The organism is Paenibacillus sp. UMB7766-LJ446, assembly GCF_030226665.1.
GTDB lineage: Bacteria > Bacillota > Bacilli > Paenibacillales > Paenibacillaceae > Paenibacillus > Paenibacillus vandeheii.
Genome location: NZ_JASOYM010000002.1, coordinates 519043 through 576713 on the forward strand (window position 1 = coordinate 519043; position 57671 = coordinate 576713).

At 42.4% G+C, this 57671-nt stretch carries 56 protein-coding genes and 3 pseudogenes (2 of these 59 only partly in view); 43 read left to right on the forward strand and 16 right to left on the reverse strand.

Annotated elements, in window-relative coordinates; genetic code table 11:
• Positions 1-140, forward strand: partial view of a hypothetical protein gene (locus tag QP794_RS07070; protein ID WP_285075570.1) — the 3' end only. Its footprint begins 433 nt before the window's first position; only the last 140 of its 573 coding nucleotides appear in the window; the start codon falls outside the window, past its left edge; it ends in the stop codon at positions 138-140.
• Between the two features lie 348 nt (positions 141-488).
• The gene (locus tag QP794_RS07075; RefSeq protein ID WP_285075571.1) at positions 489-1991 is read left to right on the forward strand and encodes an alpha/beta hydrolase family protein; all 1503 of its coding nucleotides are present in this window, start codon (positions 489-491) and stop codon (positions 1989-1991) included.
• Positions 1992-2349: 358 nt separating this feature from the next.
• Here the strand turns inward: QP794_RS07075 and QP794_RS07080 are convergent, their stop codons facing one another.
• Positions 2350-4113 carry a methyl-accepting chemotaxis protein gene (locus tag QP794_RS07080; protein WP_285075572.1) on the reverse strand — a complete coding sequence of 588 codons (1764 nt, stop codon included), beginning with the start codon at positions 4111-4113 and terminating at the stop codon, positions 2350-2352.
• 498 nt (positions 4114-4611) lie between these two features.
• Between QP794_RS07080 and QP794_RS07085 the strand changes: the two genes are divergently transcribed.
• The 3 genes from QP794_RS07085 (at position 4612) to QP794_RS07095 (ending at position 6971) form a co-directional block, all read left to right on the forward strand.
• On the forward strand, positions 4612-5208 hold the full coding sequence (locus QP794_RS07085) for a DUF2239 family protein (protein WP_285075573.1): 597 nt from the start codon (positions 4612-4614) through the stop codon (positions 5206-5208).
• A gap of 27 nt (positions 5209-5235) precedes the next feature.
• A complete protein-coding gene (locus QP794_RS07090) occupies positions 5236-6129 on the forward strand; it encodes an alpha/beta fold hydrolase (RefSeq protein WP_285075574.1) in 894 nt (297 codons plus the stop codon).
• A gap of 368 nt (positions 6130-6497) precedes the next feature.
• The gene (locus tag QP794_RS07095) at positions 6498-6971 is read left to right on the forward strand and encodes an HIT family protein (RefSeq protein WP_285075575.1); all 474 of its coding nucleotides are present in this window, start codon (positions 6498-6500) and stop codon (positions 6969-6971) included.
• A gap of 191 nt (positions 6972-7162) precedes the next feature.
• Here QP794_RS07095 and QP794_RS07100 read toward each other — a convergent pair whose 3' ends face one another.
• A complete protein-coding gene (locus QP794_RS07100; protein ID WP_285075576.1) occupies positions 7163-10189 on the reverse strand; it encodes an FG-GAP-like repeat-containing protein in 3027 nt (1008 codons plus the stop codon).
• A gap of 301 nt (positions 10190-10490) precedes the next feature.
• Between QP794_RS07100 and QP794_RS07105 the strand changes: the two genes are divergently transcribed.
• The 6 genes from QP794_RS07105 to QP794_RS07130 all read left to right on the forward strand — a co-directional run bounded on the left by QP794_RS07105 (position 10491) and on the right by QP794_RS07130 (position 16410).
• Positions 10491-11132 (forward strand): hypothetical protein, encoded by a 642-nt coding sequence (locus tag QP794_RS07105; protein WP_285075577.1) that lies wholly within the window; start codon positions 10491-10493, stop codon positions 11130-11132.
• 170 nt (positions 11133-11302) lie between these two features.
• On the forward strand, positions 11303-11638 hold the full coding sequence (locus QP794_RS07110) for an immunity 53 family protein (RefSeq protein WP_285075578.1): 336 nt from the start codon (positions 11303-11305) through the stop codon (positions 11636-11638).
• Between the two features lie 189 nt (positions 11639-11827).
• Positions 11828-12403: a dihydrofolate reductase family protein gene (locus QP794_RS07115; protein ID WP_285075579.1), complete on the forward strand. Its 576-nt coding sequence runs from the start codon at positions 11828-11830 to the stop codon at positions 12401-12403.
• Positions 12404-12787: 384 nt separating this feature from the next.
• Positions 12788-14527, forward strand: coding sequence for an ABC-F family ATP-binding cassette domain-containing protein (locus tag QP794_RS07120; protein ID WP_285075580.1), 1740 nt, complete (start codon positions 12788-12790; stop codon positions 14525-14527).
• 365 nt (positions 14528-14892) lie between these two features.
• On the forward strand, positions 14893-15732 hold the full coding sequence (locus QP794_RS07125) for a methyl-accepting chemotaxis protein (RefSeq protein ID WP_285075581.1): 840 nt from the start codon (positions 14893-14895) through the stop codon (positions 15730-15732).
• 42 nt (positions 15733-15774) lie between these two features.
• Positions 15775-16410, forward strand: coding sequence for an SDR family oxidoreductase (locus QP794_RS07130; protein WP_285075582.1), 636 nt, complete (start codon positions 15775-15777; stop codon positions 16408-16410).
• 70 nt (positions 16411-16480) lie between these two features.
• Here the strand turns inward: QP794_RS07130 and QP794_RS07135 are convergent, their stop codons facing one another.
• A complete protein-coding gene (locus QP794_RS07135; protein ID WP_285075583.1) occupies positions 16481-17485 on the reverse strand; it encodes an alpha/beta hydrolase in 1005 nt (334 codons plus the stop codon).
• Between the two features lie 23 nt (positions 17486-17508).
• A complete protein-coding gene (locus QP794_RS07140) occupies positions 17509-18402 on the reverse strand; it encodes an MBL fold metallo-hydrolase (protein ID WP_285075584.1) in 894 nt (297 codons plus the stop codon).
• Positions 18403-18656: 254 nt separating this feature from the next.
• Here QP794_RS07140 and QP794_RS07145 point away from each other — a divergent pair, with 254 nt between their 5' ends.
• Entirely contained in the window at positions 18657-19202 is a 546-nt protein-coding gene (locus QP794_RS07145; protein ID WP_285075585.1) for a helix-turn-helix domain-containing protein, read from the forward strand.
• Between the two features lie 30 nt (positions 19203-19232).
• Here QP794_RS07145 and QP794_RS07150 read toward each other — a convergent pair.
• Positions 19233-19346 (reverse strand): annotated as a pseudogene (locus QP794_RS07150) (manganese catalase family protein); the annotation flags it as partial.
• 148 nt (positions 19347-19494) lie between these two features.
• On the opposite strand from QP794_RS07150, the gene QP794_RS07155 reads away from it, so the two are divergent.
• Positions 19495-20013: a DUF3231 family protein gene (locus QP794_RS07155; protein WP_285075586.1), complete on the forward strand. Its 519-nt coding sequence runs from the start codon at positions 19495-19497 to the stop codon at positions 20011-20013.
• A gap of 167 nt (positions 20014-20180) precedes the next feature.
• Positions 20181-21020, forward strand: coding sequence for a manganese catalase (locus tag QP794_RS07160; RefSeq protein ID WP_285075587.1), 840 nt, complete (start codon positions 20181-20183; stop codon positions 21018-21020).
• Between the two features lie 194 nt (positions 21021-21214).
• Here QP794_RS07160 and QP794_RS07165 read toward each other — a convergent pair whose 3' ends face one another.
• On the reverse strand, positions 21215-22060 hold the full coding sequence (locus QP794_RS07165) for an MBL fold metallo-hydrolase (protein WP_285075588.1): 846 nt from the start codon (positions 22058-22060) through the stop codon (positions 21215-21217).
• A 174-nt stretch (positions 22061-22234) separates the two neighbouring features.
• Here QP794_RS07165 and QP794_RS07170 point away from each other — a divergent pair, with 174 nt between their 5' ends.
• A complete protein-coding gene (locus tag QP794_RS07170; protein WP_285075589.1) occupies positions 22235-22504 on the forward strand; it encodes a WGxxGxxG family protein in 270 nt (89 codons plus the stop codon).
• Positions 22505-23173: 669 nt separating this feature from the next.
• Here QP794_RS07170 and QP794_RS07175 read toward each other — a convergent pair.
• Positions 23174-23658 (reverse strand): annotated as a pseudogene (locus QP794_RS07175) (LysE family translocator).
• A 464-nt stretch (positions 23659-24122) separates the two neighbouring features.
• Here QP794_RS07175 and QP794_RS07180 point away from each other — a divergent pair.
• Positions 24123-24494 (forward strand): winged helix-turn-helix transcriptional regulator, encoded by a 372-nt coding sequence (locus tag QP794_RS07180; RefSeq protein WP_024629997.1) that lies wholly within the window; start codon positions 24123-24125, stop codon positions 24492-24494.
• 59 nt (positions 24495-24553) lie between these two features.
• Here the strand turns inward: QP794_RS07180 and QP794_RS07185 are convergent, their stop codons facing one another.
• Both QP794_RS07185 and QP794_RS07190 read right to left on the reverse strand, forming a co-directional pair.
• Positions 24554-25624 (reverse strand): SDR family oxidoreductase, encoded by a 1071-nt coding sequence (locus QP794_RS07185; protein ID WP_285075590.1) that lies wholly within the window; start codon positions 25622-25624, stop codon positions 24554-24556.
• Positions 25625-25870: 246 nt separating this feature from the next.
• Complete coding sequence (locus tag QP794_RS07190; RefSeq protein WP_285075591.1) at positions 25871-26812, reverse strand: 2-dehydropantoate 2-reductase N-terminal domain-containing protein; 942 nt, start codon at positions 26810-26812, stop codon at positions 25871-25873.
• A 112-nt stretch (positions 26813-26924) separates the two neighbouring features.
• Here QP794_RS07190 and QP794_RS07195 point away from each other — a divergent pair, with 112 nt between their 5' ends.
• The 5 genes from QP794_RS07195 to QP794_RS07215 all read left to right on the forward strand — a co-directional run bounded on the left by QP794_RS07195 (position 26925) and on the right by QP794_RS07215 (position 33043).
• Positions 26925-27557 (forward strand): TetR/AcrR family transcriptional regulator, encoded by a 633-nt coding sequence (locus QP794_RS07195; RefSeq protein WP_285075592.1) that lies wholly within the window; start codon positions 26925-26927, stop codon positions 27555-27557.
• A 729-nt stretch (positions 27558-28286) separates the two neighbouring features.
• On the forward strand, positions 28287-28523 hold the full coding sequence (locus QP794_RS07200) for a hypothetical protein (protein WP_285075593.1): 237 nt from the start codon (positions 28287-28289) through the stop codon (positions 28521-28523).
• A 569-nt stretch (positions 28524-29092) separates the two neighbouring features.
• Complete coding sequence (locus QP794_RS07205) at positions 29093-30343, forward strand: MFS transporter (RefSeq protein WP_285075594.1); 1251 nt, start codon at positions 29093-29095, stop codon at positions 30341-30343.
• Between the two features lies 1 nt (position 30344).
• A complete protein-coding gene (locus QP794_RS07210) occupies positions 30345-30545 on the forward strand; it encodes a hypothetical protein (RefSeq protein ID WP_285075595.1) in 201 nt (66 codons plus the stop codon).
• 566 nt (positions 30546-31111) lie between these two features.
• Positions 31112-33043, forward strand: a complete 1932-nt coding sequence (locus QP794_RS07215) for a fructose-1,6-bisphosphatase (RefSeq protein WP_285075596.1) — start codon at positions 31112-31114, stop codon at positions 33041-33043.
• Positions 33044-33204: 161 nt separating this feature from the next.
• On the opposite strand, the gene ahlS is transcribed toward QP794_RS07215, so the two are convergent.
• Complete coding sequence (gene ahlS / locus QP794_RS07220; protein WP_285075597.1) at positions 33205-34053, reverse strand: AhlS family quorum-quenching N-acyl homoserine lactonase; 849 nt, start codon at positions 34051-34053, stop codon at positions 33205-33207.
• Between the two features lie 223 nt (positions 34054-34276).
• Between ahlS and QP794_RS07225 the strand changes: the two genes are divergently transcribed.
• From QP794_RS07225 to QP794_RS07260, 8 genes are all read left to right on the forward strand, one after another.
• Positions 34277-34693, forward strand: a complete 417-nt coding sequence (locus QP794_RS07225; RefSeq protein ID WP_285075598.1) for a winged helix-turn-helix transcriptional regulator — start codon at positions 34277-34279, stop codon at positions 34691-34693.
• 353 nt (positions 34694-35046) lie between these two features.
• The gene (locus tag QP794_RS07230) at positions 35047-35193 is read left to right on the forward strand and encodes a hypothetical protein (RefSeq protein ID WP_179132638.1); all 147 of its coding nucleotides are present in this window, start codon (positions 35047-35049) and stop codon (positions 35191-35193) included.
• 322 nt (positions 35194-35515) lie between these two features.
• Positions 35516-36058: a 2'-5' RNA ligase family protein gene (locus QP794_RS07235; RefSeq protein ID WP_285075599.1), complete on the forward strand. Its 543-nt coding sequence runs from the start codon at positions 35516-35518 to the stop codon at positions 36056-36058.
• A gap of 256 nt (positions 36059-36314) precedes the next feature.
• The gene (locus QP794_RS07240) at positions 36315-37205 is read left to right on the forward strand and encodes an AraC family transcriptional regulator (RefSeq protein ID WP_285075600.1); all 891 of its coding nucleotides are present in this window, start codon (positions 36315-36317) and stop codon (positions 37203-37205) included.
• Positions 37206-37640 carry a toxin C-terminal domain-containing protein gene (locus QP794_RS33300; protein WP_483311877.1) on the forward strand — a complete coding sequence of 145 codons (435 nt, stop codon included), beginning with the start codon at positions 37206-37208 and terminating at the stop codon, positions 37638-37640.
• Positions 37641-37656: 16 nt separating this feature from the next.
• Positions 37657-38154, forward strand: a complete 498-nt coding sequence (locus tag QP794_RS07250) for a hypothetical protein (RefSeq protein WP_285075601.1) — start codon at positions 37657-37659, stop codon at positions 38152-38154.
• 656 nt (positions 38155-38810) lie between these two features.
• A complete protein-coding gene (locus QP794_RS07255) occupies positions 38811-39029 on the forward strand; it encodes a hypothetical protein (protein WP_285075602.1) in 219 nt (72 codons plus the stop codon).
• Between the two features lie 127 nt (positions 39030-39156).
• A complete protein-coding gene (locus QP794_RS07260; RefSeq protein ID WP_285075603.1) occupies positions 39157-40173 on the forward strand; it encodes a phosphotransferase enzyme family protein in 1017 nt (338 codons plus the stop codon).
• A gap of 480 nt (positions 40174-40653) precedes the next feature.
• Here the strand turns inward: QP794_RS07260 and QP794_RS07265 are convergent, their stop codons facing one another.
• From QP794_RS07265 to gap, 3 genes are all read right to left on the reverse strand, one after another.
• Positions 40654-41634: an NAD-dependent epimerase/dehydratase family protein gene (locus QP794_RS07265; protein WP_285075604.1), complete on the reverse strand. Its 981-nt coding sequence runs from the start codon at positions 41632-41634 to the stop codon at positions 40654-40656.
• 133 nt (positions 41635-41767) lie between these two features.
• The gene (locus tag QP794_RS07270) at positions 41768-42079 is read right to left on the reverse strand and encodes a hypothetical protein (RefSeq protein WP_285075605.1); all 312 of its coding nucleotides are present in this window, start codon (positions 42077-42079) and stop codon (positions 41768-41770) included.
• A 102-nt stretch (positions 42080-42181) separates the two neighbouring features.
• Positions 42182-43192: a type I glyceraldehyde-3-phosphate dehydrogenase gene (gap, locus tag QP794_RS07275; RefSeq protein ID WP_079345352.1), complete on the reverse strand. Its 1011-nt coding sequence runs from the start codon at positions 43190-43192 to the stop codon at positions 42182-42184.
• 222 nt (positions 43193-43414) lie between these two features.
• Here gap and QP794_RS07280 point away from each other — a divergent pair, with 222 nt between their 5' ends.
• The 3 genes from QP794_RS07280 (at position 43415) to QP794_RS07290 (ending at position 46049) form a co-directional block, all read left to right on the forward strand.
• Positions 43415-44014 carry a TetR/AcrR family transcriptional regulator gene (locus QP794_RS07280; RefSeq protein ID WP_285075606.1) on the forward strand — a complete coding sequence of 200 codons (600 nt, stop codon included), beginning with the start codon at positions 43415-43417 and terminating at the stop codon, positions 44012-44014.
• 215 nt (positions 44015-44229) lie between these two features.
• On the forward strand, positions 44230-44805 hold the full coding sequence (locus QP794_RS07285; protein ID WP_285075607.1) for a TetR/AcrR family transcriptional regulator: 576 nt from the start codon (positions 44230-44232) through the stop codon (positions 44803-44805).
• 203 nt (positions 44806-45008) lie between these two features.
• Entirely contained in the window at positions 45009-46049 is a 1041-nt protein-coding gene (locus QP794_RS07290) for an NADH:flavin oxidoreductase (RefSeq protein WP_285075608.1), read from the forward strand.
• 314 nt (positions 46050-46363) lie between these two features.
• Here the strand turns inward: QP794_RS07290 and QP794_RS07295 are convergent, their stop codons facing one another.
• Positions 46364-46486 (reverse strand): hypothetical protein, encoded by a 123-nt coding sequence (locus QP794_RS07295; protein WP_285075609.1) that lies wholly within the window; start codon positions 46484-46486, stop codon positions 46364-46366.
• 380 nt (positions 46487-46866) lie between these two features.
• On the opposite strand from QP794_RS07295, the gene QP794_RS07300 reads away from it, so the two are divergent.
• The 3 genes from QP794_RS07300 to QP794_RS07310 all read left to right on the forward strand — a co-directional run bounded on the left by QP794_RS07300 (position 46867) and on the right by QP794_RS07310 (position 48874).
• The gene (locus QP794_RS07300; RefSeq protein WP_285075610.1) at positions 46867-47133 is read left to right on the forward strand and encodes a CD3324 family protein; all 267 of its coding nucleotides are present in this window, start codon (positions 46867-46869) and stop codon (positions 47131-47133) included.
• A 132-nt stretch (positions 47134-47265) separates the two neighbouring features.
• On the forward strand, positions 47266-48240 hold the full coding sequence (locus QP794_RS07305; protein ID WP_285075611.1) for a phosphotransferase enzyme family protein: 975 nt from the start codon (positions 47266-47268) through the stop codon (positions 48238-48240).
• Between the two features lie 70 nt (positions 48241-48310).
• A complete protein-coding gene (locus QP794_RS07310; protein WP_285075612.1) occupies positions 48311-48874 on the forward strand; it encodes a GNAT family N-acetyltransferase in 564 nt (187 codons plus the stop codon).
• 124 nt (positions 48875-48998) lie between these two features.
• Here QP794_RS07310 and QP794_RS07315 read toward each other — a convergent pair whose 3' ends face one another.
• Positions 48999-50141, reverse strand: coding sequence for an alpha/beta hydrolase (locus QP794_RS07315; protein ID WP_285075613.1), 1143 nt, complete (start codon positions 50139-50141; stop codon positions 48999-49001).
• 112 nt (positions 50142-50253) lie between these two features.
• Positions 50254-50913, reverse strand: a complete 660-nt coding sequence (locus QP794_RS07320; RefSeq protein ID WP_285075614.1) for a TetR/AcrR family transcriptional regulator — start codon at positions 50911-50913, stop codon at positions 50254-50256.
• Positions 50914-51172: 259 nt separating this feature from the next.
• Here QP794_RS07320 and QP794_RS07325 point away from each other — a divergent pair, with 259 nt between their 5' ends.
• The 8 genes and pseudogenes from QP794_RS07325 to QP794_RS07355 form a co-directional block, all read left to right on the forward strand.
• A complete protein-coding gene (locus tag QP794_RS07325) occupies positions 51173-51394 on the forward strand; it encodes a nuclear transport factor 2 family protein (protein ID WP_285075615.1) in 222 nt (73 codons plus the stop codon).
• 213 nt (positions 51395-51607) lie between these two features.
• Positions 51608-51730 carry a hypothetical protein gene (locus tag QP794_RS07330; protein WP_285075616.1) on the forward strand — a complete coding sequence of 41 codons (123 nt, stop codon included), beginning with the start codon at positions 51608-51610 and terminating at the stop codon, positions 51728-51730.
• Between the two features lie 393 nt (positions 51731-52123).
• A complete protein-coding gene (locus QP794_RS07335; RefSeq protein WP_285075617.1) occupies positions 52124-52288 on the forward strand; it encodes a hypothetical protein in 165 nt (54 codons plus the stop codon).
• Positions 52289-52414: 126 nt separating this feature from the next.
• On the forward strand, positions 52415-52624 hold the full coding sequence (locus tag QP794_RS33130; protein ID WP_350338851.1) for a hypothetical protein: 210 nt from the start codon (positions 52415-52417) through the stop codon (positions 52622-52624).
• Positions 52582-53131 (forward strand): annotated as a pseudogene (locus tag QP794_RS33305) (gfo/Idh/MocA family oxidoreductase); the annotation flags it as partial. The gene QP794_RS33130 and the pseudogene QP794_RS33305, both read left to right, overlap by 43 nt.
• A gap of 454 nt (positions 53132-53585) precedes the next feature.
• The gene (locus QP794_RS07345; protein ID WP_285075618.1) at positions 53586-55376 is read left to right on the forward strand and encodes a cache domain-containing sensor histidine kinase; all 1791 of its coding nucleotides are present in this window, start codon (positions 53586-53588) and stop codon (positions 55374-55376) included.
• A 22-nt stretch (positions 55377-55398) separates the two neighbouring features.
• Entirely contained in the window at positions 55399-56454 is a 1056-nt protein-coding gene (locus QP794_RS07350) for a response regulator (RefSeq protein ID WP_285075619.1), read from the forward strand.
• Positions 56455-56501: 47 nt separating this feature from the next.
• Positions 56502-57671, forward strand: the 5' portion of a protein-coding gene (locus QP794_RS07355; protein ID WP_285075620.1) for a type 2 periplasmic-binding domain-containing protein. It continues 570 nt past the right edge of the window; 1170 of the gene's 1740 nt are visible here — the first part of the coding sequence; the start codon lies at positions 56502-56504; its stop codon lies beyond the right edge, outside the window.

A 57671-nucleotide genomic window follows, 5' to 3' on the forward strand; every position in this document is an offset into this window, starting at 1 on the left:
TTCAACCCAAACAACAAGTAAACTTAGAACACAAGATGTGGTTTATGTTTGAATATGATATTGATTTGTATATCGTAGTTACAATAGTAGTTGTGGCAATTTCCATCTTTGTCATGAGAGCAAGAAAGAAAAAGGGCTAAGTTTGGCTAAATAAAGGGCATCGAGTTTGGAGAGACGTTAATTATATAGTTGTCGAGAGACAAGAACATTATCCCATTAAAAGTCGCTATTATAGCGGCTTTTTTTGTTTTAAGGAACCAAGTTTTTGTCCAAAGCTGAGGATAAGAACTGTGTCATTACCGTATAGAGGGTGACCTAAATATCCATCTGCTCATATGCATCAATTCCACCTTTTAACGAGTCCTCCATACCGCAAGGTAGAATTACAAAATTGTAAGGTTGATGTAAGTTGAATCGATAGCTTAGGGTAGTCTGGTAAGGATAATATTGGAACAAACGAAAATAGAAATTTTAAAAGGAGAATCGACATGAGGCTGTTTGAACTGTTGCTTTTTTTGTCAAGCATCGGCTTGTTTGCTTTGACAATCCTATTAAAAAAAGGACGGCGTAGAATTCCAGTATTCGTTGCAAGCGGGATCGCCACAGTTGTACTGGTCATTCATTGGACGATGGAAGGATACAGAGTTCAGCTATTTTTCCCATATTGCTTAACGATCATTTTTGCAGCCATTTCAAGCTATAGCTATTTTAAAAAAAACGCCAACACAAGAATCCCGCGATTCATGTTGGGTTCAGCTTATACGGCTATCGCGATAATGCTGGTCGTCACAGCGGGTCTCATGTATGCCTTTCCTGTATTTAAACTACCTGAGCCGACAGGCGAATTTAAGGTAGGAACGCAAACTTTTCATTTCGTGGATACCAATAGGGAAGAGATTTTCGGCGAAACCAGAGGTGGTAAGAGAGAATTGATGGTTCAAGTATGGTATCCGGGTCAAGCTGGCACCGGCAAGTCCGCTCCCTTTATTCCCGATACCCAGATTTTACGTTATATGGCCGCGAACTATGGCCTTCCCGGGTTTACTTTGCAACACCTGAAGTACGTATCCAGTCATGCTTATTCCGGGACCGAAGTATCTTCGGCACAGATTTCATACCCGCTGATCCTTGCGAATCCCGGCTTCGGCTCTTCCAGGTTCCTTCACACGTCGCAAGCCGAAAATCTTGCGAGCCATGGATATATCGTGGCAGTAATCGACCACACCTACAATACATTTGCAACCGAGTTTCCGGACGGTCGAATCACGACCAGCAGTACCAACGACTTATTCTCGCCTGACCACGATTACCGGACGGAAAGCAGAAATCGTGACAAGTTGGGAAAAGTTTTAACGGACGATGTTACATTTACGCTCGACCAATTCGAGCTCATCCAATCGGGGCAGATTCCAAGTCATCTAAAAGGGAGGATAGATCTCGGTCATGTAGGGGTGTTCGGTCATTCCATTGGTGGAGCAACGGCCTATGACGCTGCTTACGATCCGCGAGTCGCGGTTGGAATAGACTTGGATGGAGCGCTCTATCAACTGCGTGACAGAGAGGGTCTGCGAAAGCCGTTTTTGTTCATGAACTCGGAAAGCGAATTCGAAAGATTAAAAATGGTGATGGATAACCACGCTTACACGGAGGCAGAGCTTAAACGTATGGGTAACACAAGAGAGTGGATGGATCAAGTAACGGAAGACAAAAAGGTAGAGCTTGAACGGATGCGTGAATCGGTCGACTCAGGGGGACAATTCCTCTATATCGAAAATTCGGAGCATTTAAATTTTACCGATGTACAGTTCATTTCTCCGATATTTAAAATGCTTGGCATTACAGGAAAGATTGCGCCAGAAAGAGCGAACGCCGTTATCAATGCCTATATGCTGGACTTCTTTGATATGTATCTGAAGAATCAAGGCGGAGTCTTGATGAAAGGGCCGGATAGCCGCTTTCCGGAGGTGAAGTTCGCAAGCCCCCTATTATAAATTACGGAACAGGCTACCGATTTTGATGTGCTATCACGTAAAATAGCTTCATCTCCATATACCACCAGAAGTTTTTCGATACCTATCTCATAACGCTACGCGGCTGGCTCTTACAGGCACAAGAAATTGGCTTACAAGTCTGCAAGCAGAACAACATGCCTAAAAAAGCGGGTATAGAGGGACTTGAACCCCCACGTCTAATAGTTGGTTATTTTTTCTTTGAGCTAACGGGAAACGTTGGTTGAGCAAAGCGAGATTAAAGAAAAGACCATCCGGCAAAAGGATGGCCCCAAAAATTTCCGTTACTGATAACACGCCTTGTATATATCGATACCGGTCTGTACGAGTGTCTTCATTATTATGAATCTGATTTAGGGACTTCGATCTGAAATTGATCGGAATATGTTTTGAGGTTCCCTGCAAGGCTGGCGAGCTGCCCGGAGATGTTCGACAGTTCGTTGGCCGACCGTTGCTGCTCCACAGCACTGGCCGTGACTTCTTCGGCCATGGCTGAAGTTTCCTCGGTTGCGGAAGCAATATAGCTCAGATGCTGCTCCACTTCCTGACGAATAGAGTGCATATCCACCGTCCGGCTTTCCAAACGTTGAGCCAGCTCCTGCACCTCGGTCGATAAGCGGCTAACCTGTCTGAACGTCTGGAGGCAATCAGCGATCTGTTCTTCTTGTTCCTTGACCGCAACCATATTCGCATCAAAATGACTGCCCATACGATGTATCTCTTGAACAAATGAACTGAGGATCTCATCAATCTCCTGGATCGAACGTTCGGATTGCTGAGCGAGCTGTCCCATTTCACCAGCAACGACCGCAAAGCCTCTACCCGCTTCGCCAGCGCGAGCTGCCTCGATTGAAGCATTCAGCGATAGAATTTGAGTTTGTTTTAAAATGTTGTGAATTTGTCCGCTGATTGAAGAAGCGAGTTCCGATTGAGTCGTCAGTGAACTGGAAATTTCCTGCTGATGCTCAACACGCTTCGCATTCTCTCGGCTCTTTTCAAGCAGAATCTCATGTTCACGTGTCACTTGTACTTGCACGGCAGATAACTGCTCTGAAGTATGGGTAAACTGTTGCACATATGAACCTACTTCATCCATTATTTTCCCGAGATTCTCTGAGTGCTGGACGGAGTGTTCTGTCTCTTCGGACTGTTTCACGGAGCCTATAGCAATTTCTTCGATTGCCTTGGAAAGTTCTTCGGTCTGACGCTGGTTCGTTTGAGCCGTTTCCGCAATATTTCTCGAGGACTGCTGCAACGTATTGGATCCTTGCTGTATTCCCATCAAAATGTTCGTCAATTGGGAAACCATGACATTAATCAAATCACTGATATCACCGAGCTGATCATTTGTCATATGTGTAGATACGACTTTGAGATTCCCATCAGCAACCTGTTCGAGGCTTGACTTAATATCGCGTACTTGTCTGAGAATGCCTCTTACTACGAATAGCATCATGACCAAAGATAGAATCAGTACAATCACAAAAATCGGGATAATGGTCCGATAAGCATTATTCAAGGATGTCGCGGAGACTTGATTCACTGCACTAGCAGAAATATCAATGCCCAGATAGCCAATAACAGTACCTTGCGAATCCTTGATTGGTGTAAAGGAGGACAATAGTTGTCCCCAGGTTGGATCGTCCACAATGCCTGTTGTGACGACTTCACCGTTTAACAAGCGTTCCTGAGTCTGGGGGTTGAATTCCATTGCTGTCCCATAAGGGCTATATTCCGTATCGTCCCAGTCCGCCCCATCCACGGTGTAGATCCACCCGTCCGAAGTTTTGTTATACATATAAACATATAAGGCTCCCGATTGAAGCCTAATTTTAACGAGTTCGTCTCTAAGACTTTTGTATTCGTTGCTCTCCTCCGAAGCAGTAGAGGATAATGTCTTGATTAATTCCGATTCTTGTCCTAGTTGAGAGGCGGTATTCACTGTCAGCTGCTGATTGTTATACTGTATGGTCATTAATGATGCATTTTCACTGGAGTTGATGGTGGTCCACATGATTAGACCACCCATGGCCAGTAGCGGAACCAGAATGATCAAATACAGTTTGAACCTTAAATCCATCTTTTTTTTGCGAGTCTTTGTCACGTTCTGTTCCCCCTAGGAAGTAGTTAAAAATATGATTATCGTATAACCCCATACTATTTATCGTAAAATTGAAGAGGGAAATGAAGACTAATCCTAGATTTATATATACAAATATGCTGATGGACAGCATTTTTTTATCGTGAAACATCCAATTCACTTGAAATTGAAAGAATCGTTGAACTTTTGCATAAGGAAATATTTCATAGTCAATCTTCTAAAAGAAAAGGCCGAAAAATCTCATTTAAGAAGGGTTATCTTAATATCTTAATCATGGATGAAGCACATCACCTGACAGAGTCATATTAGCATTGGTTAATGGACATCAACTGGATCGTTCAAAGATAAGCATGTCTCTAAAGCCAAAATAGAGTAGAGATGATGCTCTAAAAATGGAGCGACGAATTTACAAATTCAAATAATTTTACCCGGGTGATATTGATATTTTATTTTTACCCGGGTATAATAATTAAAAAAGTGCTGTAAATAAGGAGGAGTAGTATGCGGACTGAACCAAATCAAATAAGTTGTACTGCCTTTGTAGGGAGAAAGAACATTGCCAAAGGGACATTGCCGCACGTTGTTGCTATCGTAAAGGAGACTCTGAATGATAAGGAATTCGCCCAATTGCTTATCTTTGACGATTTTACTGGAAAACCAATCGATATTGATTTTCGTGGACAAACAGCTGAGGTACTTCAACGGTTGAGCAATCAGGCTGGCCATACAGCAGAGGCGGAAGAAAGTGAACCACCAACAAGACGGGTCGGTCGTCCCAAACTGGGGGTGGTATCCGGTGAGGTTACTTTGCTTCCTCGACATTGGGACTGGCTTAAATCTCAACCCGGAGGAGCCTCTGTAACTTTGCGAAAACTGGTCGATGAAGCTCGTCGTTCTGGGGAAAATGAGAGTAAGGTTCGCGCGGCACAAGAAGCAAGTTATCGCTTTATGACGGCAATGGCTGGCGATTTCCCTCAGCACGAAGAGGCCTTGAGAGCACTGTATGCTGGGAATCAGGATCGTTTTTACCAATTGATTGACGATTGGACACCAGAAATCAGAGACCATATCAAAACATTAGCCGAGAATGCATTCTAAAGTCATTTAAATGAAGGAGAAAACTAAATGAATATTTTGAAAGTAAACGGAATTGATCTCGCCTATGACAGCTATGGTAACGAAACGGACGAAGCCATTCTTCTAATTGCCGGGCTTGGAACCCAGATGATCCGTTGGACAGTTCCATTTTGTGAGATGTTGGCGACGCGAGGATTTAGAGTCATTCGCTTTGACAATCGTGATACCGGTCTATCCACACACTTTAGCCATTACGCTACGTTGGATTTTGAAGAACTTGCCAAAACACTTATGTCGGGACAGCGCCCGGATATTCCATATACACTCGATGATATGTCTAACGATGCGGTCGGACTGCTCGACGCCTTTGGGATCAAAAAGGCACATTTCGTTGGCCGCTCAATGGGCGGCATGATTGCCCAGCTTGCAGCCAGCAGATACCCTGAACGGGTTCTATCCCTTACTTCCATCATGTCGACAACAGGAAATCCCGAGCTTCCCCCGACATCTCCGGAAGTCATGGCGTTGATGACTCGGCCTGCACCGAATCCGATGGAGGATGAGGCAGGATATTTGGCACATAGCCTGGCTTTTGCCAAACGTATTGCTGGCACCGGCTATCCGTTTGAAGAGAACGAGTATCGTTCACTTATTCGTGAGGAAGTCCAGCGAGCTTATGACCCGGGTAGTGTTGGGCGACAAATCGCAGCAATTGCCGTTTCTGGCGACCGTCGTCCGCATCTTGCAAAAGTAGACGTTCCAGCCTTAATCATTCATGGAGCAGACGACCCGATGTTTGTCCCCGAATGTGGCAAAGATACGGCGCAAGCCATCTCTGGTGCAGAGTTCATGTTGCTTGAAGGCATGGGACATGACCTGCCACCGCAACTGTTCCAAACGATTGTTGATGGCATCGAACGGACAGCCCGGCGGAATAGATAATTAAAAAGTGACATCTCTTGAAGGAGCTGTAGGACAGATATAAAAAACCGCCCAGCCCATAAAGCATGTTGAACTTAATAAAAAGTAGTGATGGTCGGTGGACGTACACAAATAGATACACCGACTCGTTTCGAGGGACAACAACATATTCCCATTGGAGGTCGTTAATATAGCGTTTCTTTGTTTTATCGGAACATATTCTTGTCCCAAGCCCAGGACAAGAATATATTCCGGTTATCGATTAGTCATCTATCTAATCGATCTTTGTCCGTAAATTCATTAAGCTAACGGGCAAATAACGCAACGATCAGAAGTTGCCTGCGTCTAATAGCTGGTTGGAAAAATATGAAAGGAGTTGAATGAGATAGATGACAGTATCATTTTCACATAAGCCAGAAGGATATGAATGTCCATTTTGTCGTGTTTGGGGTATCGAGCGACCTAACCAGGGAACAAAACAAAAGGATATCATCTATCAGAATGAAAAGGTAACGGCATTTATAGCAAGTAAATGGTGGCCAAACAATAAAGGGCATGTTCTTGTTGTTCCGAATCAACATTTCGAGAACATCTTTGAACTTCCAGCGGATTACGCTGTTGAAATTCACCGCGCGGCTCAGCTTACAGCTTTTGCAATGAAAAATACATATGGATGTGATGGAATTTCTACGCGGCAACATAATGAGCCTGCTGGCAATCAAGACGTGTGGCATTATCATCTCCATGTTTACCCCAGATATGTGGATGATCAACTTTATCTGTCAAAGGGTTCTCAGTCCGATCCAGATGAACGCTCTTTCTATGCTGATAAGTTGCGTTCTTGGATAAAGGAAAACATTTAAGGTCTGCAGCATCAAATTGGAACGATGAAGGGACGCCGGACAACATGCAGCGGTTGCATGTTCAGTCTTACCAAGAAGGAAGCCGAGGTGAAAGTATAGCATATAGGAGCGAATAACATATTAACCTATCCAGCTGCAATAAAAAGACGTCTTTATCATCCTTCAAGATGATCAAAGACGTCTTTTTGCGTTTATAGAAGTGCAGAAAGCCGGATGAGAAGCGTGGCAGCTTCAGCACGAGTGAGCTGTGCTTTTGGAGCAAAGCGGTTGCTGTCCGTTCCTGTCATGACACGATTCTCCTGAGCTATGGCTGCATACGGTTTAGCCCAATTCGGGATGCTGGCATTGTCAGTGTATGACAAGTCGAAATCCAAATCAGTCTGCCATTTCATGGCCCGCCCGAGCATTACGACACTCTCTGCGCGGCTAATGGGATTCGTTAGCCGAAGTGTTCCATCTTTGTATCCCGAAATGATGCCACTAGCCACAGCCTGAGCAACTGATTCCTTGGCCCAATACGCGATGCTATCACTGTCAACGAAGGTAGAAATATCATATTCAGGGGGAGAAAATTGAATGTCATTACCAATCGAAAGAGTCCGAATCAGCATCACGGTCCATTCAGCACGCGTAATCGTACGATCAGGATGAAAGTTTCCGTGCTGGTCCCCCTTCACGATGCCGAGAGCCATAGCTTGCTCAATATTTTTGTTCGCCCAATGTCCCTTTATGTCCTTAAAGGTGAGGTCAGAAGTCTTAGCTTCGTAAGTAATGAATAGACTGTACGTAGAAACTGATCCATTTTCAGCTTGCACGACGAGGTCGATTTTGCTTTTGCCTTCATTTAATCTCAGAGAAAAGCTACCGTCTGCCTCTGCATCCTTACCTTTGATAAAGATGCTAGCATATGGTGAAAAGCTTGCAGCATTTATCTTCAGTTGTGGCTCAGTTGTCTTGACTTGGTACTCCAAAACATTCGGATCGAAGACTGGCGACAGACTGAGCGCTTTCGTTCCTGTGACTAATTCTAGCTTGTTCAGTCGGGTTTCCATTAACGAGAAGAAAGGCATTGTTGGTTTCGACGTGGCGACTGGTGAAGATGGTGTTGATGGCGTCGATGGCGTCGATTCGCCTAAGGTTTTCACGGTTACTGACAAGGCTGGACTTCTGTTTCCGGTTGTGTCTACAGCGAGGATAGCGAAGGTATAGGTCATGTCAGCGGTTAACCCATTGTCCTCATAGTTCACTTCTGTAACACCAACTTTCGCTATCGGAGCACCATTTCGCGTCAATTCATAATGGTCAATACCACGATCGTCTGAAGCAGGCGGCCAGTGGAGTCTTACACTGTTTTTAGTAACACTGGAAGCAGTGAGCTTGGCATACACCGGCCATTCAGGTATTGTTACATCCGGTGCCAATCCATTAGTTAGCGTCACTGTCACGGCAGCTGAAGCAGAACGAGGCGACTCATTGTTAGTATCATCTGTTGCAGTTACGATGAACTTGTAATCACCGGGAGAGAGATCGCCAATATCAGTTGCAGTCACAGAACCGTCAGCTTTGCTCATCCCAAGTATGATTGGGGGGGACAGTTCTTCCTCATCGACAACATCGTCGTTGTCCAAATCTTTCCAAGGATATGCCCGAACAGTTGCACCAACTTCGTCGATTGCGCCTGCATAGCCAACGAGTTGATCCGGTGTACCACTGTAGTTATCTATAGCGGAAAATTTCGTTGGATCAACGTGGGGAGCCGTCACATCAGGTGGGGATTTATCTTCATTAATCGTTACCGTTGCGATCGTTTGATTGCCAAGCGTTGCTTCATTTGTCGGATTGGAGAGAGTTACTGAAAAAGAACGATCTCCAGAATATGAGTTATTATCTAAAATCTGGATCGTATAAGACTTGGAGATCTCCCCAGCATTAAACTCGATCATATCATCCACTGAAGTAAAATCAATGCCAGCAATCGCTGTGCCTTCAACGGTCCTGAGCCGTACTTTCGTCTGACCGTAACTACTCCCGCTACGACTCACCGTGACTGTAGCTTCACCTTTATGCTCATTCACGGAGTATGACGGATTATCAAAGCCAAGTTCGCCTTCTGCGCGACTGTTTAAGAAATGGATGGTATTCGTGCTGGCATATGCGATGTCATCTAAGCCGTCCCCGTTCCAATCCCCTGAATTTAAAAAACCATAAAACGGGAAGTCTTCCTTTGTGAAAAACGTACCATCACCGGCACCGTTCAAAATAGAGGTTGACATGGAGGGCATCTGGTTATAAACGGCCAGGTCAAGCGATCCATCTCCATCATAATCACCCACAGTGATGTCAAACGGGGAGTTACCGGACGGATATATAAAGGGAGGGGAGAAGTCGCCTCCTGCAACGCCCATTAAAACGAATACCCCATCCAGACCGTTGTCTGCAGCAGCGAGATCGATGACACCATCTCCATTAAAGTCTCTGGATATCAGCTTGGTCGGCATACTTCCTGGCAGACCATAGTCCTTCCTTATAAACGTACCATCTCCGCTATTAAGAAAAATACTAACATTCTCTGAGCCATTGTTAGCTACTGCCAGATCAGGTTGGCCATCAAGATTAAAGTCAGCAGAAAGGATATGATGAGGATGGTTTCCGGATGAAATGAGTGTCGAAGCTTGGAAGGTCCCCTCTCCGTTGCCAAAAAAGAGTCTGATCTGATTTGAGTCGTTGTTAGCGATCGCTAGATCCATTTGACCATCACCGTTCAAATCCGCCGCAGTTAGACTCACTGGTCCGTTGCCTGTTGGGTACGATATGGGAGATTCGAAACTTCCGTCTCCACGACCGTTAAAGATAGTGACGGTATCGGAAGCATAATTGACTACCGCCAGATCAGGATGACCATCTAAATTAAAGTCCTCCACTACGATCCCTCTCGGGTTGTTGAGTCCATTTGTTAATTCATGAGTATCTCCGAACGTTCCGTCTCCATTGCCTAATAAGATGATAAGGCGATTTTGAGAAATATCCCCATAGACGGCATCTGTTTTACCGTCGCCATTCAAATCAGCAAAGGAGGAGTTAAACAGAACACTTCCCGGAAAAGTATACGAGGGGGAAACAGATTGAAACTTCGAACCTGCAGCCAGGGCTTGAAATGGAGCAATGGATATGGCCAAAGCAAAACTGGTGGCCGTTAATGCGAGTATCTTCTTTCTCATAAAAGGTTCCTCTCTAGTATATAAATTCTATAATCTATCATTCACTAAGTCAGTATGGTACAGAAGCAACAACAAGAGAGGAATCTGCTAGGTTTTCAAACATCAACACCTCGCTACAATTGAATGGGGAAGCCCATACGCAAGTTAACATTATATCAAGGTTTCGTTAAGCCTAGAATCTCTATTACAAAGAATGAGACAAACTTGATACACTTACGGGGTAATGGACAGAGTGATAAAGGAGGTGAGCCTAGTGATGGATACTTCATGATTTAGATGCTGAAAGGAATGAAAGATGAGAATGAGCAAGTGGTATGTTGCGTTTTATTCCGTTGTATTTGTATTTGTGCTTGTGATGTTGTGGAATGAACAATCTGTTTTTCTTATAGTGGGCACTGTGCTTGTTGCCACACTTATTGCGTTTACGATTCTCGTTATCTACCCCATGGCTTGGGAAACCCGGATGGACCGTGTAGAAGCTTTTTTGCGTAAAAATCATCATACACCCTATATTTATATTTATTATGTGACTGCCAACAGACTGGATGATGAAGTCGAGATCACGATGGAGAAACTTAGAAATCAGACAACAAATAAATCGAGGCAAGCGATATATCAGGCAGCTTACGGCGTTTATTGCAAGGATATAACTGCCGTTCGGCAAGCGGTGCTCAAGATGCGCAGATCCGATTACCGTACATATTACGAGACGTTTTTACAGTTGGAGGAAGAGAAGAGTGAACAAGCAAGGGAGCACCTGAAATCAATTAGAAGACAATGGATGCGATCCGCACTTCTTGCTGAAATAGAACGCCAATTGAATCGTCGCGATCAGGCTATCCAGCACGCTAAGGAAGCGTTGAATGCCTCCAAAGGTGTTGAGCGTTACATGCTGACTAAAGAATATGAAAGGTATTATACAAACGAGCAACAAGCACAATAAATGCATACAGTCGCGGATTGTATTCTCGTTATAATGGAGTAACAGTATCTTCAATCATGATCAATCAATATTTTATTAATGAATGATGGAGAAATTTGTGGATAGATTAGCTATGGAAAAGTGGTTTGGCTTGTCTATAGACCTGACGAAATTCCGAAAAAGAGGTAGATATGATGAACACATTAAAATGGCTTCAGAACTGGTATCTTGAAAACTGTAATGGTGATTGGGAGCATTCATACGGTGTGAAAATTGATACTGTGGATAATCCCGGTTGGTCTGTCGAAATTGATTTGACAGATACTTATTTAGAAAATGTTCTGTTTGAGTCAATTGAAGCAGAGAGAAATAAAGAAGATTGGTTCTATTGTATTGTGAGAGATGGAGTGTTTCACGGTGCAGGGGGAGCAACAAATTTAGAAGAGATACTAGATTCCTTTAAAACTTGGGCTTCGAGTTTGGAGAATTATGCAGTAACCGAGGAAGATGAGACCTTGAATGGCTAAATGCCTTTCAAGGTCTTTTTATTGGTAGGGAACAAGTTAACGGGCAGTTTTGTAGAATATAAAGTAAGCATTTTTTTCTGGGTTCGTAAAATACTCCATTTGTGATTAGCTATCCATAAGAAACCACAAGCTGAAATGTTCTATAATGTAGTTAATGTAGATATCCCTATGAACAAAGGAGAACTGAAAATGAGAAAACTAGTTCTATTTTTGCACGCATCGCTTGACGGTTTTGTAGAAGGGCCAAACGGTGAAATGGACATTGGTTGGGTATCCTACGATGCTGATTTGGAGAAACACGCGAAAGAAATTCTGAGTGCTGCCGACACAGTCATTTGGGGACGTGGAACTTATCAGATGATGTACAGCTACTGGCCATCTGTCCCTTCGAACCCATCAGCTTCGCAGCATGAACTGAATCACGCCGAGTGGATTGAAAAGACAACGAAAATTGTTTTTTCCACGACGCTGGAGAATGTCGAATGGAACAATTCCAGACTGGTGAAAGAAGATGTCGAGGTAGAGATCAAGAAGCTCAAACAGCAACCAGGCGAGGATATGGTCATCCTCGGCAGTCCTAGGCTCGCACACTACCTAATGCAGCTTGATTTAATAGATGAGTATAAAATTACGATTTCTCCCGTCCTGATCGGCAGCGGGTTACCGTTATTCCAAGGTCTCAAAGAGAAGATCAATCTTAAACTTATCGAAAACAAGACATTTGATTCTGGAGCCATAGGCCTCGTTTACCAGACGGTTAGATGACCTGTCTTCAAAAGTAGATAACGCAAAAAAATGTTGAAGGATAAATACAAAGGTTAACATGTTACACAAATAAAAAGTGTAGCCTCCCTATTGCGGCAGGATACACTTTTTTTGTTCATTTCCCTGCATTTCCAGGAATGATTTGAACAGCATCATGATTTTGTTTGATGTATTTTCATGGGAGTGGATAAACGTCCAGGCGGCTTTTTCTTCCATCGTTTTTGATGGATCTTCATTATCGTAAGCAAGTATTAGAATTTCGAAGTGAGGGTAAGGGGCTAGAAATGGATTGTACTTGAGGGTAAACAGTGTTACTCTAAAAGTCTGTGTTCGACAAGACATTCAATAATAGTCACCATTTTAGTTATAAAGAAAGGTAACACTATGATAAAAGTTGATAACTTATCCTTCTCATTTCCGCAAAAGGAACTATATAAAGACATCTCATTTACGCTTGAAGAGGGACAACATTGCGCTTTTATAGGAACAAGTGGCAGTGGGAAAAGTACATTGATCGATATACTGATGGATCCGGAAAGATACTTGTTCGATGGCAAGTTAGAGATAGACCCAGATTGCAGAATAGGGTATGTGAGTCAGTTCTTGCAAGTTGACAAAACGAAAGAAATGACCGTATTTGAATATATCGGAGAAGAATTTATTAAGATACAAGATGAAATTACATCGATTTATGCTGAAATGGAAACCACATCAGATATGGATTCGTTGCTGGAAAAGGTTCAATTCGCTTTAGACGCATTCGATTCGATGGATGGGGATAATTTCGAAAACACCATTAATAAGCAACTAAACCTGGCCAACCTCAGGAAGATCAAAGATCTTAGTATATCCGACGTGAGTGGTGGGGAATTCAAACTTATTCAAGTGATGAAGGAAATGCTTAATCGTCCAGACTTAATGATTATGGACGAACCCGATGTATTTTTGGACTTTGAGAACCTAAATGCGCTTAAAAAACTTATTAATTCCCACAAGGGAATGCTGCTGGTTGTTACGCACAACCGATATCTATTGAATCATTGTTTCAACAAAATTATACACCTTGAAAACACGGAGATCCAAGAGTTTGATGGGCGATATATTGAATATAACTTCTCGCTGCTTCAGACTAAGATCGAGCTGCAAGAAATCGCGGTTGCTGAAGCTGAAGAAATCGAGAGATACGATAACATCATCGATAATCTGAGAGAGATCGCAACTTATAATTCAGAAGCATCCAGGGGCAGAGCGTTAAAAGCCAGAGTTAGGTTTCAAGAAAGATTGGAAGCACGTAGAATCAAAGCGCCATTTGTTGATATTAAGCAGCCGGATATTACCTTTGGTATCGATCATGAAATAGAAGACACCGTTGTAGTAAATGTCCATGATTATAGTGTTTCCTTTGATGAGCTGCTTTTAGAAAATGTTAACTTTGAGATCAAATCTACAGATAAAGTAGCTATTATCGGCCCAAACGGTACCGGTAAAACGACTTTGCTTCGGGAAATCTTTAAAAATAATCATGATTCCATTGAAATCAATGCTGATGTTAAAGTGGCTTATTTGTCTCAGCTTCAAGGCGAAACGCTAGAGGATTCCAATACGATACTAGATGAATTCATCGATGCCGGGTTTAAAACGTATGATGAGATCAGATCGTATCTTTCAAACTATGGCTTTGAAGGAGAAATCCTTGATCAAAAGATAGAGTCTTTATCTGGTGGAGAAAAAAACCTGCTTCAATTGGCTAAAATTTCTGCTAGCAAAGCAAACGTATTGCTTCTTGATGAACCGACAAGCCATTTAGACACCTATACACAAATAGCACTGGAGAAAGCCATTGAGGACTATAAAGGTGCGATTCTCATGATTTCTCATGATTTCTATTCTGTTGTAAATGGTATGGATTATGTTTTAATCATTAACGATAAAAAGATTAGAAAAATGAGTATGGAAGAATTTAGAGAGATGATTTATGCGAGTCACTTTAATAAAGACTATTTAGAAACGGAACAACAAAAAAAATCAGTTGAAATGAAAATAGAATTGGCTTTGAAAGATACTAATTTTGAATTAGCAAAAGTATTAGTGGATGAGCTAGAAGAGATAATTAAGTTGCTTTAAATTAGTTAGAGCGAAAAGGGCTAAAGTGAATTAGTTTGAGTCAACGATGAAACATGATGTTGATGGAAAAGTATCAATAAAAAGACACTGATGAATAAAATATCAGTGTCTTTTTACTGCATTGATTTCTTGATAGCTCTTGCCAAGAGGGAAATATCAGTACCAACCTCGTGAAGAAAATATGGGTACCAAGATCATCCGTCCGTAAACGATTTTGATCGTCGTGTCTTATGTATTGGCCCTCGGAGCAACGATATGTATGTAGAGTATACGAAATGCGCTTAACAATGAAATAACATTTTAAAGGTACAATATTATTTGAGTACATAAAGTGGAGTTATTATGCGTACAGAGGAGAGGTTTAATTGGAACTCACAGCAAGTGGCTCTGAATTATTGGAGAGTATTTTCAAAGCTGCGCCGTTTTTTGCCCAGCTTTGCCAGAAAGAAGATATTGCGCTAGCTATCTCTGACAAAGAGAAATTAATATTTTATTCGCCAGACCGCAGCAATCCATTGGATGTAAAACCTGGTTCACTAATCTCCAAAGGTCAAGGTATTGAAATTGCAATGACAACCAGACAAATGGCCATCAAGTCTATTCCGAAAGAAGTGTTTGGCATCCCATCGCGCACAATTGCTATTCCTGTAATCAATGAGAACGATGAGGTGGTCGGCGCGATTGCGTTCGGAGTTAGCTTGGCCAGGCAGTCCAATCTGTCTGACTTGGCAGAACTGCTCGTTTCGGCGAATACACAAATTACGGCAAGTATAAGCAATTTGCTGGAAACGTCCAAAGAGCTTCGAGAAGCACAGGAATCGATGAGCAAGTCAGCGGATCAAACGAAGAAAGAAGTTCTGGAGACAACGAAGATTACCGATGTGGTAAAAAGGATCGCCACCCAGACGAACATCATTGGACTTAATGCTGGTATTGAAGCGACACGTGCAGGCAGTGCAGGTAGAACGTTCCAGGTTGTAGCCAACGAAGTGCGTAAGCTGGCCGGCGATAGTGTGAACGCGGTACAGCAAGCCGAAGAGCGTATCGGTCGCATGAGGGAGAAGGTAGAGACGATTCTTTCCAAGACCTCCACGGTCGATGCGACAGTGCTGCGTCAGTCCGTGGAATTCAAGGAAATTGAAGAGACATTAGCCAGTCTAAATGATTTGTCGAATCGCTTACTGGAGGCTTCGAGAAATTTTTAAGTATATTTATCTGGATTCTAATTTAGAAGGAGTGGAAGATATATGAGACTTTCGGGAAACACAATTCTTATTACTGGTGGGGGTTCTGGAATCGGGCTGGCTTTTGCAGAACGATTTATTAATCAGGGGAATCAAGTCATTATTTGCGGTCGGCGTGAGGAAAATGCAGGAATTCAACAACGCTTTAGTATTTTAAAAGCAGACGCAAGGGACAATTGGTCTTATTTCAGTAAAGAAATTAGAACTAATATGGAAGCTACTATCCATCTTTCCATGTTGTTTGCACCATTGTTTGCTGAGAAAGAAAAAGCAACGATTATTAATGTAACATCGGGCTTGGCTTTTACGCCAGCGATGTTTGCTCCGGTTTACTCAGCTACCAAAGCAGCGATTCATTCCTTTACTATGAGTCTGAGACACCAGCTTACAGATTCATCTATAGAAGTGATTGAAGTGGTTCCTCCAGCAGTGAACACAGATTTAGGAGGGGCGGGCTTACACTCGCAGGGAGTACCGTTAGATGCTTTTGCTGACGGGATATTCAAAGGATTGGAAGAAGGTCAGAAAGAAATTGGTTACGGTACTTCTGCAAAGGCGATGCGCATGTCTAGAGATGAAATTGACGAGACGGGTACAAGAATGTACAATCTCATGAAAGACATGCTCGATAAATTGTAATATTGAGAAATCCATAAATTATTCCTCATACAAAAGTAAGCAGCTGTCACCTGGCAACTGCTTGCTTTGTTTATTGTCCCGCTGGTGTGTAATTCTCGTCTAGAAAAGATTGAACAGCTTGGAACGCCTGAACTCTATTTTTCTCGAGGAGTACCATGTGAGTTCCTTCTCCGATTTCCACCCAACGGCGATATGAGGCTCCGGTTAAGGAAGTAAAGAAATTTTGAGCCAAATCTAACGGTACATCAATATCCCACTCCGCATGAATGAGGAGTACAGGTACGGTGATATTTTTAGGCTCGTAGAAGGCTTTGCCAACCGTCCAATATTCACGTATGTCTAGAATTGGCCCATTGGTAGCGCGGATATGCTCAGGATGTACGTTCTTGCTATTAGGATCGGAAGCCAGTGTTGCTTCAACCCACTTCTCAAACCAACCGTCTGGGAGCAAGGTGTCACGTTTCCCTTCAGGAGCAGCACTTAACCAGCGTTCTTTTGTAGTCCCTGCTGGCACAAGGCGATAAGAGCCAAGCGAGTCGCCAGTATCAATAGGGATTGGTTTATTGCTTAGCCATTGAGGGGCGATAAGGGTTAACTTGTTCACTTTGTTGTTATTAAGGCTTGTATATGCTCCAGCCACTGTGCCGCCCCAAGACATCCCAAGTACATTGACCTTCGATAGATTGCGGTGCTTCAGGACGAAGTCTACAGCGGAGCCAAAGTCACGAACTCCGGTTTCTGTACGGACAAGCGGAGGATTCTGCTCGGCAGGTTGATCCATTTCTGGCGGTCTTGTGGATCCACCATAGCCACGAACATCTACTCCATAGACGTCATAGCCGTGACTAGCGAGGTAATCAAGGAAGGTAAAACCGTCTAGCTCCACATCGTATAAGCTACCAATTGGATAAGTTGCACCATGGACCATGATGATCGTCTTCTCAATAGAGAAGGCAGTCATAGATGCAGGACGTTTATTAAGGACCGATAGCTCAATCCCCGGCGTATCGCTGGCAATGTTAAATTTCTCAGATACGATGGAGATAGATTTGTTGAATGTATCGTTAGACATCATATTTTCCCCTCTCTTTTTTTGTATTAGATAAAGTGCCAGTTGAAGCTATTTTCGCTTCTAGTGACGTAACCGGCTGAGCTCTCTGGGAAATGCGTACTGAAATAAATAATTGGACGATCGGCGATGTATTCCAAAGCCCAGAGGCGCGAGATTCGAGCCTGCTCACCAAATTCACAGTACATAGAATTCCAATCTGGCCTCATGACTTGGAAGGGATGATGCATGATATCGGCCCCGAACAAAGCTTCTTCATCACCTGATGAAAGACGAATGGACATTTGTCCAATACTGTGACCTGGAGTCGGAATGAATGTAAATATATCTAGAAATTTTCCGCCTTCTGGACCGATTGTTTCCGTCATGCCTGCCTCAATGATAGGAAGTACACTCTCTTCGTAAACGTTGAAGTTCGCTTCATTTTCTTTGTTATAGCTCGCTTCGCTGGAGTAATACTCTTGTTCTTTAATAGGAAATACGTACGTTGCATTCGGGAATGTCGGTACCCATTTTCCGTCAACCAGCTTTGTATTCCAACCGACGTGATCCACATGCAAATGAGTTAGTAACACGTAATCGACTTCTTCTGGAGTCACATCTGCCTCTTGAAGTCGCTCAAGATAAGGTAGATGCAGATTAGCAAGATCCGGATTCAGTGGCAGATTTTTATCATTACCTGTCGCTGTATCAATAAGAATTGTATGCTGGGGTGTCTTCACGACCCAGGTGCCAATACTGACGATAAGTTGAGAGTTTTCATCAATCAAGCCCTCTGAGAAGGATTCTTTGTTCGCTTCCAAAAAGGAGGGATCCCATGTACCTGGGAAATAAATTTCAGGTGGAACGCCACTGATTACCATTTCCGTGACTCGTGTAACTGTAGTATCGCCTACGGTGTAAATCTTAGGAAGCTTAGTCATATGGTTCATCGCCTTCCTTTAAAATTTCGCTGAAAATGAAATGTTATATGGAAAAGAATGATGTGTAAATGTCCCAGGATGATATTTTCACATCTGCCTTGTTAAAATCTTAGTCCAATAATGCTGGTAAATCAACGTTTTTGCACCGAAATTGAACCTTCGTAAGAAAGCTTGCTATTACTCAATATTTTGATTATTATCAAATGTAAATTTCGCTGACAGCGAAAAAAATGAATGTGTAGGAGAAATAAAAGATGAATTCTATAGGCGCGGTCATTAGAAATACCCGAAAAAAACAGAAATTAACACTTAAAGAAGTGGCAAAGGCAGGGTCCATTTCATTATCTTTTCTCAGCGAAATTGAACGGGACAAAGCGAATCCGTCGATCAGTATTCTAAAAAGGATTGCCAATGCGTTGAATGTTAGTTTCACTGATCTATTTGGAGAGAAAGAGCAAAGCATCGTTGTGAGAAAAAACGAACGTAAACCATTGGTACATTCTGAAGGCTCACGTATTACGTGGTATTCCCTTAGCGAGGGAAGTAGAAATAAGATGGGACCCATATGGGGGGTTCTTGAAGAGGGTGCCACATCTGGTGATGTTGGTGTAGGACACAGCGAAGGAGAGGAATTTCTGTATGTCCAGTCGGGGTGCTTGGAGTTTATGCTTGGGAATGATAGATATACGCTAGAAGAGGGAGATAGTATTTATTACGATGCTAGGACGCCGCATAGCTATAAGAATGTATGGAGAGGAGAGACTCTGGTCATTGCCGTATCGACGCCTCCAACTTTTTAAGCTGAAATTAAAGCGCTTAATTTAATTGTCTCAATCATGCAATTCCGGACTATGCTCATTAGGAAGCTCCGGCATATACGGAAGCGGAAATCCCTGAGGAGGCACTGTAACTTTGAGTTCGCCACCATTGCAACTAGGTGATTGGCTATCTGTAATACACCAGTTGATTCCAATCCAACTCTAGATATGTAGGAGTTGAACTAACCAATGTTTGGTTGCTCACAAGAATATAATGATTTGATTTGGTGAAACATAACTGGGTAACGACATTGTATTAGGAGGAGAATTGAAGATGGGCATTTTGAGTGGCAATCCCAAAAATGAACCGCTGCATTATGGAGAAATTTTTAGTGTATGGCAATGCTCCATGGTTGCCAAAGGAGCCATTTCCTGTTATCAAGCATTCTTGAATCATGCAGGTGACAAGGATCTTAAGAAACTTCTGGATGATCTGCTGGATCAAGCCAAACTTGAAATTAAAGAATGTGATACCCTGTTAACCGAAAATGGCATTGCACCTGCGCCAATGTTGCAAGAACGACCTCCGGTGAAATTGGATGATATTCCTGCTGGCGCTAGATTCACGGATCCTGAAATTGCAGCCATACTGGCAGCTGATACTTCATTAGGGTTAGTTGCAGCGAGTCAAGTCATTGGGCAGTCTATCCGAGAAGATATCGGTGCATTATTTGCTAAATATCATGCAACCAAGATGGCTCTAGGCGTTAGAATACTGCAAATGACCAAAGAGAAAGGATGGCTAGTGCCTCCACCTCTTCAAATCAAAAGACCCGAATCTGACGAAACATAAGCATAAGCAAAATATGTTTTACTAAACGATTAGATTGCATTCAGAGACCAAGAATGGAGAGAAATTCTCTCCATTCTTGGTCTTTTTGCTATAATCTCTTGTTTAAAATCATTTGAGAAGGTTAAATACATTTTGAAATTGATCAACTACTTAATGGAGGGATTCATATGTTTCGACACCAGAAAGAGTTACAATTTGAGGTAAAAGTAGATCGGCCGGATCCCGTATTTGCACGCCAAGTTCAAGAGGTGTTAGGTGGACAGTTCGGGGAAATGACCGTCATGATGCAGTATCTTTTTCAAGGATTTAATTGTCGGGGCGAAGAAAAATACAAAGATATGCTCATGGATATCGGTACTGAAGAGATCGGCCATGTCGAAATGCTCTGTGCATTGATTAGCCAGTTGCTGGATGGGGCAACACCTGCTGAGCAACAAAAAGCAGCTGAAGATCCGGTTACAGCAGCCATAATGGGCGGTATCAATCCCCAACACTTACTTGTAAGCGGTCTGGGTGGTTTACCTAGTAACTCTAACGGAGTACCTTGGAATGGTTCTTACATCGTGGCAAGTGGTAACCTTCTTGCAGACATGCGATCCAACCTGCATGCCGAAAGTCAGGGGCGACTTCAAGTGGCTAGACTCTATCATATGACTACCGATGAAGGGGTTCGTGCAACTTTCCGTAAAATGTTGGCACGTGACCGTTACCATCAATATCAATGGATGGCCGCGATCCAAGAACTGGAGGAGAAGAACGGAGTCGTTGTACCGGCTTCATTCCCACCTGAGGCAGAACAGGAATCCCAACCTGAAGCTTATGAGTTCTGGAATCTCTCTGAGGGAACTGAATCAGGTGAAGGTTTATGGGCCACAGGGAGTGCACCCGATGGAACCGGAGACTACGTGTATATCTCCAAACCTGTTCCAAAAGGACAAATTTACGAGCCTGTCATCCCAGCGACAGAACTTCACCATGATTTGAATGGAAAAACTTCTGATAAATAATAGTGTAATAGCTTTAAAATAGAGTAATCTCACGCTGTACCAAATAACTAAAGAGAGAAAAACCTTAGAGATATTGCACATGCAGTATTCTCTAAGGTTTTTGCTTTTTTATTTATGGTGTTCAGAAATATTCTGAACGGTCAGGGTCACTCTGGGAGCTGCAATAATTGCTAATCGTAATCCTAAGAGGAAGTTTAATTAACGTACTTTCCATAATCCGGGATGGCTATTTGATCAAATTCATTAACCAGTTTCTCCAGACTTGCTGTCAGTAATTCACCGGATATCGGCAATCCGTGACCTGTTACAGCGCTGACTGGCTTTAATTCCTTGAGTTTAATAACAGATTCCTTTGCAGCTCTCCAATCTGTTGTTAAATAGCGCGGGGGGCCACTGATCTCCAACTCCTGGGTAATTACTTTATACATATACTCTTGCTTCACAGTAGTGAACGCATCACCTGCAATTAACGCTCCATCTCGCTTCCGGAAATACGAAACATGACCCGGAGAATGTCCTGGGGTATGAATCCATGTAAACCCTGGCATGTGAGGGACAGTTCCGTCAGATGGTAACGCATGTATGCTGCTCCCAAGGTTTATCGGATCATTTGGGAAGGAACCGGACATCTTTGCTACTAAACCACCTTCAACCGTAGGGTCTGGTTCAGGGTAGCTCTTTTTCCCCGTGAGGAATGGCATCTCCAGTGGATGTGCATAAACGGGAACTCCCCACTTCTTGACAAGTTCTATTAACCCGCCGACATGATCAAAGTGTCCGTGGGTCAAAATGACTGCTTGAGGTTTGCTATTTACACCAAAACGCGTCTCAATAACAGAGATAATTTCATCTGCTGACTTTGGCATTCCGGCATCAACTAAAACGAATTCATCAGATTCAGGGTAACCCACTAAACAGATGTTGACGATTTGAATAGTGCAGCAAAATAAATCGGGCAATACTTCAATCCCAACCCCATTTCCCATTGAAGTTAGAGGAACAGATTTGTAATCAGTTCCGTAATGTATTTCTTGTTTCATTGGGCGCATCCTCCTCGACATGATTGAGTAACCTTGCGGTAGTTTTCCCAAAAAGGCTGATTTCCAACAAATATGAGCATCAAAATAATGACTATAGATCCATAATCATTCATGGAATAATGTATTGGTTTTGGGGAGAACTTAATCTCATCACAATCAAAGGAGGTTGGTTTTATGAAAAAACAATTAACAACTGCTGTAGTTTCAGTATTATTGATGGCTACTTTAGCTGTTCCTGCATCTGCTCACGATGTGAATGAAGCTGCTGTTGATGGAAGAGATAATAACACATACCATTACAACAGCAACAATTATAACCCAAATACCGTAAGAACAAATTCAACAAATGACGGTAAACGTATGGACTGGGGATGGCTAGGGCTGCTTGGATTATTAGGTTTAGCTGGAATGCGTAAAAGAGTACCTGACCACTCAGATCGATAATCGGTAAATCACTTCACATCCAATAAGTTTAAATTCCGTATGTAATAGTTAAACAGATGAATGATCTGTTTAACTATTACAGCCCCATCAGAAAACGGATGGGGCCTTTTTGGAGGATAGAGAAGGAGTCTAACCTTTCAAAACCTCAGATGTGGTTTTCTGATCATTAAATTTAATCTAATGCTTAAATAGCACCCGTTGGCCAGTGTTCTATGGTTCACTTTTAGCCTAACTTGCATAAAAATGACGAGGATCTAAAGTAATAAGTTTCATTAGGAATACACAAAAGACCGGTTGAGTCTCGACCACTCCCAAGTTTGAAGCAAAAGCAGTTAAAAAGTGGTGTCTCGACGGCGTTAGACCTCGTTACATAGGAGATTACGATGGTGCAAGTGTTGATTATTGAATCGCATACCAGTACCGATACTGATGGTGGTTTCTGGAGCATTATGGCCAAATTGTTGAGGGACAAGAACAGTCAAAGCTCCTGTTAAGAAGGCTGCTAAAAAGGTTGCTGGAAAAGCAATAAAAAAAAGCAACTCAAGTAATAGTAAAGCAAGTAAAAAAAACACACAAAGGGTACAGAAATCTAGCTGAACAGCTAGGTTTTTTGTACCCTTTATTTCACTCCACTATGTTGCCTGTTAGATTCTTATCAAAACAGGTCATTTATCGTCGCTGAACAGCCAGCTTAAAGGCAAGTCCAGCGAGTACACTGGACCATGACCCAGCGCTGTGCCTTAAGCCATGTCGGGCGCTTACCGAACCTTTTTCAGGATTTTGAAACTGAGGTAAAAGTGAAATATGCAATACCGCAATTTTGGGATTAAGCAAATTGGTTATGAAGCCCATCAGAAATAGTTTTTTTGGCTTCTCAATTGGGAGAGCAGTCGGTTCCAATATAGTCGTAGAGCCAGGCTTAATCATCTTCCATGCGAGCCAAAACAAATATGCCGCTCCGGTCCACTTCATTGGCGTATAGATAATCGGAACGGTATTGAATATGGCGATTAGCCCCAGCATAGATGCAATGAGATAAACGCCAAATCCCAGCATAACCCCCAACAAAGATATAATGCCGGCCTTACCTTACGTCCTTGCGCAATGGAACGTGAGATCAGGTAAATCATATTAGGGCCGGGAGAACAGACCATCCCCAGTGATACAACTCCAAAAGCAATTTATGTTCCTAGACATCAATATCGTGTGTCTCCCTATAGAAGCTATAATGTCTAAGGTAGGTTATCATAATTACAAGATGGATGTATACCATTTAAGTATTGCACAACTGGAGGAAATTTAGCGGGGATATAGACTAAATAAAAGGAAAAAACGTTCCAGCTTCACTCACTTTGTGAATATAACGTTATCTGAAAGATTCGTAATGATTATTTTTAGAAGGTTAATTAAAATGTCGATGGACAAAATCATATTCCGATTGAAGTCGCTATTTTAGTGGCTTAAGCTAACGGGCAGATTAGTCGAATGGGTGGTAGAATAAAGGAGATTACGATTTCAGGAGGACACCGATTTTTACCATTAATATAATACTTTTTTATATGATGTAACAAAGGGTACCTGTACTTTAATTTATTTTGGAAATGAGGCTGGATGTGATATGCATGAACCAATCAGAGTTTATAACACGGCAGTTGAAGCTCTTCTTGAAGTGATTGGAGGCAAGTGGAAGCCGGTTATTTTATTCCATCTTACCTTTGGTAAAAAACGTAATGGGGAATTGATGAAGCTGATACCTGCCATTACACAGAAGATGTTGACACAGCAACTAAATGAATTGATGGAGGCAGGGATCATCTTACGTATTTCCCATAACCAAGTTCCGCCAAAGGTGGAGTATGAGTTAACGGAATATGGGTGGAGTCTTAAAGAGATTCTTCATCTGATGTGCAGATGGGGGGATACACATGTAGAAAAGGTTTATGGGGATCGAGGGAAAATCCTGTTCAAACCACCGACTTCGAACCTTTGAAGAACACAATAAGCCAATTCCTGATAACTAGGAATTGGCTTATTAGTCATTATAATTTTTTAAGGGATGATCTTGCGCTCACGAAGGTCTTTAAATATATTCATAAACATACTCTCAGTTTCAACGAATTCGTAAAATCCGAAACGGCGAGCTTTGGAACCATCTGCGAAGAAGTCATAGTCCCAAGAGAAGACGAAGTCACCGAATGCCCAAGAAGAAACAGCTTCATAGGGAGTATTCAATAAACCATATTTTTCAATCATAGAATTCCAAAGTGGTTCTTTATCTGCCATCGTTGTTGCAAGTGATAGGGGCAGTGGAGGTGCCGTTTCCAATTCAAAAAAAGCAGCGATTTTGGGCCAAAGTTCATTCCAGCGAAACAGATCACCGTTGGTAATATTAAACGCCTGGTTGGCACAGCGTGGATCGGTTGCCGCCCAGACTGTCGCACGAGCGAGTAATGATGCATCTGTCATTTCAAGAAGGGAATTAAAAGCTCCCGGTCTGCCCGGAAAGCGAAGTGCTAAGCCAAGCTCCTTAGAGATAGAAGCATATATTCCAATAACCATAGCTAAGTTCATTGGATTACCGAGCGCAAATCCACATACAACAGACGGGCGCAGGGCTGACCAGGTCCAGTTGCTTTTGGGCTGCCGATTTTCGAGAAACTGCTGCTGATCGACATTGAATTCAGGAGGCATATGATGAGCATCGGTTTCTCTTGCGGGTGTTTTAAATGGACCCAGATGTGCACCGTAAACCTTATAGCCCTGCATTAGACTGATATGTTGAAGGTTTGGTGCGATCGGTTCAATGGTATTTACCACATTGACAAGCATCGCAAGGTTGGGCTGTACCAATTCCGCCCAGGTTGGACGATCCTGATAAGCGGCATAAAAAATATGAGTAACCGACGTTAGATCAGACAGTTTCGCCTTGGTATCCGCTTCGCTTAGTAAATCGGCCGATATATAACGTAATCTAGGAGCATCTTTCCCTCCACGACGCGATACACCAATGATATTCCATTCCGGGAGTGTCATGAGATAATCAATAAGATTTCCTCCAATAACACCTGCAGCACCTATGACAAGTGCAGTGTAATGGGGAACAGATTGTTCGGTTTTCAATGGACATTTCTCCTTTCTCTTCTGCTCATTATTGTGGCTGAGAATAAGAGAGATGAGAAGTACGCACCTCAAAGTGATATAGGAACTTAAAAGTAATATATGTGCAGGTAGTAGGTGCTGGAGCGTACGATGAACATCCTACGAGCTACATAATGTAAAATTCTTCGCTGGAATTTCATTAAGACAAGAACTTGTGCCGATGGATATTATTAACCGTTTGCCATCCTTCTTGGAGTCTATGGGATGTCATCGCCGGGCGGATATCATTTTATGAAACATCTCGTCTAATAACATTATTTCCGCTTTTTGGCTGATGGCATGGTTCCCAAGTTTTACATCAATTATGAAATCATTGCTCAGCATCTGGCGGTTACGGGAAATAATATCGTTGTCAGTCAATTCTCCCATTTCCTTCGTTTCGGGAGGAATTACTGGAATGCCGGCTTGCTCTACCAGATGAATGTTTTGTTTAATACCTGCGGCAATCTTGCTTAGAGTGCTTACACTTCTTGCTGTATCTATATCAACCATTCCGTCATTCGTATAGAAATACTTGTTGACGATTGCCAACGCAGTATGCGAAATATGGAATGCTTGAATGTCTTTTTGGATTTCATAATGCAAATCCACTGATTCAAATATTTTAGCAAGCTCTTTTACTCTTTCGGTCGTCAGTCCATTTATTTCACCAAAAATGGTTCCTTGATGTTTTTCTGAACCGAATTGGGCGTATAGAACATCTTCTTTGATGTCCCCACCGGCGCCCGGGAATCCCGGAAGTAAACGATCTCCCACGATTTCAAGCCAAGAGTCATATCCAATGGTGTTGGTCAAGGTGACGATGGTCTTGCTCCGATTATGCTTGATCGCAGACAGGGCAGATTCGGCCTGATCATATCGGACTGGGACCAAAATGAAATCATAAATGTCGTCGTTATCAAGCTTTTCTATCGTCTTGATCGATATTTGCTTTATCGTTCCATTATCGTTGTATTTCAGTCCGTCCCTTTTCAGAGCCTCCAGTCTTTTTCCTCGTGCCAGTATAGTGACGTCCAGTCCCGACTGTGCGAATCGGAGTGCATATACACTGCCAATCACGCCGGCGCCAAATATCAGAAGTCTATGTGGTCTGGTGTTCAATAGGATCCTTCCTTTCAAAGAATTATTCACAGATTGTTTAAGCAACACGTGTTTGATAAGATAATAATATCGCATGCTTATGATTTCAACCGGCAGAGTTAGAGGAAAGTTGCATAGGCAACACATTCTGATAATTGATGTTTAATAAGGAGATATAGAAATGGTAAATCAGGAAGATCCGAGGGTGCTGCGTACACGACAGTTAATTAGAACGGCGTTCAGAGATTTATTGCGGAGAAGGGGATTTGATGCAATCACCATCAAAGATATCGCACAGGAAGCAACCATTAACCGTGCCACCTTTTATGCCCATTTTGAAGATAAATATGCTTTGCTTGATGAAGTCACAGAACAGGCTTTTCATGAGATGATTCCTGAGCATGTGGCGAATGCACAGGAGTTTACGGATGAAATATGTGACCAGTTGATTTTGCTGACGCACCAATACATCGTAGATTTTTATCGGATCTGCAGAATAGATTCCAATTCGATGGCTAAGCTTGTCGATGAAAAAATAAAGAAAATGCTGCAGCAAACCATAGAAAGCATTTTTCTGAAAGGGGATACCCACCATGGGGCGGACTGGCATCATATAAAAATCGCGGCGGCCATGACAGGTTCAGCGATCTATGGTGCTGCGCATTATTGGTTAAATGTCGAGGAAAAGGATCGAACCGATGTGCTTGTAGACATTGTTCGTCCCTATGTAATGAACGGTCTGGACTGTATCGCAATGGCGATGACTACAGATGAAAAACGAGACTGTTCAGATAGGAACGATGGTGTATCATAGTTACACACTTCGTTGCTGCGAAAGTTGAGTTACAAGACCCAACGAGATAAAATGACGATTGAAAACAGAGAGCGAGTAGGAGACCCCTTACTGATTCGATGGTTTTCTCGTTCTTTTTCAGGCTTGTACAAATTAAGTACATATATGGTAATGGGGCGCGCTGATCTTATGACTATGATTTGAATGAATTAAGGAGGTAGCTTGTGATAATGAATAAACATTGGGGAAAGTATTTAATTCTACTTGCTGTTATATTGCCAATCTCAATTGTTGTTATTTATACGCTCCCGTATGATAAACGCTATATTTCAGTAGCTATATTTCCACTACTTTTCTGGATAATTTACTATTTATGGATAGCAATAGAGAGAAGAAAAGATAGATAGAACAACTATTTCTTAGATAGCGAGGAGAACCAGTTTACATATTAGGGAGGTGTTGAGGGAAAAGAACTTGTACCGATTCCCGGAATGGACAAGAACATAGTCCGAATGCCAAATAGGTGTATATCTAAACATTGAGCACATGCACTTAAAGCCTCATTAGTTTAGTTTAATCTTCTGAACTCTCGAGTAGGAATTTTCCGATAATATTCTCGTTGCTATCGTACAAGTTTATATACTTATCGACTTTTGGTTCATTCATACTCTGAATTGCTTCTTCGGGGTTCCGATTTGGATTGGAGTAAAGTTCCTAGAAGTCCTTGGAGGTTGTGAAGGGAGACACAAGATGTATAGTTACGACGAATTCACCGAAGATTTAAATCTCGGACATGAAATAGAATTTATCTTGAATGATACTCATTTTTTAATCAGTTATAATGAAAGTGGTTGGTACTGTATTAAGAAAAATGAAGAAGCACGAATTAAGTACGAATCAGTTGAACAACTATTAAATCAAGTTAAGATTAATGGTAAAACATTAAAAAGTTTGTGGGGAAATATCATTGTAAGTGACGTGTTTTGACTAAAATTAATCAAAAGGCCATTCCATGTAAACAAATAAAAAACAATCTTGATTTTTTATCCCCTGTTGATATGTAGAGAGACAAGAACATGTCCCCATTGAAAGTCGCTATTTTAGCGGCTTTTTTTATTTTATCGGCACAAGTTCGTGTCCCGAACCAAGGACAAGAACTTGTACCGATTCCCCGAATGGACAAGAACATAGTCCGAATGCAGACTTAGATAACCAAAGAATTCTAATGTTTAGAGGGATACCCGGTGCTTTACATCAGTTTTCTGTTAACTTAGCAGTATAGATAAAGCTAACTGGATAAGAGATAGACAGATAGATAGATAAATAAAATCAAGAAGGAGCTGAGGATCGTAATCGGCTGCTTTTATTCAACTAACGGGCGGGCAGTTTAGCGCGTTTATATAGAAATTAAATCAAGAACAATGGACATGCACTCTGAAAATTCAGTCTTTAGTATGAGGTGAACGATGAGGAAGTCCGTATAATTAGGAATTGAAAGGAGAGTCATATCTTACTCGAAATGGGAATATTTTTGGACAAATTGGAGGTTGAAAAGATTGGATAGGCACGAAAAAAACATGAATGCACCAAGCATGTTTCGCAATCGGTTCCTGCAGACGATTTTATTATCAAGTGTGCTCCTGCAGATTGGCATTTGGGTACGTAATTTCGCTATTCTCCTGTACGTTGCGGATAGAACAAACAATGATCCATACGCCATTTCGCTAATCAGCGTAGCCGAATTCGCACCAATTTTTGTTTTTTCGTTCATCGGAGGTACATTTGCCGACCGCTGGCGGCCGAAGCGAACGATGATCTGGTGCGATTTATTATCCGCGGTTTCGGTATTTGTAGTACTTCTGACCATACATTACGGTTCTTGGCACTCCGTTTACCTTGTCGCATTCATCTCGGCTATTCTTTCGCAGTTCTCTCAACCTTCAAGTATGCGATTGTTTAAATATCATGTGCCCGAAGAACAGCTTCAGCAAGGGATGGCTCTATTCCAATCGCTGATGGCCATCTTCATGGTGCTTGGTCCTATGCTCGGAACCTTCGTTTACAGCACGTTTGGGCTTGAAATATCGATCGCTGTCATGGGCTTGGTTTTTCTGCTCTCTGCACTCGTTCTTATTCGTCTGCCAGAAGATCGTATGCAAGCTCAAACCGTCGCTGTAAAAGGGCAGTTTCGTAAAGAATTCATTGAAGGCTTCCGCTATGTTTGGCAAAGCCTGGTACTGCGGATGCTCGGACTTGCGTTTATTCTCGCGGGACTGGCTGTTGGCGTAGCCCAAGCGCTCAACCTGTTTATCGTAACGGAACGGCTGGGCAGAAGCGAGGAGTTCTTGCAATATCTGCTAATGGTGAATGGTGCAGCTATGCTGATTGGTGGCGGAATCGTAGCCGTCTTCGCCAAGCGGGTTCCACCGCAGGTTCTTCTTGCGATAGGTATGATCGCAGGCGGAGTCTGCACAGCTATTGTAGGGTATTCGACAAGCGTTCCGCTGACCCTGACCGTTCAATTTCTGAATGGACTTGTTTTCCCTTGTATTCATATTGGGATCAGCACAATGATTCTGAAATGGTCAGAGGCTTCGATTGTCGGCCGGGTGAATGGGGTTCTGAATCCGATGTTCGTTGGCATGATGGTCGTTTCCATGTCTTTCGCTGGCGCGTTAAAGGGCGCCTTTTCGCTGAGTACGATCTATGGTGGTGCAGGATTATTATTTCTTCTTGGCGCACTGGTCATGATTCCGATCATGAACCAAAAAGCGCCGAATAACGCACATATTGCACAAGAGACATAAGTTGTACTTCAACAGCAGTCCAGGTACCGAATACCATGAAGACGAGGCATACCTGCCGTTTGCCAAAACGCCGACCACCATTACGATCAAACCATATACATTGACAGTGAAAAAGGATTGGACCGTGATTTCAGACAGCAAGGGCCAACCAGTCAAAAACTATCATAAAGATCTTGAAATAACGATCCCGGTCGTTCAATAACAAGCCGTGCCCGTTAGCGCAATGGGGTTGAATAGAAAAGAAGCGATTCTCCCCAAGTAAACGGTACCCTATAGAGTAGACATATGCAAAATGTCTCTCTATGGGGTATTTTTATATATATTGTGAAAGAGACAGGGCTCGGCGGATGGACAAATTTTAACCAAGAACAAGGTTGAGTACTGAATCTATGATGTTACATTTGCCAAAGATATTGTAGAATTAGGTGCAGCTTTACGTGATAAGGGGTTGGAAGAACCCTATTACCCCGAAAATAATATCTCACCAAGTGATGCGTCTGTAAGCCTGAACAGATTGTGGTCAGGCTAGCGTCTTTAGGCGGAGTTTGGCAACAGGGGGTTATACCATGATGGGGGGAAGGCGATGCTGATATCACCACATAAATAATTTCACTTTTATTGTTAACCATACAGGTGAAGAGGATCGCATTCCGAAAGACCAATATTCCGTATGTTAAAATCATTGATAGAGCGGATTTAAATGTGGTTGAATTAAGCTTTTGGACCCGGCTATACATCACCATACTTTCTTGAAGGGGGATATCTGTTGTGGATGAGCAGTTTCTAGATTTATTGGCCGAGAAATATGATACGGAAGAAAAAGTCATAACAGAGATCATTAACCTTGAAGCGATCTCCAATCTTCCCAAGGGAACTGAGCATTATGTCAGTGATTTGCATGGGGAGTTTCATGCTTTTCAGCATGTACTAAGAAACGGTTCAGGTAATGTAAAGGAGAAAATCAAGGATTTATTCCGTGAGGTTTGGACTGATGATGAAATCAATGATTTTGCGGCTTTAGTTTATTATCCGGAAGAAAAAATACAGCTGGTTAAAGCAGACCTGTGTAATAAACAAGCCTTGAACCGGTGGCATAGACAAACGATTGAAACGATGCTTAAGCTCGTTTCTTATGCCTCTTCCAAATATACGCGCTCGAAATTGCGTAAAGCTCTGCCGGAGCAGTTTATCTATGTTGTAGAAGAGCTTCTATACAAAACGGATTCGACCAACAATAAGGATCCTTATTATGAGGAAATATACCGGCAAATTATCTCCTTGGGCCAGGCGGACAAGCTCATTATCGGTCTAGCTTATACAACCCAGCGCCTAGTGGTTGACCATCTTCATGTGGTTGGAGATATCTATGACCGGGGGCCGGACCCCGATAAAATTATGGACACGCTAATCAACTATCATTCTGTAGACATTCAGTGGGGGAACCATGATGTCCTGTGGATCGGTGCCTATGCGGGTTCCCTGGTCTGCCTTGCGAATATTATCCGGATCGGCGCCAGATACGACAATCTGGACATCATCGAAGACGTATACGGAATCAATCTTCGCCCACTGCTAAACTTGGCGGAGAAATACTATGATGACAATCCGGCCTTCAGACCCAAGCTGCAGTCCGACCATAACGGTTCGGAGCAGGAAATTCTGCAGATTACCAAAATTCATCAAGCTATTGCCATGATCCAGTTTAAGCTTGAAATCCCGATTATCAAGAGACGCCCATACTTTAATATGTCTGAAAGACTTCTGCTTGAGCAGATTGATTACGACAAAAATGAAATCAAAATCGGCGGAAAAACGTACCCGCTGGAAAACACCTGTTTCAGAGCCGTAAATCCGCAGCAGCCTGAACAATTGCTGGAGGAAGAACAGGAGGTGATGGAAAAGCTGCTGTTTTCCGTGCAGCATTCCGAAAAGCTGGCCAAACATATGAATTTTCTTATGAAAAAGGGCAGCCTTTATTTAAAATACAACGGGAATTTGTTAATCCACGGCTGTATTCCTTTGGATGAAGAAGGAAACATGGAAGAAATGCAGATTGAAGACAAGACGTATTCGGGCCGTCAGCTGCTCGATGTTTTTGAATATTACTTACGTTACTCCTTTGCGCATCCGGAAGAGACAGATGATCTAGCGACGGATATGGTGTGGTACATCTGGACAGGGGAATGTTCCTCGCTCTTTGGAAAGAGAGAAATGACCACTTTTGAACGGTACTTTATCCAGGATAAAGAAACCCATAAGGAGAGAAAGAACCCTTACTACTATTTACGTGAAAATGAGGAGATCTGCCGGAAAATCCTACAAGAGTTTGATTTGAATCCGGATCATGGACATGTCATTAACGGTCACACGCCAGTTAAAGAAACTCGTGGAGAGAACCCCATTAAAGCCAACGGGAAAATGGTTGTCATTGACGGCGGTTTTTCCAAGGCCTATCAATCTACAACGGGCATCGCCGGATATACTTTGTTGTTTAATTCCTTTGGCATGCAGCTCGTCGCCCATCAGAAATTTAATTCAAAAGAAGATGTGTTATGCAACGGAACGGACGTAATGTCTGTAAAAAGACTGGTGGATAAAGAACTGGAACGGAAGCTGGTGAGGGAAACCAATGTAGGGGAGAAGCTGCTGCAGAAAATCTCTAATTTGAAGGACCTCCTGGAATATCGCTACATGAAATGAAAAAAATACTAAAAGTACAAAAAGCCCCCCACCCGAGGGAGGCTTTTAAGTTCTACTTAAAAAAATGTCTGCAAATACGATTATCGTTCTGGAAGGCCTCTTCCATTTCGGTCGAGAACCGGCAGCCTTAAGATCAATTTTTCCGCTATGGGAAGGTTGAGTTATTCATAATATCCTTCAGTAGATTTTCTCATGCTTCCGAATTGATCCGCATCATGCCCGAACCACACTTGGGAATTCGTTCGGGTAGCCAAAGTGCGAATTCTCTCCACTGTGTTTCGGTAGCCGATCAAATCATAGATTATACCAGGTGGCTTGACCGGAGGACCAAAACTTTCCGCAGTATAGATGGCATCGGAAGCTAAAATGATTCCGCCGGTTTCTGGCATTTCGATCTGGAGACCTAACATTCCCCAGGCATGACCGCTTCCGAAATTTAAGATTTTGATACCATCCACCAGATCCAGATTGTCTTCTCCCGGTTTGATCGTTTTCCACTGCAGCTGGTTTTTGATCCATGCATCAATATCAGCCCACACATAGGCTCCTTCTTTTTCATTGCGGGCGTAGGTCTGCAGTGCTCCGTTAAACTCATCTTCATGGACGATAATGGTCGCATTCGTGAACAATTCGAGGCATCCTGCATGGTCCAGATGCAAGTGGGAGGCAACGACATACTTGATTTCCTCGGGTCTTACCTTAAGCTGCTCCAGCCGGTTATGCAGGTAACATTCCTCACTTGCTACCCATGGAGACGACAGTTGGGTCGACTGTGCCCAGCGCCCTTGAGCACCCATCGAGTTTGGGTTGCAGGCGGTATCAAACAAAATTTTTCCCTCAGGATGATCAATCAATACCGTATAAATTGGAAATTCAGCAAATTGTGTCTGGGCATTCGGATTATTAATGGTTGCTGGATTATGCATGGAGATGATCCAATTTTTATCCATGCTCATTCGACCGTTATCCAATACATATAGCTTGGGACGCTTTTTAATAATATTTGTCATGTTATTTACCTACCTTCGAAGTAATCCAGTACAAGGCAACCCCTTCCGAGAGCAAAACTTCTTAGACACCCGAGTTCACCCTTAAGGAGTGTGTTTGCTATAGCAAATCTAGCTCAAGCTGCTCCGTGCTGGTATAGACATACAGTAATGCAAAAAATAAAATGATATAAGTAGGCACTTTAAAGTGTCCTGGAAACTTCATAGTGCATAGGAGGGGAACGGTTTGGTACATTCATCAACAACAACTAAACAATCTGATATTTCGTTATCCACTTGCGGCTATAGCAAAGTTCTTGACATTATCTCTGACAAGTGGACTGCACTTGTTATGTATGCCATGGAAAACGGTAAAATCAGATATGGAGAAATGCTGCGGAGGGTTGAGGGAATATCTAAAAAAATGCTTACCCAAACGGTGCGCAAGCTGGAGCGTGATGGTTTGGTTCAACGACACATTACTCCTACAGTACCTTTAATTGTCGAGTATTCACTAACCCTATTAGGGGAAACCTTGCTTCAGCCGATGAAAGAGCTAAGGCAGTGGGGAAGAGAACATTACACTCAAGTTGTAGAGGCGCGAGTTCAGTATGACTCTGCTAATACTAAGGGGTCACATGAAGCCGACAGCATAAATGGATGAACTTTCAGTACATTCAGGGTGAAAAGAAAGCCCTTTTCAGGGGATAGCATGAGTTATCGCTCAAAACTTTTGCAAACTATTCAGAAGCAAGGTGCGACTTGGGTGCTTTTCCGAGTCTAATACTTTATTTTATTTGAACACAAGGAAAAAATCCTTTTACAATCATTGTCAGTACGTTATAATACAATCACCAGATGGATTACCCGACAAAAGAAGTGAAATATTGTAATTAATTAGTGAAGTCCACCATGTAAATTTAGGTTGGATTATCTCCTTTTCACAGTCATGTAGTCACCCTCGGCTCGCCATAGTCTTGAGCCGCTTAATACATATTGGATATCGGAGGTATGGTTATGGTCAAGAAGAAAATTTCCACAGCCCTCAGCGCAGCTTTAATCGTTTCTATGCTGGCTACTGGCGTGATAGTCGCTATCCAAGGTAAAACAACGTTAGAGGTAGCGAAGACAGCAGGGGATAAAAAGGTTGAAGTTATTAAATGAAGAAGCTAGGTGCGACTCTAGTAGTCCCAATTAGAGGGGATTTGAAGCACCTGATGCGAAAGGCACAGAAGATGATAAAGGCAACTGTCACGGGACAAGAACATATTCCAATTGAAGTCGCTAATTTAGCGACTTTTTTGTTTTATCGGTACAAGTTCGTGTTTCAAGCCAAGGACAAGAACAAGAACATATTCCTATTACCGATTAGGCGTATATCTAACCGGTATTTTGTCGTATTTTCATTAAGCTAACGGGTAGGATAATTCCAATTGTGGTGCTATAATGTCATTCAGTTAACGGCGATTTTGTAGGGGGAAGAGAAATGTTTGCGGTAGTCGCGCACTTTGATCAAAAAACTGAGCAGGCTATTAATACCATTTGGAAAGGGCTAAGTGCTAGCTCAATATCAGACTATGCATACGAAATTTCTGGTAGGAAGCCACATATTACTATCGCAGACTATTCAGATATTGATGAAAAATTTTTGTTAGCCTTTAAATCTCTATATGGTTCAAAGGTCAAAATTCAAGTCGTTTTTAATGCACTTTCTACATTTTTGAATACTGGTAGCTTGATGTTAACCCCAGCTCCATCGAAACAACTCATTGATCTACATACAGAGCACCACACAAAGTTTCGTGAATACTCAAATCCACAATCATTTTACTTACCAAATGGGTGGACTCCTCATTGCACTATCGCAAATAGATTGAGTCAAACTGGGCTTAATGCAGGATTGGATTACTGTTCAAAACACCTAGTCACCCTCCATTCCGAGATAGTAGAAATAGCAGTCATAAAAATTACTTTTGATAAAAATAAAGCGGTAGGCGTATCCATCATCAGTAACGAAATATTACGCTAACGTAGAAACGATAACTCCGATAATACCAAGAAAGTAGCTGGTCAAAGTAATCGGCTGTTTTTGTTCAACAAACGGGCAGGTTAGTATAAAAGGCTATCTCAACGTACCTAAAAACTTACTTTAAGTAAGTACATCTTTGCGCTATATAATTAATTATAAGAATCAACATGAATTCTCCAAAGAAACGTAATTGTGCACAAATAGTTGCGATATGAAAACGTAGCATAACTATACTTCTGTTAAGAGGAGGGATCAGATGGATTGGCTTATGAGGATGAATCGGGCGTTGGATTACATCGAATTGAATCTAACCGAAAAGATCGAATTGAAGGAAGTTGCTCAATGTGCTTGTTGTTCCTCACATCAGTTCCAGAGAATGTTCTCATTCATTACTGATGTGTCTCTTGCGGAATATATAAGGAGAAGACGGCTTACACTCGCTGCAATTGAATTGCAGAATAGTGATATAAGAGTTGTAGACATTGCTATAAAGTATGGTTATGAATCTCCAGTTTCATTCGCAAGGGCTTTTCAATCGTTGCATGGTGTTAACCCAGCAATGGCTCGAGAAGAAGGAACAGCCCTCAAAGCCTATCCTCGGCTTTCCTTCCTTATTTCAATTAAAGGGGAAAAGGCTATGAACTATCGTATCGAGACAAAAGAATCCTTTCAAGTATTTGGAATCGAAAAAATGTTTCAACTAAACGGAGTAGATACTCCAGCAGAATTATGGAAGCAAAGCCATGCTAATGGCGAGGTTAAAAGGCTCGCGGACAATGCAGGCGACTTACCAGCCTTTTTAAATCAGGACTATCATAAAGTGCATGCTGTTTGTAGTTACAAAAAAACAGATGAAGATAGTTTTCCGTACATGCTGTCCGCATTTAAAGGCGATTCAAGTAAAACAGATGGGTACACAAGTATAACAATATCAGCTCAAACATGGGCGATTTTTTCCTCTGATCCGTTCACATGGGACAAATTTGATGAAACAATTGATACCTTATATAAACGTTTCTTCTCCGAATGGCTTCCTACTGCTGGATACGAACAGGTCATTGGGATGGAATTTGAGATTACAGGAAGTAAAGACGGTCTTAATTTCGTTGAGCTATGGTTTGCAGTAAGGAAAATAAATGAGGTGTGATTGTTTCAGAACATCAGAAGTGGTCATGGGAAGAGAAATACGATTGCCCATACCAAATACTATCATTTAAATGACCACGGAGATGTCGTTAGCTTAACAGACGTCGACAGCAAAGTTGCTAAAAAAGCAGCTGCAAAAGCAATTAAGAATTTCGCTTCTAGCAAGAATAAGCTGAAGTTGAATTTGCAGCAGTTTGCCCGAAGTATGAATACTAAAGAAGCTACAGCTGCAGCAAAAGAACTTGGATACACTAAGTCAAAATTTACATCTCATAACCAACCTGTCTTTAAAAAAGGGAATAAATACATTACCCCTGATGTTGATGGTCATAATGGAGGGGTATGGAAAATGGCTAGTTCAGTGAAAAATTTAGGAAGTAAACGTACCAGAAAAGGTACTATGATAAAATTTAAAATAGGAGTGGAGATTAAATAGAATGCATTGTTGGAGAGTGACAAAGTATGATCCCGTTTATCGCGATCATGAAGGAAACTTTAAAAAAGAAGATTGGACATCATACTATGATATCGGAAAAGTTTATGGAGGAAAAGAATTTACCCTGTCAGATTATCTATCTATAGAGAGTAGATATATTGATGCAGTAGTAACTCTAATGCAATGTATGAATGTTTCTTCATTAAAAATTACAAACGTAGAAAAATATGATAATAATGTCACTCAGAATCAGTCTATTTCGAGTAACATGGTTGATTTGTTTGCAACCGTAAAAGATGGTGATATCATTGATAACTCAAATTTATCCGATATTTGTAAACTAATCCTCCGAGAACATTTATGGGGGAAACTGTCCGTGTCATCCATGTTTGTTCATTTTGGTAATGATTACTATATGTACATCGGACTACAAGAAGCATGTGTGGAAAAACTAAACGAAATCAGGAATTCAGGGTTGTTTGTTGAAACATATACTTCTCCGTATCAAAGCTAGATTAATAATTTATAAGTGATATTTTAGCGATTTTTCGCAATATCAGGTTAGCCAGTAATAACTGGTTGGCCTTTTTTTAATAACCGTTTAACGATAGGACGAGCCGGAAGAACCTGGCTGATTAAGGAGTCAGGACCTATGTCGGGGACAAGAACATGGCCCCATTGAAAGTCGCTAATTTAGCGTAGCAACCTTGAAATCAGGGGCTTAAATGGGAGTATCTTAAGAGTCGCATAAAATTTAATTCCAGTTAAAAATGTAAATAAATCTGGAGAATGGTTCGTCAGTCACTTTGGTTTTAACCTTAGAAGCGATAGAGGTAATTATATAAGTTTATTCGGAGATAACCACCCAATAGTTGATTTCATTGAATCTCATAATTGACACAAGAGCTGTTTTTAAAATAAAAGGACGATCAAGGTGGGTTGTAACATTTTTCATAGATGATATTTAATTATTACACATGAGACTAACATCTGAGAGAGTTACAACTAGGACAATTAGCAATAAAGGCATTTAAGGCATGTTTTTTGTTTTTGAGGACATAGATGGAAACTTATTTGATGTATGGAAGCATAAAGATTGTGAGTTAATCTTTTAAGACAAGGATATTGCGGGAATAAGTGGAATTTAGTAGGTATAGATTTTAAGCATTCATGAATGCGATTAGACGATCGGGAGAACCCGCAGGTGACGCTGATTCTTGTCTCATTCGTGCTTTCTTCCGAGCCAATATCGTGCAGGAGGTGCCGAGGCGCGTCGAGAGCATGGTTGTAAAGCAGCTGAACAAGCTGGGCAGGTATTTCTCGGAAACGCTCATTACGAAGAGAGCCCCTTGTTGGAGCAGGACGGATCGGATGAGGATATGCTTCTGAGAGAGGGATCTCTGGATAATTACCTAGTAAGTGTCAAAAGGAGGCCTTCCGTTAGGTGGTCGCCGAAATTTTCGATTGAAAAAAACTATGCAACTACTTAAATTCTGAATGAAAGAAGGTATAGAAGATGATACGAGAAATTAAAGAGCAATTCACCGATGAGATCCTTACTGAAGCAATAAAGCGATATGACATTAATAATGACACCGTTCGTTTATTGGGCGGTTATGAAAGCTTTGTTTATGAATACCAGAAAAACAATGCGTTTTTCATATTAAAAATCTCACATACAATTAGAAGATCAAGAAATAATATACAGGGTGAAATTGAATTTTTAATTTTTTTGTCGAATAAGGGACTGGCAGTTTCAAATGCTGTTCCATCGACCAGGGGTAATATGGTTGAAGAAATTGCAGCAGAAAATGGGTCGTTCCTAGCCATTTCATACGAAATGTCTCTTGGAAAAGAAGTGTCAGATGCAGAATGGAATGAATCGCTTTACGAAAAATGGGGCGAATTTCTGGGTAAAATCCATCATGCGACTAAAGGTTATGAATGGAGTAATCCGGCGTTTAAACGACAAGCCTGGGACCAAGAAGTTCAATTAAAGGCGGAGAAATACCTGAAACCTGATGATGTAATGATTTCCATTCTAAAAGAAAGATTAACAAAACTTACTTCACTGCCCAAGTCCAAAGATACATACGGTTTGACTCATACTGATTTTCATCAAAGTAATTTTTATCTGCATAACGGAGACATTTATTTGTTCGATTTTGATGATTGCGGTTATACGTATTTCGTAAACGATATTGGGATTACACTGTATTATGCACTTTCTTATCCGTTTAAGGAATTTGAAAATAAAACGGAATATTATAAATTGTTTTTCCGCCATTTTATGAAAGGATATCTGAAGGAAAATACAATCCAAGAAGAAGAAATAGTATATTTACAAGATTCTATTAAACTTCGTCATGCATTGCTGTATGTTTATTTTCATCAAGCAAACGATGTGTCAAATTTGAATGAAGAATCAATGAACTGGTTAAAAGAGCTTCAACGAGTAGCCGCTTCTGATGACCCTATGCTGCCGATTGATTTTGTTCAAGAATTTAAAAGCATTTATAATAGTATTCATTAACTTGGGAGCCTCGCATTTTACAAACGTGCTCCCCGCTGTAATCGAACTGGAAAAGGGTACAGTTGGGCTTAAACTCTGCAGAAATAAATGAAGGATTTCTTCATTTAAAATTGCCTGATATGGGATTCGGTAAATGCAGCAATTAAGACTTTTCAAGAAACTTGAACTTGGTGATCATGAAGAAGAGTTCCACCGAGTAATTGGTAAAAACCTTGACCCGGATAAAATAAACTTTATTTATACATTGATTGATTCAATATCCGATACTTAATGAAGTAATCACTAAACTTACGGAACAATATAGTTCAACAAATAAAGGAGCAGTCTCGCCGGCGGCGACTGCTCCGTTTTTTATTACGCTTATAAGCTTTTGCTGATCTGTAGTGCTCATCTTCGTCGAACGCTGCCTACCACATTGGCCTAAAGAGCCATTCCAGAGAACAACTTACCATCGATTGCCGTGGTTTGCCCTCCAAAGCCCTATCGTTGAGCAGATGGTTCCTCGTAGCTTTGCAAGCCGGCGTCGCGCAAAGTTCTTCCGACATAGCCCAACTCTCGACGTGCAGCGGCATCGTTGACAGTGAACTCACGCCCAATCATGCGTATCATCGAACGTGAGATCGGCGGATCGCCGTTTTTCCGCGTGACGGCCCAGGTAGTGTCGAACAGACGGCCAATGGCAGAGGCGAGCCAGTAGGGCATCGAACGCAGCTTATCGATGGACAGGCCCTGCAAGTTCGCAAGCGAGACGACGAACTCACGGAAAGTCTGCCCTTCCTGGTCTTTGATGAAGAAGGCATGGCCGCCTTCTCCGCGTTCAAGAGCGCATTGTATGGCTTCAACAACATTGTCCACATAGCAAGTTGAAAAAGCGTAATCACCGCGGTCGATGAATGCGAACTGTCCAGATCTGACTGCTTCGGGAAGCGCTCGGCTAAACGGATCACCAGGCCCCCAGATAGCCGGTGGGCGAAGCGAGATCGTGCGAAAGCCGGGTTTGTTGGCTGCCAGAACCAATGAATCGGCCTGTGCCTTGCTCGCCAAGTAGGAGGAGAAGTGGTTCAGGAAAGTCGGCGCGCTTTCATCAGCGTCGTGGATGAGCGTTCCGCCGTTATCCATGTGGATCCCCGCCGCGCTGATGTAGACGAATGTCTTCGCGCAGGCGGACTCGGCTGCCTTCAACAAGGCTGCGGTGCCATCGACGTTGGTACGGAAGAAGGGTTCGCGAGGCCCTGAAAAGCGGAAAAGGGCGGCCGCATGCACAACCGCATCGATCATCGGTAACACGATTGGCGTGCTGCTTTCGAGATCGGCATCGACCGGTATCGCACCCATGGCCTTGAGTTTGGCGTGAGACGATATAGAGCGTGTGAGGGCGAAAATCTGGTGACCATCCTCCACGAGCTTCGGGATCAGGCGGCCGCCGAGCAGGCCGGTGCCTCCCGTCACGAGAATTTTCATTGTGATCATCCTTTCGGTTCAGGATAGACCGCATGGCGCAAACGCGGATTTGCTCAAGAACCGCAGAAGTGGGTGGCTCCACCTTGCGTAGCCGAGCTGTGGCGCGAAGCAGGGATGCAGCATTCGCAGACGCCTACATGAGCACAACCACCTCGACCGTCGGTGCGAGCCATCCCTCGGCTGCGATGCGTTGTATCAGGAGCATAAAGGCCAGCTCGGCAGCGGGAAATTCAGCGCCGTAGAGAACGCGGCTCATCATCGCTACGTAGGGCCGTGGACGAGCAGCCGCTAAGCGCACGTAATCGTCCCAGCCTTCGCACAGCGCTATCACCGGATCAGCGCATTGGGCCGCAGTCCTTTTGCTTTCGAGCAACTGCGCGAAGGCTTCCGCAATGGCGGCGCTCAGAAGCCCGTTGGCCCTTCCGAAGTGATGGTACACTTTCAACCAACGCGACTCCCGTCAAAACCAGAATAATGCCGAACAATCGATCATCATATTGTGGAGTGCATCCTTCATAGAATTTTCCTTCTATCCATCATTTATTGTTTATCTAGCAATCTTAGCGAAGTGCTCCATAGTACGAACCAATTGGGCTGTATAAGACATTTCGTTATCGTACCAAGCTGCGGTTTTCACCAATTGCTGGTCACCGACTGTCAGAACTTTCGTCTGCGTGGCGTCGAAGAGCGAACCGAATGTGATGCCTTTGATATCGGAAGAAACGATTTCGTCTTCCGTGTATCCGAAAGTTTCTGGATCGGAAGCTTCTTTCATAGCAGCGTTAACTTGTTCAACCGTTACCTTGGTATTCAAAACGGCAACGAGTTCAGTCACGGAACCTGTTGGTACAGGTACACGTTGAGATGCCCCATCCAGTTTGCCCTTAAGTTCCGGAAGAACTAGGCCAATGGCTTTTGCGGCACCGGTGGAGTAGGGAACGATGTTCTCCGCTGAGGCGCGCGCAGCTCGGAAATTGCCTTTTGGATCCGGAGCGTCAAGTGTGTTTTGGTTACCCGTGTAAGCGTGAACGGTCGTCATCAGCCCGGATTGGATACCAAACTTGTCGTGCAGAGCTTTAGCCATAGGGGCCAGGCAGTTGGTTGTGCAGGAAGCACCGGAAATGACAGTTTCCGTACCGTCCAGTGTGTCATGGTTCACGTTGTATACGATCGTTTTCATGTCGCCTGTAGCAGGGGCGGAAATGACAACTTTCCTCGCTCCGCCTTTCAGGTGAAGCTCGGCCTGTTCTTTCGTGGTGAAGAAGCCTGTACATTCGAGAACAATATCAACGCCAAGCTCTCCCCAAGGAAGCTCTTCAGGATTCCGCTTAGCCAAAACCTTAACCTCTTTGCCGTTTACTTTGAAGGTTCCGTCATGGACTTCAATGTCACCGTGAAAAGTGCCTTGGGTCGTATCATATTTGAGCAGATGAGCTAACATTTTAGCGTTCGTAAGGTCGTTAATCGCTACAACCTCGACGCCTTCCACATCTTGAATTCGGCGAAAAGCTAGTCGTCCGATTCGTCCAAAACCGTTTATACCTACTTTTACAGTCATTGAAAAATCCCCCTATAAGTTTTATTTATTCCAACAAGCGAATGCCTGTAATGAAATAAAAATGGCCCAGCGCTATTTCATTCTAGAATGGCTTATTGTATAATCTAAAAAGAGACCGATCGGTTTCTTTTATATTAGCATGATATTAATGAATTACAAGGCCGAATTGAATAATTCGTTTAAAATAAATGAAATAAAAATAAGGTTCATACGGAGGAGCTCATGAAAAAAGGGGACAGAACACGGGAACATATCATTATGAAATCGGCTGAAATTTTTAACCAGAGAGGATATGCCGGTACATCGCTAAAGGAAATTATTGCCGACACAGGGATTAAGAAGGGGGGCATCTATCGACATTTTGCCAGTAAAGACGAGATAGCGCTTGAAGCCTACAATTATGCTGCCGGTATGGTCGTCAGAAAATTTTCTGAGGCGGTCGATCAAGAGCAGTCTGCGTCAGGAAAGTTGGTTTCTTTTTTTCGTGTCTATGAGAATGTCGTCAACGATCCACCATTTATTGGCGGATGTCCCATGCAGAATACAGCTGTAGAAAGTGACGATACTCATTTAGAGCTTTGTGGTCAAGCAAGGCAAGGGATGCATACCTTCTTGGATATGATGAAAAGTATTATTCGTGACGGCATTCAAGCTGAGGAGTTTAGGGAGGATCTGGATGTAGATGCGCTAGCATCATTTGCATTTTCCTTGTTGGAGGGAGGGATTTTACTCAGCAAGTTGGATGGGGATAACAAGCACATGCTAATGAATATAAAAATCTTCTCGTCCTATTTGCAGCAATGCTGCTTAAAGACCAGTTAATCTGGTGTACTGGCACATCGGAATGGAGCTGTGCATCATCGATGACAACTACATCCTTAATCATAAAAAGCACCTGTCTTCACACTTTGGGGAGGATCGGTGCTTTTGTTCATTTATATAAAAATTTATGTATATCCATTGTAACCATCCTTTTTCAAATAGGATGTAATATATCAGTTATTGACTGCATGGTCAATAACTGATATATTACTCCCATGAGTAGACCAAGAGAATTTGATGTCGATCGTGTATTATACCAGTCTATGGAAGTGTTCTGGAATCAAGGCTTCAAAGCAACTTCTTATGAGGACCTTACGCGTACTACAGGAGTCAAAAAGCAAAGTTTGTACTGTGTTTTTAAAGACAAGCGATCGTTGTTCCTGAAGGCGCTGGCTCTTTACCGTGAACAGGTTGTAGCGAAACTGAAGGAGATTGAAGCCCTGGATTCGTCTCCAGGTGATAAACTGGATGCCTTACGATATTCCCTTTTAGACGATGAAACTGGCTGCCGAGGGTGTCTAATTGTGAATGCATCACTCGAATTCGGAACAGATGACGAGCAGGTCACACGCGAAGCTGAGCTCATGGTAGAAGAGGTTCAACTGGTATTAGAGAAGATTATAAGTAGTGGCCAGAAACAACAGTTAATTTCCAACCGATATACGAGTATAGAGCTTGCATCTTATCTAAATAACACCATTCTTGGTGTGAGAGTTATGGAGAAATCAGGTTCATCCCGTGAACAGATCGAGACGGTTCTGCGTACTTCATTTGGCATGATCATGTCTTGATCTTTTTTTTGTGAAATTCTTGACTACGAAGTCAAAAACAATTGAAGGTGGATTAATACACCACGAAACCTTCAAGGAGGTGGGGCTTTTCGATAAAAATCGTGTATTGATTCATTTGGAAGTAACGTCTAGCTGTTAACCAGGCTAGTTGCTGTTTAACATCTTAGGTCAACTTATATAAAACAAAATATGTGGAGGTTATTATGAATTACTCTCAATCCGTAGAAGCATTGTTCCAACCTATAGAGTTAGGTCACTTGAAGTTATCCAATCGGATCGTGATGGCGCCGATGACGCGTCAATTTTCTCCGGACGGTATCCCGGGTTCGAATGTTGCTGGCTATTACCGCCGCAGAGCAGAGAACGCAGTGGGGCTTATTGTGACGGAAGGGACGATAATTAATCACCCGGATGCATCCAATCAAGCCAATGTGCCGCACTTTTATGGGGAAGCTGCAATGAATGGCTGGGCACATGTTGTATCTGAAGTACATGAAGCTGGCGGACGAATTATTCCACAGATCTGGCATATGGGAGCCAAAGGTCATGTTAATGATTATTCGGAAGCTGAGATTGCTACAATCGTTCAGGAATTCGCACAAGCAGCCTCAGAAGCGAAACGTGTTGGGTTCGATGGTGTTGAAATCCATGGAGCACACGGCTATCTGATCGATCAATTCCTGTATGAGAAAACCAACTCTCGTACGGATCGTTACGGTGGAGATATAATGGCACGTACACGTTTTGCAGTTGAAGTGATTGAGGCTTGCCGTGAAGTAGTGGGACCGGAATTCCCGATTGTACTGCGTTTATCTCAGTGGAAGTCAGATGATTATCAGGCTAAATTGGCTGAAACACCGGAATTACTGGAGCAGCTTCTCGCACCGTTGGTTCAAGCTGGAGTCGATATCTTCCACTGTTCCACTCGTCGTTTCTGGGAGCCGGAATTCGAAGGGTCTGATCTGAATTTTGCTGGATGGACCAAAAAACTGACTGGCAAACCGACAATCACCGTCGGATCGATTGGTCTTGATGGTGACTTTACAAGTCTGTTCACAGAAGGTAAAGGCGCAAGTAACGTCGGTATCGATGGATTGGTACAACGACTTCAGAATGATGAGTTTGATCTGGTTGCTGTAGGACGTGCTCTTCTGGTCGACCCTGAATGGGCTAAGAAAATTCAAGAAGGACGTACCGATGATCTGGTTCCATTTACAAGAGAGGCGATGACCGTACTTACTTAATTGCAGAAATACTCATTAAGAATACTCATCTTATAAAGAAAAGCAGTGACAGACCAACGGAGCGGCTGGACTGACCCCATAACGTGAGACAAATAAAACACCTTCAAGAGAATGAAACCTTGTTGTAAGACAGGGAGTTCATCTTGGAGGTGTTTTTGTAATGGCAACCAGAGTGAGTTATACCGTGGAATTAAAGATGAAAGCCATAGAAATGAGATTGTAATGTCGGGGGACAAGAACATAGTTCGATTACCGAATAGGCATATCTCTAATTGATTTTAGTCCGCCGCAAATTTATTAAGCTAACGTAATCCTTATACAATTGGAAAGAGACTCAGTTCCAACCTCGAAGTGGGTATTTTGTTATAGTTGCCGAATGGATCGTTCCCCGCATGATGCAAAATGACAATGTCCTGCTTCGTTTTGATGATTCTCAATCTACCTACCTCCCGAAAAAGAAAATAATCTCTCCAAAAAGGGGTCGTAGTTCTAGTTCACGAATATAATATATGTCCCAAAGTTCCCCTGAACCGGTTTTGAGCTATCGGGGTATTTGTACGGGCAGGAAATAGTCGAGAACTAGTAATTACGAATATTTGGGAATGCATTACATTTGTAATTTGGGAGGGAGGGTTTCAACTGATGGGAAAATCCACAATCTGCTCCATGCAAAGTCTGTTCTATAAACAACGGCGGTTGTTTGAATGGAGCAAGAACGAAATATAACCGCTGAATCATCTCTGGCATGATGTTTACTGTTTATAGAATGACTTTGCTACCTTAAATTTTCAAAAAAATTTTAAGGAGCAGAGCTATCATGAAATATGTAAATGCAGACAGCATCTTTCCGGAAGAGTTGCTAAAAGAAATTCAGAAATACATTCACGGTCGCATGGTTTATGTCCCGACCCCTGAAAAATTGCACAAAAAATGGGGAGAAAAATCGGGGAGTAGAGAACAACTATGTCTAAGAAACGAAACGATCCGTCAAACATATTTCAATGGAAAGTCGATCGATGAACTCTCGAATGAATTCGGTCTTTCCTACGAAAGCATTAAGAAAATCATTTACTCTAGAAAATAGATTCACTTGTAAGTCACATCGAGCTTTCTGATGTGGCTTTTCGTGTGTAGAATTTGATTCTGAATCAAATTCAGTATATTTTCAATCAGCATCTTTTGTTACCATAAAAGTAAAGGGGGAGAGGTTTATAATATGGATAAAAAGATTAAACTACTATACACACAAGATATATTGAGACAGTCCGCGCAATGTTTTGGAATACGTGAAGACTCAATTTTCGAATTAAATGGGTTTCAAAATTTCGTTTATTCCGGGGTAGTTGGAGATAGAGAAGTTATTTTAAGAATTACCCATGTCACACATCGGGATGAATTATTAACCAGAGCGGAACTAGATTTTATCATGTTCCTGGCTGATCGCGGAATGAAAGTAGCGAGGCCCATTCAGTCTATATCAGGGGATCATATTCATATCATTGACGAGTCCTTTGTTGTGACAGCTTTTGAGAAAGCACCCGGCAGAAATGCAGTAATAGCCGAGGAGAGCAATACGTTTTATGAGAATATCGGTCAAATGGTCGGGAAAATACATAAGTTTTCACTTAATTATTCGTCCAAACATTCACGCTATGAATGGAATGATAATGCCCTATTAGCCTCATTTAAGAAGTATTGTCCGTTAGAATTACACGGTAACTTTGATCGTTTAATTACTGAAGTTAGCGCTCTACCCAAGGAAAAAGATACGTACGGTCTTATTCATGGGGATATCAGCCCTGGCAATTATCTTAATAATGGGGACAAAGCCTTTATTATTGACTATGACGATGCGGAATATAGCTGGTTTGTTTCTGATATTGCTACACCATTACTTTATGAAATCCCTATTCCGTGGGTTGTGTCTGGAGATGTAAGAAAGGAGATTGCAAAGCGTTACTATTGCAACTTCTTAAACGGCTATTGTAAGGAAAGTACTGTGAGTCAAGGTTGGTTAAACAAAATCCCATTATTTATTAATTTAAGGCAAGCTAGAGTTTTAGCCGCGTTCTATAGAAGCAGAGATTTTAACGCTCCTGATTGGAGCGAATGGGATGAGCAAGCCCGACGCTTCTACTATGAAAATTTGTTAAATAACACTCCCTATATTGATATGGACTTTTTATGCTAAAGGGTACGATACTTTAACAAAGCCAGAATATGAAGGGATTTGTTATGATAAAAATCTGGAGGCGAATGAGATGCTGGAATTAGAGTTTACTACTATAGAGGAGTGGGATGAAGCATTGTGGGCGCGGATGGAGCGAATCTTTCATGAGGCTTTTCCAAGCGGCGCGAAGACAAAAGCAATTCTGCGCAGTATGCTGGACCGAGGGATTGGTTATTTACACACGGGCATGCATCATGGAGAAGTGGTTGCGATGGCTGTCACTGGACTGGAGGGGAAGGCTGCGGACCGCAGCCTGATCATCGATTACCTCGCGGTTGAACAGAAGCTGCGCGGGTTGGGGATAGGGACCTGGATGCTGGAGCAGCTCAGAGCCTGGGGGTTAAGGGAACACGGAATCAAAGGTATGATTATCGAGGCGGAGTCCGGGACAACGGAGGCTCATCAGGAACGCATTCAGTTCTGGCAGCGCAACGGGTTCATTCTAACTTCCTATGTTCATCAGTATAGAATGGTGCCAGAGCAGTATCAGGCCATGATGCTGCCACTGGATGGAAGCACACATGTGCCTGATGATGGTGAAGCACTGTTTCGTTATATCAATGCTTTTCATAAGGTTGCTTACCGGAAGAGTTAGACCGACATTTATTCTGTCAACGATGCCTGAAATATGAGAGAGCCGCTAACCGTGTAATAGGGTTAGCGACTTTGTGGTCTGTACGGCTAGCTCTTTAATATGCGTTTATCAGCAAATTTCTCATTTATGTCACTTGTTGCTGGTACTTCTTGATCAACTCCACGCCATCGTATGCCAAACTTTCCACACTTGCCGCTTTCTGCAGGATGTAATGATCAAAGAAGTTCTTCGTATAGTCTGTAACAAGATTTCGCATCTCCATAGCATCCCGTTCGCCTCTGATTTCCTCATTAACACTGGTAAACACGATGTCGCAGTAATCTAAATGCGCAACACGATCAACAGAGAAATAATAGGTTTCCATGCTATTGTTAGCGCCAATTATCGCATTCATATTATAGTTAGGTTCACAAAACAGTAGCAAGAAGGGTTTCTTAAGGTCGCTGTCGAGAAGGCCGAACGCACCGCTATCGAGGCCAATCCCGCAGGTGAACCGGTCGTCGTCCCGGCAAACCATCGCCGTCGTAAGCCCTCCATAAGAATGTCCGACGATGCCCATGCCGATGTCAAGCAACAATCTGCCCTTAAAGATGGAATTCAGCTCTCCAGAGTCCAGTTTGTAAAGATAATCGGCTACATACCTTACATCTTCTGCCTGTAATTCACTATACTCTGTTAAGTTGGCAATTATCGGCAGTGTAAGCACGTTACGGCACATCTCAATGGCAGTTTCGTCGTCAGGCCGCATCTCCATCTTACCAGCCAACGCCAGCATCCCCGGATCTTCAGAAAGCGCTGTAATGACATCCGAAAAATTCTTTGATACATTAAACAGACGCCCATCTTTACGCTTATACATCGTGCTATTCGGATGGCCGATGCTTACCACAACATACCCCATGCTTGCCAAGTCTGTACAGATCACGGTACCCCATTCTGGAGAACTGCCTCCGCCGCAAACATAGAATAACACCGGATAGCGCTTTTCCTTACGGGAGACAGCAAGGTCGTCGTAACACTGGGTCTTGATATCTATAGAGAAAACATCCTTCAACGCAGTGACAAGTGGCTGCTCATTCAACATTTCGTAGACTTCAGGAAACATGTACGTTGATGTAGTCTTACCTTCGCTACTGTCTGACGGATAGTACACAAACGCAGTCAGTTCTCTTTTGGAGTGATCTGATGCCGTGTACTCAAAATCCATCTGGGTTCGACCGACAGTATAGCTGCCAATTGGTTCTGGAAATGCGTCATACGTTTTCATTTTCTTGTTCCCCCTTAATTAATAAAAGTGGTGAATGTGAAATACATACATTGCGTTATAAGCGCTTTTCAAAACTGTAAAACGATTACATTCTATCTTCAGTGAATCATATCTACTCCTTGGCTTTCTTAAAATCTCTAACAATTTCAGAATATTTATGATCTTCAAGCAGCCCATGGCTCATAAAGTCAGTAAAGTACTTGCTAATCTTATTTTGCAGCGTAGCGTCCTTAATATTGAACTCCCTATAAAACATGACTAAATTAAACTGCATTGACTCAAACATAAAAGAAATCAGGTCGTCGTCAATATCAGGTCGGAGATATCCATCAACTCTCATTCGGCGCAAAATGTCCTTGATCAAGGGGAAAGACTCGCCCTTTAGCACATTCAGATATACTTTAAGTAAAACGTTCTCAGGAATGTATAAAAATGTTTCAGTGAGTTTGATTTCCAGCTCATTCAATGGCTCAGTCACAGTGCCATTAACGTTACCAAATAAGCCAGTAAGGAAAAATCGGTAAAGGGAATCTTCATTACTGTTATTAAAATACGCAGCTCTTTTCTGGGTCACATTACGGACTAAGAGACAATAAAGGTCATCTTTGTCTTCAAAATACCGATAAAATGTTCCGGGGTGCATGGACAAACTATCCAAAACCATCTTCATAGTTATATCCTCGTAAAGATGATCAACAAAAAGATGCATAGCATTATTAGATATTTCCTCGCGCCTTGCTTCATCTAAACGAATGAAAGAATTTTTTGGCATAGATTACTCCTTAATGTATAGTGTGAACTGATTCACACCATAACGATAATTCGTTCACATGTCAAGTTGTATTGAAATAATATAAAAAGATTAAAACCATTGCATAGAACATTATCCTTCCTAAGAGATAAGTTAATGGAGTTAGTGAGGAGAGTTAAAAGAACCCTGCAGAAGTAAATAAAATGAGAGAAAATGAGGTTTTAAATGTTTTAGATCATTGAATTGATTCTAGCCACAAGAAGATTCTTATTAACGGTGCATGAGGGATGAGAAAAACATTGAATTTGAATATACTCATGTCCATCAGGTGATTGGACAAGGTGATTTTGTTCTTACAGTGAGTGAAGGTCTCTTCGACAATCAACGTACTGCTTTCTACGACATGTTCCGCGTGGAGAATGGAAAGATCGCCGAACATTGGGACGTCATCGAGACCATACTGCCGGCAGAAAAACGAAAGAATTCGAACAGCAGATTTTAAGTTTGGTACAGCTGAATCCCAAGAAAGACATCACTGAATTTAATTATGGTGATGTCTTTGGCATTTGAGTGATAAATTTTGACTTCTTATATCCATTACGATTAAGTGAACTTGCGGGGCAGTTATATATTAAGGTGAGCCTTTTACAGATGAACATTGCAAGGTTGATCATCGGTAATATGTTCATTATAAATGGACGAGGAGTAGCGGATCATGAGAAGACTGAAACAAAAAATGACGTGGCGGGGAATGGCAATCATCCTGTTTGATGATTATCTAACCAATTATTTTGAAGGGAGTTGTCAGACGACAGAACATATACACTATACCGATTAGAGGAGTGTCTAATGTTTACTTAATATAGGAAGCCTGTTAAACTACTATGAAAATTAACGTCGAGAGTAAGGGAAAACGGCAGAACTAAATAAGATGCACCTCATTTATTTTAAAAAAGGGGGGAGCGCTTGACTATTAGTTTATAGGATTGTATGCGGATTGGATCAAGAAGCTTCTGGTTCTTTGAGTGTGACAGAGTAACCAAGACCTTCAAGTCTTCGTAATGCATGCCGAACAATGCTGCGCTTGTTCCACCAGTGCTTTAGCGAACGATATACTTGCTCTGCGTTACATGTAAGGTTTGCTTTCGGAATAGATTTCTTCCGGAGTGAGGGTCTTTAGTTCTGATGATAATGGGAACAATCTAAGTGTTACTAGAGAAGTTTTACAGCGTTGATGGTACTCTATATTCCGAAAGTAACCGGTGGAATGAAACACCTGAGTGGTGCCCTTTTCCGTCAATTGATCGATGCTATTCTGTACTGTTTATGCTTCAGCTCATCCTTGACGGTTACCTACGCGAACAGCTCCGACGAGAATGTCGTGCCGGATTCTTGACGAGAAAAGCGATCCGTCCAAGTAACTGATCAACTCGACGCGGATTGCTGTTGACAACGATGAAAGGTCATGAGAAAATGTACGCGTGTACATTTCAAGATTTTGGTAGACTGGAGCCTATTTCCCATGAAACCAGTAAAAGTCGGCATTTTCGGCGGCAGTATCAGTCGGATTAATTTTGCGAATTTGAAAAATCATCTTGAGGTCGAACTTGTCGCCGCGGCCGATATCGAGCGAGCGAAAGCGCGTGCGGAGGAGTACAACATCGAAAAAGCGTGTACGGTCGAACAACCCTCACGACCTTCGTGGCCTTATTCGGTCCGATCAGCCGCGTGACAGGCTCCGCGCGGATTTCATATCCGGATCGAACGATCACGAGCGAGAAGAAACGCGGCAAGAAGATCGTCGTCGAAACGCTGACGAACATTACGGGCGTGCTTGATTGGCACGCTAATCACGAGCTTCGACGCCAAAGCAGGCACGTCGCTGCCGAACATCGAAGTGCACGGTAGCGACGGAACGCTGCTCGTCCGGATCCGAACGGCTTCGGCGGAACCGTGAAGCTGCGTCGCGCCGGTGGCGATTGGGAAGAGATCGAGCTGACGCACGGCTTCACGGACAACAACCGCGGCATAAGTCAGCGTTGCGGATATGGCGCGCACCATCCGCAAGGGTGGTCAGCACCGCGCGAACGGCGAAATGGCGTACCACGTCCTGGAAGCGATGCATGGCATTCATGATGCATCCCGCGACGGCAAGCATTACGTCATGGAGAGCCGCTACTCGCGTCGCCGGCGCTGGAAAACCTGCCAACTGCGTAGGAGTATAACAGAGAACGGTTAAGAACAGTCTGTCCAACGACAGGCTGGCAGATTGTAGAGAAATCCGCGTTTTTATCGATGGGTTTCTCTTTTTTGTTCATAGAGTCTGCTTTTCATGGCTTCGAAGGGGCATTCTTCGAACCCCCCTCCATTCCAGATGAGGGGCAATCTTCTTCATGTTCTGAACGGCTGTTATCATGAGAACTTGTTCGGTCGCATACTGTAGCCCCACAAACGGCAATAGCGATACCCATCGAGCTGTTTACGGCGCCGATGTGAATGGCTTTCAAAAATCCTATGAAGGAATCAATTAAGCTCGCGGGGAACAAAGGAGTGATTTTATGCTTTATACCATGGGTGTTATTCAAAATGATTATCATCAGGCGAACATTTTAAGTCATTTATTTTGAAAATCGAGATCAGGATGATCCGGTTATTAAATATAGCAGCAATTTATCGATATGGAGGGGTTTATCTTGAAATTCAGTAGCGGATTATCGGTGCATAAAAAGTATCTTTACCTGCTTGGCTGCTTGTTCCTAATTACTATCGCATTGGGTTATGTTTGGTTTCAAAAATCTATGGAAGCTATAAAAAAGAACGCGATTGAATACAGCACACAGCTAGTACAGACAACGAATGCGCATTTGGATTCGTATTTTTTCGATATTGAAAGATTGACATTGCCTATGCTTTCCAGTAAACAAACCCTCAATTTCATTAGTTATTCGGGGGATGATGCTTTTACGAGATATAGCACTGCTTATGCAATTGAAAAAGAACTCATACCACCTGTTATGTTAAATCGGTCAGATATTTATGATATTTCACTTGTCTCAGAAAGCAATATCGCTAGCTCAACCAGAAGCTTCTTAGCTGCAGAAGAGAGGTATCCGGTGTACAGCAAGCTGATTAAGGAAGCAGGTCATTTTAAAATCATTGGAATGGAAACACTAGGAGCGAGTAATGTAAATGTTAATGTCTTAACCATGGCTATGCGGTTTGTTAATACACGTTCAACGAGAACCACAGGTATGCTGATGATTGATTTGAACTTGGATAGGATAGAGGCCATTTGCAAAGATATCCATTTAGGAAAGTCGGGGTTTGTTTGGCTAGTAGATGGTAATGGTAAAATAATTACTCATCCAGATGAAACACGGATTTCGCAACAGGCTGCAGATCTTTATACGGAGCATTTTAATCAAAATAATCATGGGTTCTATTTAATTACCTCAGAAAAAGAAAAAAGACTGGTCATTTATGATCGTTCTATCCAAACGGGATTAATCATGGTTGCAGAGGTTAAGCTGGACGAGCTCAACGCTTCCTTGATTCGTTTAAGCCGTGTTTCCTTAGTCTGTATGATTTTGTTCTTTTTACTGCTGTTCTTCATTGTAGGTAGTGTGAACTATCGGTTTTCTAAATCGATTATTTTATTGAAACGGCTGATGAGTCAGGCTGAATTGGGTGATTTAACGGTATTGGCGCCAAAAGGGAAAAATGATGAAATGGGCAGCTTGTATCGCAGCTTTAACAGCATGGTGACAGAGATAGGAAGATTAATCAAAGTCGTACATCTTTCTCATCATAGAGAACGCAGTCTAGAAGTGAAGCAGAAAGAAGCTGATTTACGTGCCTTACAGTCACAAATAAACCCACATTTCCTTTATAACACCTTGGAGATTATAAACTCTTACGCCATTTTAGATAGTAACTATAAGGTCAGTAAGATGATTGTCTCCTTAGGCGATATGTTGCGTTATAGTGTAGGCAGTCCAATATCAGCTGTGACGCTTAGGGACGAGATGAATCATATTCGCTCGTATTTACAAATTCAACAAGAACGTTTCGAACATTTTCAGTTTAAAATTCAGGTTACAGAGGAGGACTTAGATCGCTATTCTGGAGTTCGCCTCATGCTGCAGCCTATCGTCGAGAATAGCTTTAAACACGGCTATGATAGGCACAAATTGCGACCTGGCACCATAAAAATAACCGGCAAAGCGGATACCGAAGCTTATTCCCTTTACATCCATGATACAGGAGGGGGCATAGAACCCAGCAGGCTCGAAGCCACAAACCTCTTGTTTCTTGAGGATGAGACCAGCTTCCCGGTTGAAAATAATAAGCCTCATCCTATTGGCTTAATGAACGTGCATTTCAGGATCCGGATGATATTCGGCGAGCCCTACGGTTTATGGATTGTTAAATCAAACGCTAAGGGCACAACGATTCGAGTTTTATTACCCAAGCATAACCAATGACACAAAGGAAGGGCGGGTTAATGTGAATATTATTATTGTGGATGATGAACGTGTTATCCGCCAAGGGCTGCGGAGAATCATTGAACTTTTAGAAATTGATCATACGATAACCGGGGAAGCATCTGATGGCCAAGAGGCTTATGGGCTGTTGCTGAAAGAACCTTGTGACCTGCTAATCACGGATATTCGTATGCCGATAATGGATGGACTGGAGCTGATCAAGGCCATTCGCAGCACAAACCAATCCATGGAGATTGTTATTTTATCTGGTTTTGGTGAGTTTACTTACGCACAAGAAGCTATACAACTTAAGGTGATGGGATACATACTTAAGCCGATGAATCCAAGCCTAGTGCAAGAAATTCTAGAAGCTGCAAATCAAAGATTATTGGATAGGAAACGTAGATTCAGTTCACATAGCCAATTCTTCAATCGTTGTACCGCACTGGTTGATAAATTAGTTGAAGCTTGTTGGCAGCTGGATACGCAGCAAATTCAGCTAGGTATGGAGCAGATCGAGGCTGAGGTTGATGCTCTTGCGTTGGATGAAATAGAAACAGATCAGGTTTATAGGGAGTTCATATCCTGGATTGTCACAAAATTGGAATTAAAAACAAGTACTAATATCGAGTTTCGAAAAGCGGCAAAGATGGAAAGCACAGAAAACAACAAAGATATGAAACAGCGATTCTCTTATGCAGCGCAATGTATCACAGATGAAATTCGGTTAACTCGTAATTGGGGAAAGTATGATCCTATCCGTGAGGCTATTGGTTATATTCAAACCAATTATGCGAATTCAGAGCTTTCGCTGCAAGAGATGCTTCAAATGACAGGGCTGTCTGCCACTTATTTTTATGAGCTTTTTAAAGCGGAGACAGGGCATAGCTTTAAGAGCTTTCTAGTTAATCTGCGTATCGAACAGGCAAAATTACTCTTGCATACATCTGAATATAAAACTTATGAGGTTGGAGAAAAAGTCGGCTATCAGGATTATCCTCATTTTTCCAAGCTCTTCAAAAAGCTTGTGGGTGTCTCTCCCTCTGAATATAAAAAGCAAACACATGGAGAAATGTAATCGCTACCATTACGTGATGAAAAAGACATTATCTCAACGGAAAGAACATGTTTATTCAATTTACCGTTTCGTATAATGAATTGGCAAGACGACAAAATAACGAAACTGGGGGTTTGGGCATGAAGTATTTCAAGAAAATAACGGTAGCTGCTTTATTGACAATGTTCGTAGTCTCTGGATGTACGAAAGCAGCAGACAATGCGGAGAAAACCGCATCTCCGCCTACGACCGAGCAAGGGGCAACGCCTGAAACAGTAAAAGCAAATATGTTTGGGTGGGTCAAACCATCGAAGCCATTGGTTATTGATTATTATCAAGCGGATCAAGGAGACGATAAAAAAGACCAAAAAAACAGAACTTTAATGCATCAATATGTTCTGGATGAGTTTAATGTCGATCTTAAGAAAAAATTGTATGATGTTAATCCTGAGGAAAAGCTGAATTTAATGCTTGTTTCGGGTGACTATACACCGGTAATTGCAGCAATGGACAATGATAATATCACAAAATGGGCTTCACAGAATAAACTGGTCGATTTAGCGCCGCTTGTAGACAAAGTTGCGCCAGGTATAAAGACAGAGCTTGGAGCCAGGTATACATCCTACCTGGATAAAGATGGCCATCTTTGGGGCTTGCCTAGAGGCTGGGGCTTTAACAAGGTTCCTGATGTCAGTGCTCATATTCGTTGGGATTGGTATCAAGAAATGGGAGCGCCAAAAATAGATACGCCGGATGATTACTACCATGTGCTCAAACAGATGGTAGCAGCGCACCCTGTAAACGCTAAGGGCGAAAAAGTATATGCAATTTCCTGGAATGATGGCGTGAAAATCGAGCAAATTTTAGGATTCTGGGGCTTGAAGGAAGGCTACAAGGAAGGTAGCGACCATAGTCTGACGAACTGGGTTAATACAGCTGAAGGCTTGGAAGCAATCAAATATTATAATCGGTTTTTCCGTGAAGGCTTAATGGATCCCGAAGCATTCCTCAACAAGTACGAAGATTGGCAGACTAAATTTTCGAACGAGCGCATTGTTGGACATATTGGTCCATGGTGGCAGTCCTGGAATGCAGGCCATGAAATATGGTCAAAAGAACCAAACTATAAAGAAGATAAACGTTATGTGCAAATTTCGTTTAAAGCACCTGGAGCAGAGAAAGCTTATATAAACCCTAAAAATACAATCGGTTGGAATTATACGGTTATCACGGATAAA

Coding starts and splice junctions, on each gene's coding strand:
- QP794_RS07075 (WP_285075571.1), top strand. CDS start 489: ATGAGGCTGTTTGAACTGTTGCTTTTTTTGTCAAGCATCGGCTTGTTT.
- QP794_RS07085 (WP_285075573.1), top strand. CDS start 4,612: ATGCGGACTGAACCAAATCAAATAAGTTGTACTGCCTTTGTAGGGAGA.
- QP794_RS07090 (WP_285075574.1), top strand. CDS start 5,236: ATGAATATTTTGAAAGTAAACGGAATTGATCTCGCCTATGACAGCTAT.
- QP794_RS07095 (WP_285075575.1), top strand. CDS start 6,498: ATGACAGTATCATTTTCACATAAGCCAGAAGGATATGAATGTCCATTT.
- QP794_RS07100 (WP_285075576.1), bottom strand. CDS start 10,189: ATGAGAAAGAAGATACTCGCATTAACGGCCACCAGTTTTGCTTTGGCC.
- QP794_RS07105 (WP_285075577.1), top strand. CDS start 10,491: ATGAGCAAGTGGTATGTTGCGTTTTATTCCGTTGTATTTGTATTTGTG.
- QP794_RS07110 (WP_285075578.1), top strand. CDS start 11,303: ATGATGAACACATTAAAATGGCTTCAGAACTGGTATCTTGAAAACTGT.
- QP794_RS07115 (WP_285075579.1), top strand. CDS start 11,828: ATGAGAAAACTAGTTCTATTTTTGCACGCATCGCTTGACGGTTTTGTA.
- QP794_RS07120 (WP_285075580.1), top strand. CDS start 12,788: ATGATAAAAGTTGATAACTTATCCTTCTCATTTCCGCAAAAGGAACTA.
- QP794_RS07130 (WP_285075582.1), top strand. CDS start 15,775: ATGAGACTTTCGGGAAACACAATTCTTATTACTGGTGGGGGTTCTGGA.
- QP794_RS07135 (WP_285075583.1), bottom strand. CDS start 17,485: ATGATGTCTAACGATACATTCAACAAATCTATCTCCATCGTATCTGAG.
- QP794_RS07140 (WP_285075584.1), bottom strand. CDS start 18,402: ATGACTAAGCTTCCTAAGATTTACACCGTAGGCGATACTACAGTTACA.
- QP794_RS07145 (WP_285075585.1), top strand. CDS start 18,657: ATGAATTCTATAGGCGCGGTCATTAGAAATACCCGAAAAAAACAGAAA.
- QP794_RS07155 (WP_285075586.1), top strand. CDS start 19,495: ATGGGCATTTTGAGTGGCAATCCCAAAAATGAACCGCTGCATTATGGA.
- QP794_RS07160 (WP_285075587.1), top strand. CDS start 20,181: ATGTTTCGACACCAGAAAGAGTTACAATTTGAGGTAAAAGTAGATCGG.
- QP794_RS07165 (WP_285075588.1), bottom strand. CDS start 22,060: ATGAAACAAGAAATACATTACGGAACTGATTACAAATCTGTTCCTCTA.
- QP794_RS07170 (WP_285075589.1), top strand. CDS start 22,235: ATGAAAAAACAATTAACAACTGCTGTAGTTTCAGTATTATTGATGGCT.
- QP794_RS07180 (WP_024629997.1), top strand. CDS start 24,123: ATGCATGAACCAATCAGAGTTTATAACACGGCAGTTGAAGCTCTTCTT.
- QP794_RS07195 (WP_285075592.1), top strand. CDS start 26,925: ATGGTAAATCAGGAAGATCCGAGGGTGCTGCGTACACGACAGTTAATT.
- QP794_RS07200 (WP_285075593.1), top strand. CDS start 28,287: ATGTATAGTTACGACGAATTCACCGAAGATTTAAATCTCGGACATGAA.
- ahlS (WP_285075597.1), bottom strand. CDS start 34,053: ATGACAAATATTATTAAAAAGCGTCCCAAGCTATATGTATTGGATAAC.
- QP794_RS07230 (WP_179132638.1), top strand. CDS start 35,047: ATGGTCAAGAAGAAAATTTCCACAGCCCTCAGCGCAGCTTTAATCGTT.
- QP794_RS07235 (WP_285075599.1), top strand. CDS start 35,516: ATGTTTGCGGTAGTCGCGCACTTTGATCAAAAAACTGAGCAGGCTATT.
- QP794_RS07240 (WP_285075600.1), top strand. CDS start 36,315: ATGGATTGGCTTATGAGGATGAATCGGGCGTTGGATTACATCGAATTG.
- QP794_RS07255 (WP_285075602.1), top strand. CDS start 38,811: ATGAATGCGATTAGACGATCGGGAGAACCCGCAGGTGACGCTGATTCT.
- QP794_RS07260 (WP_285075603.1), top strand. CDS start 39,157: ATGATACGAGAAATTAAAGAGCAATTCACCGATGAGATCCTTACTGAA.
- QP794_RS07265 (WP_285075604.1), bottom strand. CDS start 41,634: ATGAAAATTCTCGTGACGGGAGGCACCGGCCTGCTCGGCGGCCGCCTG.
- gap (WP_079345352.1), bottom strand. CDS start 43,192: ATGACTGTAAAAGTAGGTATAAACGGTTTTGGACGAATCGGACGACTA.
- QP794_RS07280 (WP_285075606.1), top strand. CDS start 43,415: ATGAAAAAAGGGGACAGAACACGGGAACATATCATTATGAAATCGGCT.
- QP794_RS07285 (WP_285075607.1), top strand. CDS start 44,230: ATGAGTAGACCAAGAGAATTTGATGTCGATCGTGTATTATACCAGTCT.
- QP794_RS07290 (WP_285075608.1), top strand. CDS start 45,009: ATGAATTACTCTCAATCCGTAGAAGCATTGTTCCAACCTATAGAGTTA.
- QP794_RS07300 (WP_285075610.1), top strand. CDS start 46,867: ATGAAATATGTAAATGCAGACAGCATCTTTCCGGAAGAGTTGCTAAAA.
- QP794_RS07305 (WP_285075611.1), top strand. CDS start 47,266: ATGGATAAAAAGATTAAACTACTATACACACAAGATATATTGAGACAG.
- QP794_RS07310 (WP_285075612.1), top strand. CDS start 48,311: ATGCTGGAATTAGAGTTTACTACTATAGAGGAGTGGGATGAAGCATTG.
- QP794_RS07315 (WP_285075613.1), bottom strand. CDS start 50,141: ATGAAAACGTATGACGCATTTCCAGAACCAATTGGCAGCTATACTGTC.
- QP794_RS07320 (WP_285075614.1), bottom strand. CDS start 50,913: ATGCCAAAAAATTCTTTCATTCGTTTAGATGAAGCAAGGCGCGAGGAA.
- QP794_RS07325 (WP_285075615.1), top strand. CDS start 51,173: ATGAGGGATGAGAAAAACATTGAATTTGAATATACTCATGTCCATCAG.
- QP794_RS07330 (WP_285075616.1), top strand. CDS start 51,608: ATGAGAAGACTGAAACAAAAAATGACGTGGCGGGGAATGGCAATCATC.
- QP794_RS33130 (WP_350338851.1), top strand. CDS start 52,415: ATGAAACCAGTAAAAGTCGGCATTTTCGGCGGCAGTATCAGTCGGATT.